Raw genomic sequence first — 56196 nt, 5'->3', positions numbered from 1 at the left:
AGGGGCCTCGTGCGCTCGACCGACGGTCTGTTCGACCGTCAGGCGCGCGGGGTCCCCGGCATGACGCGAGCCCGGGAAGCCCGCCGGGACGCCGACCCGCCTGGCCGGTTCGGCCTGCTGCCGGATTCCGAACATGTCGGTCAAACCGTCACCTCTTCGCCCTCCTCGACCCCTTTCGGGCCCGCCCGCGGACGCTACCGGGCTCACGGGCGGCTCCGCGTGCGATTTTCCGGCGGGCGTCACTACGCTGGCCGCATGGTGAACCTCACGCGCATCTACACCCGTACCGGCGACAAGGGCACGACCGCCCTGGGCGACATGAGCCGCACGGCCAAGACCGATCTGCGGATCTCCGCGTACGCCGACGCCAACGAGGCCAACGCGGCCATCGGGACGGCGATCGCCCTCGGCGGCCTGCCGCAGGACGTGGTGAAGGTCCTGGTCCGGGTGCAGAACGACCTGTTCGACGTGGGCGCGGACCTGTGCACCCCGGTGGTGGAGAACCCCCAGTACCCGCCGCTGCGGGTGGAGCAGTTCTACGTGGACAAGCTGGAGGCGGACTGCGACGCCTTCAACGAGCAGCTGGAGAAGCTGCGCAGCTTCATCCTTCCCGGCGGCACCCCGGGCGCGGCCCTGCTGCACCAGGCCTGCACCGTCGTACGGCGTGCCGAGCGCTCGACGTGGGCGGCGCTGGAGGTGCACGGCGAGGTCATGAACCCGCTGACCGCCACCTACCTGAACCGCCTCTCCGACCTCCTGTTCATCCTGGCCCGTACGGCCAACAAGGAGGTCGGCGACGTGCTGTGGGTGCCGGGCGGCGACCGCTAGCGCTCGGTCCGGGCGAGCGAGGGCTGCTCCGAGGCCGCGTCCGCCGGGGCCTTTTTCGGCCAGATCGTGTACGCCACGGCGATCAGGGCGTGGATCCCGACCGCCCGCAGGGCTCCGAACTGCCAGGCCTTGAGCGAGCCGACGTCGCCCGCGTCGCCGACGTACCAGATGGCCACCTGGAGCAGGGTCAGGGCGACGGCGGCGGCGATCACGGTACGGACCCACAGCTTCCACTCGTGCACGGCCCGCGCCTTCCCGTACCCGGCACCGGCCGGCTTCGGTCCCCCGGCCAGCCGGTGCGCGGCGTGCCCGTCGAGCCACTTGACCGTGTAGTGGCCGTAGGCGACGGTGTAGCCGATGTAGAGCGCGGCCAGACCGTGCCTCCAGTCCGGCTCGGCGCCGTTCTTGAGGTCGAGCGTGGTGACCACCAGCAGCACCAGCTCCATCAGCGGCTCGCACAGCAGGACCGCCGCGCCCAGCCTGGGCATCTTCGCGAGGTAGCGCAGGGCCAGCCCGCCGGCCAGCAGCACCCAGAAGGCGATTTCACAGGTGATGATCAGGGCGACGAGCACGGCGCTCTCCGTTCCACTCGGTTCCGGACGTCTTCGGTTCTCCTCCAGACTCCCGCCCGGTCCGGCCCCGTTCGTCGTCGCCGCTGACGAAAGACCACTGCATCCTTCGATGTAGTCGACGTCCGCCCCGGTACCGAGGCCCGCGCCCCGCCCACCGTGTTGGATGGGACCGTGACCAAGAAGAGCCTGCGCCCCCACCGGCACGACGTCCTGCTCGCCGTGGTCGGCGTGCTCGCGGGCCTGGTGATGTGGTCGCTGGGCATCTACAGCAGCGCCGGCCGGGACTTCCTGCCCGCCTGGGCCGCCCTGGTACCCCTCGTGATCCTCGGCGGGATGGAACTGCTGCGCCGCTCCAGACCGTCGGCGGCCGTGACCGTCGGCACCCTCGGCGTGATCGCCAACGAGTTCACGGTCGGCAGCCTCGCGACCGTCCTGATCTTCACCGACCTGATGTACGCCGCCGTCGTCTACGGGAAACCCTCCACGGCCCGGCGGCTCCCGGTCAGCACCGGCCTGGTCACCGTGGCCGTCACCATCGCCGCCCTGGCCTGGCTGCGCACCCCAGAAGCATTGCTGATCGGCGTGGTCACCGGCCTCGTCAGCTTCGGCCCGGCACTGACCGGCGCCACCCTGCGCAACCACCGGGAGGCCGCGGTGGCGGCCCGGCTGCGCGCCGAGCAGACCGCGCTGCTGGCCGAGATGGACCGTACGCAGGCCGTAGTCGCCGAGCGCGCCCGGATGGCCCGGGAGCTGCACGACATGGTGGCCAACCACCTGTCCGCCATCGCCATCCACTCCACCGCCGCGCTGTCCATCGACGAGGCCGAAACCAGCCGTGACGCCCTCGGGGTGATCCGGGAGAACAGCGTCCAGGGCCTGGCCGAGATGCGCCGGCTGATCGGGCTGCTGCGGGACGCCGGGGCGGAGCGCGAGCCGGTCGCCGTACCCACGCTGGACGGTCTGGACGCCCTGGTCGGGCAGGCACGGACCAACGGCTCGGCGAGCGGTCTGGAGTTCGTACTGCACGACGACCGGCCGCCCGGGGAGCCGACGGCGGCCCCGGTGGAGCTGGCCGCGTACCGGATTCTCCAGGAGTCGCTGACCAACGCCCTCAAGCACGCCGCCCCGGGCACGGTCACGGTCCGCGTGGCCCGCGCGGCCGGGATGCTGACCGTGACCGTGGACTCGCCGTACGGGGAACGGCCCGGTCCGCGCGCGCCCGGTTCCGGGGCCGGGCTGATCGGCATGCGGGAGCGCGCGGAGCTGCTGGGCGGGGAGTTCACGGCCGGCCGGGCCGACGGGGTGTGGCGGGTACGGGCGACGCTGCCCGCGGAAGAGAAGGCGGTGGAAGCATGACCATCACGGTGGTGGTGGCGGAGGACCAGAGCGCGGTCCGGGCCGGTCTGGTGCTCATCCTGCGCAGCGCGGACGGCATCGAGGTGGTGGGCGAGGCGGCCGACGGGGAGGAGGCCGTACGCCTCGCGCGCGAGCTGCGGCCGGACCTCGTCCTCATGGACGTGCAGATGCCGAAGCTCGACGGGGTGTCCGCAACCCGAGAGGTGGTCGCGGAAGGACTGGCCGATGTCCTGGTGCTGACCACCTTCGACCTCGACGAGTACGTCTTCGGGGCGCTGCGGGCGGGGGCCGCGGGCTTCCTCCTGAAGAACGCCGAGGCCGCGGAGCTGATCGAGGCGGTACGGACCGTCGCGCGCGGGGAGGGCCTGATCGCCCCGGCGGTGACCAGGCGGCTGATCGCCGAGTTCGCGGCGCCGCGTCCGGCGCGGGCGTCGGTGTCCCCGGAGACGACGGCGGCCGTGGCCTCCCTCACCCGGCGGGAGCGGGAGGTGCTGAGCGCTCTGGGCGAGGGCCTGTCGAACGCGGAGATCGCCGAACGTCTGGAGATGGCGGAGTCGACGGCGAAGACGCACGTCAGCAGGCTGCTCGGGAAGCTGGAGCTGCGCAGTCGGCTCCAAGCGGCCGTCCTGGCACAGGAGTTGGGCATCTAGCACTCCGAATGCGGCACCGGTCTGGACCTCTTGACGGTTGGTCCAGACCTTTCTACCCTCACGAACACTGTGGTGAGCGTGCCATGACAAAGCGTGCTCACGGGCGGCGCAGGTCCCACCCCCATGTCGAAGTCGGCCCCGCGACTGCGACGGACCTACGGAGGATCACCCTTGAGCACAGCATCCCCACCCCGAACCCGGCGCACCCGGTTCTTCACCCGCGTCGCGGCGATCGTCGCCGCGCTCGCCCTGCCCGTCACCGGGCTCGTCGTGCTGGCAGGACCCGCCCAGGCCGCCACCTCGGCGACCGCGACGTACACCAAGGTCTCCGACTGGGGCACCGGCTTCGAGGGCAAGTGGACGGTGAAGAACACCGGCACCACCACGATCACCTCCTGGACCGTCGAGTGGGACTACCCGGCCGGCACCGCCGTCACCTCCGCCTGGGACGCCACCGTCACCAGCTCCGGCACCCACTGGACCGGCAAGAACGTGGGCTGGAACGGCACCCTCGCACCTGGCGCGACCGCCAGTTTCGGATTCAACGGCACCGGCGGCGGCTCCCCCGGCGGCTGCAAGATCAACGGCGCTTCCTGTGACGGCACCCAGCCCGGCGACACTCCCCCCACCGCTCCCGGCACCCCCACCGCGAGCAATGTCACCGACACCTCCCTGACCCTGAGCTGGTCCGCCGCCACCGACGACAAGGGCGTCAAGAACTACGACGTCTACCGCGGCTCCAGCAAGATCGCCACAGTCACCGGGACCACCTACGCGGACTCGGGCCTGACCAAGGGCACGACCTACACGTACAGCGTCACCGCCCGCGACAGCATCGACCAGACGGGCCCCTCCTCCGGCTCCCTCTCGGTGACGACCGGCGGCGTCATTCCCCCCGACCCGGGCGGCAAGGTCAAACTCGGCTACTTCACCGAGTGGGGCGTCTACGGCCGCAACTACCACGTCAAGAACCTGGTGACCTCCGGCTCCGCCGCGAAGATCACCCACATCAACTACGCGTTCGGCAACGTCCAGAACGGCCAGTGCACCATCGGTGACGCCTACGCCGACTACGACAAGGCCTACACCGCCGACCAGAGCGTCGACGGTGTCGCCGACACCTGGGACCAGCCGCTGCGCGGCAACTTCAACCAGCTGCGCAAGCTGAAGAAGCAGTACCCGAACATCAAGGTGCTGTGGTCCTTCGGCGGCTGGACCTGGTCCGGCGGCTTCGGCCAGGCCGCGGCGAACCCGGCCGCCTTCGCCCAGTCCTGCTACAGCCTGGTCGAGGACCCGCGCTGGGCCGACGTCTTCGACGGCATCGACATCGACTGGGAGTACCCGAACGCCTGCGGCCTGTCCTGTGACACCAGCGGCGCCGCCGCCCTGAAGAACCTCATGTCCGCGCTGCGGACCAAGTTCGGCGGCTCCGCCCTGGTCACCGCCGCCATCTCCGCCGACGGCTCCAACGGCGGCAAGCTCGACCTCGCCGACTACGCGGGCGCCGCACAGTACGTCGACTTCTACAACGTGATGACGTACGACTTCTTCGGCGCGTGGGACGCCAAGGGCCCCACCGCCCCGCACTCCCCCCTCACCTCGTACACCGGCATCCCCATCACCGGCTTCAACACCGAGGCCGCGATCACCAAGCTCAAGGGCAAGGGCATCGCGGGCTCCAAGCTCAACCTCGGCATCGGCTTCTACGGCCGCGGCTGGACCGGCGTCACGCAGGCCGCCCCCGGCGGCGCCGCGACCGGGCCCGCGCAGGGCACGTACGAGCAGGGCATCGAGGACTACAAGGTGCTCAAGGGCAGCTGCCCGGCCACCGGCACGGTCGCCGGCACGGCCTACGCCAAGTGCGGCAGCAACTGGTGGAGCTACGACACCCCCGCCACCATCGCCGGGAAGATGACCTGGGCCAAGAACCAAGGTCTCAAGGGAGCCTTCTTCTGGGAGTTCAGCGGCGACACCGCCAACGGTGAGCTCGCGGACGCGATCCACACCGGACTCCGGTAAAGACCGAAGCCGGGGAGACGGGTCCGCCCCCGTCTCCCCGGCTTCTTCACGTCAGCGAGGCCTCAGGCCACGTTCACCCTCTGGCCTGGAGGCGCCGCCTCCAGCCACGCGAGGAAGCCGGTCAGCGCGTCCTCGCTCATCGCCAGCTCCAGGCGGGTCCCCCGGTGGAGGGCGCCGAGCACGACGGCGTCGGAGAGCAGGGCCAGCTCCTCCTCGCCCTCGGGGGCGCGGCGCGAGACGACCTCGATGGAGGAACGCTCCAGCAGCCGGCGCGGGCGGTGCGAGTAGCTGAATACGCGGAACCACTCGATCCGGTCGCCGCTGTAGCGCGCGACCCCGTACACCCAGCCCTTGCCCGAGGTGTCGGTCTCCTCGGGCACGCCCCAGCGCATGCTGCAGTCGAAGGTGCCGCCGGACCGCTGGATGAGTCTGCGGCGCAGCCCGAAGACAAACAGCCCGATCACCACCAGGGCTACGACCAGGCCGCTCACAAGCAGAGCGAGGAGCATCTTCACCGACCTCCTCGCTCATCGAAATACCGCACACGACCGTGCCCATCAACGGACAAGTCCGAAGACGGACGTACATCGCCTCAGCCGCGACCCGGTCTGGAAAATTCCAGAACGGACCGCGGCTGAGGTCTGCTGCGTCCCGGAGGATGACCCTCCGGGGCTCAGCGGTTCAAACTCCGACGGGTGTTCAGCCCGTTACGGCGCGCAGCCGGACATCCGCGCGACGCTCGGCGGCGGCGTCCGCCTCCGCCTTCGCGCGCTCCAGTGCCCGCTCCGCACGCTGGACGTCAATCTCGTCCGCGAGCTCGGCGATCTCGGCCAGCAGGGACAGCTTGTTGTCCGCGAACGAGATGAAACCGCCGTGCACCGCGGCGATGACAGTGTCGCCCGCGCTGGTGCGGATGGTCACAGGGCCCGATTCCAGCACACCGAGAAGCGGCTGGTGACCGGGCATGACGCCGATGTCGCCGGACGTGGTGCGGGCGACAACAAGGGTGGCCTCGCCGGACCAGACATTGCGGTCCGCCGCGACCAGCTCGACGTGCAGCTCAGCAGCCAAGGTGGCTCCTCGGGTCACCACCCGGCGGGTCAGCCGGGTGTTGGGTCAAATTCTAATGGGCGTGGGGAGAGGGACGGGACATACCCGTCCCTCTCCGTGAAACCTGCGAGCCGGATGCGCTCCGTGAGGAGCGCGCCGGATCAGGAGACGCCCAGCTCCTTGGCGTTGGCCTTCAGGTCCTCGATGCCACCGCACATGAAGAACGCCTGCTCGGGGAAGTGGTCGTAGTCACCGTCGCAGATCGCGTTGAACGCGGTGATCGACTCGTCGAGCGGAACGTCCGAACCGTCCACGCCGGTGAACTGCTTCGCCACGTGGGTGTTCTGCGACAGGAAGCGCTCGACGCGACGGGCACGGTGGACAACGAGCTTGTCCTCCTCGCCCAGCTCGTCGATACCGAGGATCGCGATGATGTCCTGGAGGTCCTTGTACTTCTGGAGGATCCCCTTGACACGCATGGCGGTCGCGTAGTGGTCCGCCGCGATGTACCGCGGGTCGAGGATGCGGGACGTCGAGTCCAGCGGGTCCACGGCCGGGTAGATGCCCTTCTCGGAGATCGGACGGGAAAGAACCGTCGTCGCGTCGAGGTGGGCGAAGGTGGTCGCCGGCGCCGGGTCGGTCAGGTCGTCCGCGGGGACGTAGATCGCCTGCATCGAGGTGATCGAGTGACCACGGGTCGAGGTGATGCGCTCCTGGAGGAGACCCATCTCGTCGGCCAGGTTCGGCTGGTAACCCACCGCGGAGGGCATACGGCCGAGCAGGGTCGACACCTCGGAACCCGCCTGGGTGTACCGGAAGATGTTGTCGATGAAGAACAGCACGTCCTGCTTCTGAACATCGCGGAAGTACTCCGCCATGGTCAGACCGGCCAGCGCGACGCGCAGACGGGTGCCCGGGGGCTCGTCCATCTGGCCGAAGACGAGCGCCGTCTTGTCGATGACGCCCGAGTCGCCCATTTCCTCGATGAGGTCGTTGCCCTCACGGGTACGCTCACCGACGCCCGCGAACACCGACACACCGTCGTGGTTGTTGGCGACGCGGTAGATCATTTCCTGGATCAGAACGGTCTTGCCGACACCGGCACCACCGAACAGACCGATCTTTCCACCCTTGACGTACGGGGTGAGAAGGTCGATGACCTTGACGCCGGTCTCGAACATCTCCGTCTTGGACTCGAGCTCGTCGAAGCTCGGGGCCTTGCGGTGGATGGGCCAGCGCTCGGTGACCTCGGCGTTCGCCTCGGGGTAGTTGAGCACCTCGCCCAGGGTGTTGAAGACCTTGCCCTTGGTGAAGTCACCGACGGGGACGGTGATGCCCTCGCCCGTGTCGGTCACCGTGGCCTGGCGGACCAGGCCGTCGGTCGGCTGCATCGAGATGGTACGGACGAGGCCGTCACCCAGGTGCTGCGCGACCTCGAGGGTCAGGGTCTTGAGCTTGCCGTCCTCGGCCGGGTCGGCGACCTGGACCTTGAGGGCGTTGTAGATCTCGGGCATGGCGTCGACGGGGAACTCCACGTCGACGACCGGGCCGATGACCCGGGCGACGCGGCCCGTGGCGGCGGCCGTCTCAACAGTGGTCGTCATTACTTGTCACTCCCCGCGGTCGCGTCAGCCATGGCGCTCGCGCCACCGACGATCTCGCTGATTTCCTGGGTGATTTCGGCCTGGCGGGCCGCGTTGGCAAGCCGGGAGAGGCTCTTGATGAGATCCCCGGCGTTGTCGGTCGCCGACTTCATCGCGCGGCGGCGGGCGGCGTGCTCGGAAGCGGCCGACTGCAGCAGTGCGTTGTAGATGCGGCTCTCGACGTAGCGCGGCAGCAGGGCGTCGAGGACGTCCTCCGCCGACGGCTCGAAGTCGAACAGCGGAAGGATTTCGCCCTTCGTACCGGTCTCCTCCGCGGCCTTCTCGAGGCTGAGCGGCAGCATCCGGCCGTCGACCGCGTTCTGCGTCATCATCGACACGAATTCCGTGTAGACGATGTGCAGCTCGTCGATGCCACCTTCGGCGGTGTCCGCCTGGATGGCCTCGATCAGCGGCCCCGCGACGCGCTTGGCGTCGGCGTACTCCGGCCTGTCGGTGAAGCCGGTCCACGAGTCCGCGATCTTGCGCTCGCGGAACCCGTAGTAGGCGACACCCTTGCGGCCGACGATGTAGGCATCGACGTCCTTGCCCTCAGCGCGCAGCCGCTCGGTGAGCCGGTCGGCCTGCTTGATGGCGTTCGAGGAGTAGCCGCCGGCCAGACCGCGGTCGCTCGTGATGAGCAGGACCGCGGCGCGGGTCGGCGCCTCGACCTCGGTGGTCAGGGCGTGCTTGGTGTTCGAACCGGTCGCCACCGCGGTCACCGCGCGGGTGAGCTCGGTCGCGTACGGCATCGACGCCGCCACCTTGCGCTGCGCCTTGACGATGCGCGAGGCGGAGATCATCTCCATCGCCTTGGTGATCTTCTTGGTCGCCGTGATGGCACGGATGCGACGCTTGTAGACCCGGAGCTGCGCTCCCATGAGTCAGGTCCCTTCCGTCGTCACTTGGAGACGTTGACGGCCGGCACGTCCTCGCCCAGGAGCTTGCCGTCCGAGGTCTCGAACTGGCGCTTGAAGCCGGCAATGGCGTCCGCGACCGAGGTCAGCGTGTCGTCCGACATCTTGCCGCCCTCGGCGATGGAGGTGAGGAGGTCCTTGCGCTCGCGGCGCAGGTGCTCCAGCAGCTCCGACTCGAAGCGGCGGATGTCGGCCACCGGGACGTCGTCCATCTTGCCGGTGGTACCGGCCCAGACGGAGACGACCTGCTCCTCGACCGGCATCGGCTGGTACTGGCCCTGCTTCAGCAGCTCGACCATCCGCTTGCCGCGCTCCAGCGAAGCCTTCGACGCGGCGTCCAGGTCGGAACCGAAGGCGGCGAACGCCTCCAGCTCGCGGTACTGGGCGAGGTCCACGCGCAGACGGCCGGAAACCTGCTTCATGGCCTTGTGCTGCGCGGAGCCACCGACGCGGGAGACCGAGATACCGACGTTCAGCGCCGGGCGCTGGCCCGCGTTGAACAGGTCGGACTCCAGGAAGCACTGGCCGTCGGTGATGGAGATGACGTTGGTCGGGATGAACGCCGACACGTCGTTCGCCTTGGTCTCGACGATCGGCAGACCGGTCATCGAACCGGCACCCATCTCGTCGGAGAGCTTGGCGCAGCGCTCCAGCAGACGCGAGTGCAGGTAGAAGACGTCACCCGGGTAGGCCTCACGGCCCGGCGGGCGGCGCAGCAGCAGCGACACGGCGCGGTAGGCGTCGGCCTGCTTCGACAGGTCGTCGAAGATGATCAGGACGTGCTTGCCGGCGTACATCCAGTGCTGGCCGATGGCGGAACCGGTGTACGGCGCCAGGTACTTGAAGCCGGCCGGGTCGGACGCCGGGGCGGCGACGATCGTCGTGTACTCGAGCGCGCCGGCCTCTTCCAGGGCGCCGCGAACGGACGCGATGGTCGAGCCCTTCTGGCCGATGGCGACGTAGATGCAGCGGACCTGCTTGTTCACGTCGCCCGAGCGCCAGTTGTCGCGCTGGTTGATGATCGTGTCGACGGCCAGAGCGGTCTTACCCGTCTGGCGGTCACCGATGATCAGCTGACGCTGGCCACGGCCGATCGGCACCATCGCGTCGACGGCCTTGTAGCCGGTCTGCATGGGCTCGTGCACCGACTTACGGACCATGACGCCCGGGGCCTGCAGCTCGAGGGCGCGGCGTCCTTCGGTCGCGATCTCGCCGAGGCCGTCGATCGGGTTGCCGAGCGGGTCGACAACACGGCCGAGGTAGCCCTCGCCGACGCCTACGGAGAGGACCTCACCGGTGCGCTGCACCGGCTGACCCTCTTCGATACCGCTGAATTCGCCGAGGACGATCGCACCGATCTCGCGCTCCTCGAGGTTGAGGGCGAGACCGAGGGTGCCGTCCTCGAACTTCAGCAGCTCGTTCGCCATGGCGGAGGGCAGGCCCTCCACCTTCGCGATGCCGTCGCCGGCAACGCTGACCGTTCCGACCTCCTCGCGCGAGGCCGCGTCCGGCTGGTACGACTGGACAAAGTTCTCCAGTGCGTCCCGGATCTCCTCCGGCCGGATCGTGAGCTCCGCCATCTGGGTTCCCTGCTCTCCTTGTTGGGCCTGAAGCTTCTTAGGGGGTCTGGGGGCGACCCCCAGGAATCTTCTGCAAGTTCTGCACGGCCCAACCGGGCCGCTAGGAATGCTTTTGTTCTGTTGGTGGCTGGTCAGCCGGCCATGCGGCGGGACGCCTCGGCGAGGCGGTCCGCGATGGTGCCGTCGATGACCTCGTCGCCGACTCGCACCGAGATCCCGCCGAGGACCTCGGGGTCCACGTCGAGGTTCAGGTGCATCTGGCGGCCGTACAGCTTGGCCAGCACCGCGCCGAGACGCGCCTTCTGCACGTCGCTGAGCGGAACCGCGCTGGTCACGGTGGCGACCATGCGGTCACGGCGCTCGGCGGCGAGCTTGGAAAGGGACTCGAGTCCCGCTTCCAGGCTACGTCCACGCGGATGCGTGACAAGACGGATCACCAGGCGCTCGGTGACGGCGTTCACCTTGCCGCCGAGCAGGCTGCGCAGCAGCTCGCTCTTGGCGGAGGCGGTCGCCGCCCGGTCGGTCAGCGCGGCGCGCAGCTCGGTGTTCGAGGAGACGATCCGGCCGAACCGGAACACCTCGTCCTCGACGTTGTCGAGCGCGTCGCCCTGCTGGGCCGCCGTGAGGTCGGCGGTGGCCGCCAGCTCCTCCAGCGAGTCCACCAGGTCACGCGACTGCGACCAGCGGGACCGGGCCATGCCGGACACCAGGTCGAGGGCTTCCCCGCCAACCTGACCGCCGAGCAGCCGAGCGACGAGCTCGGCCTTGGCCTCGCCCGACTGCGCCGGGTCCGTGATGACCCGACGCAGCGAGACCTCACGGTCGAGCAGCGCAGTGACGGCAGCCAGCTCACCGGCAAGCTTCGCCGCGTCGACGGACGTGTTGTCCGTCAGCGCGTCGAGACGCTCGCGCGCGGAGGCCAGCGCCTCGCGGCTCGCTCCGTTCATCGGGCGGCCTCGGCCTTCTCCTCAAGCTCGCTGAGGAAGCGGTCGATCGTGCGGCTCTGCCGGGCGTGGTCCTCAAGGGACTCACCGACGAGCTTTCCGGCCAGGTCGGTGGCGAGCTTGCCCACGTCCTGGCGCAGCGCCTGAGAGGCGGCCTTGCGGTCTGCCGCGATCTGGGCGTGACCGGCAGCGATGATCTCCTCACGCTGCCGCTGGCCCTCTGCGCGCAGTTCTTCCTTCAGCGCAGTGCCCTGCTCCAGCGCTTCCTGGCGCAGGCGCGCGGCCTCGTGCCGGGCTTCGGCGAGCTGGGCCTTGTACTGCTCCAGCACGCTCTGAGCCTCGGTCTGAGCGGCTTCCGCCTTCTCGATACCGCCCTCGATCGCCTCGCGGCGCTCTTCCAGAACCTTGTTGATGTTCGGGAGGAGCTTCTTCGCGAGGAAACCGAAGACGATGACGAAGGCGATCAGACCGATGACGAGCTCGGGGATCGGCGGGAAGAGCGGGTTTTCCGTCTCTGCCGCGAGAACCAGGAGGTTCACATCAGTGCCTTTCGTCTAGTGGGCTGTTCGTCGAGACCGAGGATCAGGAGCTCGGGTAGACGAACGGCATGACCAGACCGATCAGGGCGAGCGCCTCACAGAAGGCGAAGCCGAGGATCTGGTTGGCGCGGATCAGACCGGCAGCCTCGGGCTGACGGGCGAGGGCCTGGGTGCCGTTACCGAAGATGATGCCGACGCCGACGCCGGGGCCGATGGCCGCGAGACCGTAACCAACGGAGCTGAGGGAACCGGTGACGGCGGCAAGGGTCTGGGACATGCCAGTTCTTCCTTCTCTTTCACGGACCGGTGGGGGTTGGCCACCGGACGAATACGGGGGGCTGAGCGGGGGCGGGCCTGGCTCAGTGGTGCTCGGCGAGCGCGCCCTGGAGGTAGCTGCAGGCCAGGAGGACGAAGACGTACGCCTGGACAGCCTGGATGAAGAGCTCGAAGGCGGTCATCACGATGACCATCACGAACGAGACACCCGCGTAGGCGATGCCGATGCCGTTCAGCAGGTACCAGCTGGCGATCGTGAAGAGCAGCAGCAGGGTGTGACCGGCGAACATGTTCGCGAACAGTCGGACCGCGTGGGTGAAGGGCCGGACCAGGACGTTCGAGAAGAACTCGATGACCATGACGAGCGGCAGCACGCCGCCGAGGCTCTTGTCGTAGCCCGTCAGGTTCTTGAAGCCGCCGACGAAGCCGTGACGCTTGAACGTCACGCTCATCCAGATCACGTACACGATCGCAGCCAGGGCCGCGGGGTACGCGATGATCGCCGTCACCGGGAACTGGGCCACCGGAATGATCGACCAGAGGTTCAGGACCCAGACGAAGAAGAACAGCGAGACCATGAAGGGGACGTACTTCTCGCCCTCCTTCTTGCCCAGCGTCTCGTACACGATGCCGCGGCGTACGAAGTCGTAGCCGGCCTCGGCGACCATCTGGAACTTGCCGGGGACGAGCTTCGGCTTGGCGAAGGCGGCCCAGAAGAAGCCCACGATGATGACGGAGCCCAGGAGGGCCAGCAGCATCGGCTTGTTGAAGTACGTGCTGGTCAGGCCAGGCTCGCCCCACAGCGGCTCGAAAAGGAACGAGTGCAGGCCCGGGCCGGGGAAGCCACATCCGTCGAAGATGTGACAGTCGGTCTCGAAAGCGAGGACCTGCGTCGGGTCAGCACTCACCGCGGGCTCCTTCAGCGTGGCGCATAGGTACGGCAACCTCGTTGTGTCGGCGCGGCGCGCAGCCGCGGTTCGGCACTGGACTGGTGTTACGGATGGTGGGGCGGCAGTCAGGCATCGAGCCTCGCGATGGGACAGGCGTCAGCTCAGATGCCCGCGCCCGCAGTGCCGCATATGGCACCGGACGATAGCAGGACGTCGAACTCGCACTTATCCCGACCCTACCCTTCACGACTTGGACCCCGGATTTTCGGGCTTGTCGCCCTTCACCGAGTCCGGTTCGACGTAAAGGATCTTGGCCTTCATGTGAGCACGGGTCTGCGCGCCGATCCACACGAGGGTGGTGGCCACGAGCGTGATCGCGAACGCCCTGGGGTTGAACAGCGTCGTGTTCTTGAACACCGCGAGGAAGACGAAGAGCAGCAGGATCTGGAGCGCATAGAGCATGAGCCCCATGGCCTGGAAAAGATGCGGAAGCGACTTCGCGGTGCGCTGCAGAACGACGAACCCGATGCCCATGAACAGGATCACGACCAGCGTCGCGACGACGGCACCGACCGCACCCTTGCCGCCGACGACCAGCCCGCTGATCAAGGCGGCTACAGCGCCCGCGACAGCGGTGGGTACGGCGGCTTGCAGGAGGGATCGGACATCATCTGACCGCATGGCGGTTTGCTCCGCGTGGTGGTGGGGGCACGGGACTCGTACGGGACGAGCGTAAGCCCGGTCCGAGAGGGAACCTCGGGCCAATGGACCGTCGCACTACGGTCCTTCGGCTCTGTCGCCGGGTTTAGTGAACGGTATCACAAACTATTTGATGAGAGCTTTACCTGCGGAGTGTGCTGACTGTCACACATGAGAGTGACCCTGCCCGTGTGTGCGCGACAGGAGAACCTCTTGTCTGGTAAAGGGCGTTCATGTCCGACATGCGTCGGCGCCGTCAGCGGGCCGATTCAGCCTTACGCCTCTCGGGGAAGCGCGAACGGGGGCCGATGGCGGTCGCCCCGTTGACGCCTGACACACCGGCGGCGATCGGCCTGACGGGTTCGGGCTCGCTTCCCGAGGCGTCCGCGGCGGCGGCTTCCGCCGCGGCCTCGGCGGCCCGCGCGGCGTGCCGGTAACGCGGCGGCACCAGCCCGTAGGCCCAGCGCGGAGCGCGCGGGGTGAAGCGCGGCAGGAGCAGCAGGATCAGGCCCACGGCACTGAGCGCGGCGATCGCCAGGACGATCCACATCGAGGCGGAATTCACCGAGTACGCCACGGTGCCGAAGGCGATCAGCCCCGACCAGAAGTACATGATGAGCACCGCGCGGCTGTGTGAGTGCCCGAGTTCCAGCAGCCGGTGGTGAAGGTGCCCGCGGTCGGCCGCGAAGGGCGACTGGCCCTTCCAGGTACGCCGGACGATGGCCAGGATCAGGTCCGCCATCGGGATCGCGATGATGGTCAGCGGCAGCAGCAGCGGGATGTAGGCGGGGAGCATCGCGTGCGTCGCGTTGCGCTCGCCGCCCGCGAAGAGGGCCAGCGCGTCCGGGTCCACCTGCCCGCTGATGGAGATCGCGGAGGCGGCCAGCACCAGGCCGATGAGCATCGAGCCGGAGTCGCCCATGAAGATCCGGGCGGGGTGCATGTTGTGCGGCAGGAAGCCCAGGCACATCCCCATCAGGATCGCGGCGAAGAGGGTCGCGGGCGCGGCTTGCTCGATGCCGTAGCCGAACCACAGCCGGTAGGCGTACAGGAACAGCGCGGCGGCGGCGATGCAGACCATGCCGGCGGCGAGGCCGTCCAGCCCGTCCACGAAGTTCACCGCGTTGATGGTGATCACGACGAGGGCGACGGTGAGCAGGTTGCCCTGCCACTGGGTGAGCGGGACCGTCCCGATCCCCGGGACGGGGATCCACAGGATGGTCAGACCCTGCATGACCATCACACCGGCGGAGATCATCTGCGCGCCGAGCTTGATCAGGGCGTCGAGCTCGAACTTGTCGTCGAGTACGCCGACCAGCCAGATCAGGGCGGCGCCGGAGAGCAGTGCGCGCGGTTCGTTCGACAGCTCGAAGACGCCGTTGAGGTTGCGCAGGTGGTCGGCGACCAGCAGGCCGGCGCACAGTCCGCCGAACATCGCGATGCCGCCCAGCCGCGGCGTGGGCTCGCGGTGCACGTCGCGGGCGCGGATCTCCGGCATGGCCCCGGCCGCGATCGCGAACTTCCGCACGGGCCCGGTCAGCAGGTAGGTCACCGCGACCGTGACGCAAAGCGTCAGCAGATATTCACGCACGGGCTGCCCCAGATGTATCGCCGGCCATCTCAGCCCCACACATTAGCTGTGATGTCGCCACCATCGAGGACGCGAGGGGGCGGTATCCCGGTTGCAGTACGCCCCTTTTGTCCCGATTACTCACCGTACGGGGGAAATCCCATCGTCAGCTCGTTGACCTCCGCACGCGTTTTCGCGGCTTCCCCGTGCAGCGCGGCGGCAAACAGTGCCGCGACTCGGAGCATCTCGGGCTCCCCCATCCCCTGGGTGGTCACGGCGGCCGTGCCCAGCCGGATGCCGCGCTGGTCCCCGTACGGGAGGGCGCAGGTGTCGAGCACGATCCCGGCGGCGGCCAGCCGGCCGCGCGCGGTCGGGCCGTCGACTCCCAGCGGTGCCGGGTCCGCGGTGATCAGGTGCGTGTCGGTCCCGCCGGTGGTGATCGTGAAACCGTGGTCCTCAAGCGCCTGTGCCAGCGCCCTGGCGTTGCCGACGACCCGGTGGGCGTACGTGGTGAAGGCGGGGCCCGCGGCCTCCCCGAAGGCGACGGCCTTGGCGGCGATGGTGTGCATCTGGGCGCCGCCCTGGGTGAAGGGGAACACCGCCCGGTCGATCCGCTCGGCGAACTCGGCGCCGCACAGGAGCATCCCGCCGCGCGGCCCGCGCAGCACCTTGTGCGTGGTCGCGCAGACGACGTCGGCGTAGGGGACCGGGCTGGGCGCGGCTCCGCCGGCCACCAGCCCGATCGGATGGGCGGCGTCGGCGATCAGATAGGCCCCTACCTCGTCGGCGATCTCCCGGAAGGCGGAGTACTCGGGGTGGCGGGGGTAGGAGATGGACCCGCAGACGATCGCCTTGGGGCGGTGCGCGCGGGCGAGGTCCTGCACCTGCTGGTAGTCGATGAGCCCCGTCTCGGCGTCGACGCCGTACCCGACGAAGTCGAACCACCGGCCGGAGAAGTTGGCGGGCGAGCCGTGGGTGAGGTGGCCCCCGTACGGGAGCCCCATCGCCAGCACCGTGTCCCCGGGCCGCAGCAGTGCGGCGTAGGCGGCCAGGACGGCGGAGGAGCCGGAGTGCGGCTGTACGTTGGCGTGCTCGGCCGCGAACAGCGCCTTGGCCCGTTCCACGGCGACCTGCTCGGCCACGTCGACGTACTCGCACCCGCCGTGGTAGCGGGCACCGGGGTATCCCTCGGCGTACTTGTTGGAGAGCGTGGACCCGAGCGCGGCGAGCACGGCGGGCGAGGTGAAGTTCTCGGCTGCGATCAGCTGCAGCGTGCTCGCCTGCCGCTGCCGCTCCCCCGCGAGCACGTCGGCCATCTGCGGGTCCTGCCGTCGCAGGAGGTCCGTGGGCTGGGTGATGACGCTCATGGCGCGACTCCAGGGGATACCGGGTACCAGCCACTGTAGGCCCAGGCCGCGCATCGCGCCCTGCGACGGGCCGTCCGCCCCGTGCCGCCTTCGGCCCCGCGGGTCAGCGGGAGGCGGTGACGCCCGTCAGGGCCGTGACCACGGGGTCCAGCGCCTGGTTGATCTCGTCGCCGATCGAGCGGAAGAAGGTGATCGGCGCCCCGTACGGGTCGTACACCTCGTCCGCGTCCGGAGAGGGGGCCAGCAGCCAGCCCCGCAGGGCCGCCGCGGCCCGTACCAGCGCCCGCGCCCGCTCCGCCATGCCGTCGTCGAGCGGCGGCAGCGTGGCCGGATCTATCGCCCGGACCAGCCGGGTGAACTCCTTCAGCGTGAAGGTGCGCAGCCCCGCCGAATGCCCCATCGAGATGACCTGGGCCCGGTGGTCGCGCGTGGCGGTCAGCACCAGGTCCGCGCGTATGACGTGCTCGTCCAGCAGCTCCCGCCCGGTGAACCCGGAGGCGTCGGCCCCGAAGTCCGCCAGCACGGCGGCCGCGTTCGCCTCCATGGGGGCGCCCTCGTGGCCCCAGGTGCCGGCGCTCTCCACGATGAGGTCCCCGTGGGCGAGGCCACCGAGCCGGTGCGAGAGGGCATGCCGCGTCAGCCGCTCGGTGATGGGCGAGCGGCACACGTTGCCGGTGCTGACGTGGAGGATGCGGAAGGTGTCTCCCCCAGCCTCTGCTGGGAGGTACCCCGTTGCTATGCCACGCCCCTCAGGGCTCACGGGGCGACCTCGAGGTCGGGTACGACCTCCCGCAGCTGGTCCGCGGTGAGCGCCCCTTCCCGCAGCAGGACGGGAACCTTCCCCGTGACGTCGACGATCGACGACGGCTGGATGCCGGGGGTCGGGCCGCCGTCGAGGTACACGGACACGGAGTCCCCGAGCATCTCGCGCGCGGCGTCGCAGTCCTCCGGCGCCGGGTGCCCGGACAGGTTGGCCGAGGACACCGCCATCGGGCCGACCTCGGTCAGCAGCTCGATCGCGACGGGGTGCAGGGGCATGCGCACGGCGACGGTGCCGTGGGTGTCGCCGAGGTCCCAGGCGAGCGAGGGCTGGTGCTTGGCGACCAGCGTCAGCGCGCCCGGCCAGAACGCGTCGACGAGCTCCCACGCCTGCTCGGAGAAGTCGGTGACCAGGCCGTGCAGGGTGTTCGGGGAGCCGATGAGGACAGGGGTGGGCATGCCGCGGCCCCGGCCCTTGGCGGCGAGCAGGTCATGGACGGCCTCCGGGCTGAAGGCGTCCGCGCCGATCCCGTAGAGGGTGTCGGTGGGCAGCACGACGAGCTCGCCGCGGCGCACGGCGGATGCGGCTTCACGCAGACCCGTCTTGCGGTCCGTCGCGTCGTTGCAGTCGTATCGCCGGGCCATCAGCGGGACTCCTCGTGCAGCAGGGGGGTGGCGGGGTAGCTCGCAAGCGTCACGGCAGGGCCTTGCGGGCGGTGGCGAAGCGGGGGCGGTTGTTCAGGTCGGGGTGGTCGGCGGCATCGGCCCAGCCCCGTTCGTCGGCGAAGATCCACGGGACCTGGCCGCCCTGGGTGTCGGCGTGCTCGATGACGACGATGCCGCCGGGCCGCAGCAGCCGGTGCGCGGTGCGCTCGATGCCGCGGATGGTGTCGAGGCCGTCCTCGCCGGAGAACAGGGCCATCTCCGGGTCGTGGTCGCGGGCCTCGGGGGCCACGTACTCCCACTCGGTGAGCGGGATGTACGGCGGGTTGGAGATGACCAGGTCGACCTGGCCGTCGAGCTCGGGCAGGGCGCTCAGCGCGTCACCCTGGTGGACGGTGACCCGGGAGCCCTCGGCGTTCTTGCGGGTCCACCGCAGGGCGTCCTCGGACAGCTCGACCGCGTGCACGCGCGAGCGCGGCACCTCCTGCGCCATGGCCAGCGCGATCGCGCCGGAACCGCTGCACAGGTCGACGATCATCGGCTCGACGACGTCCATAGCCCGGACGGCGTGTATGGCCCAGTCCACGACCGACTCGGTCTCGGGCCGCGGGACGAAGACCCCGGGCCCGACCTGGAGCTCCAGGTACCGGAAGAAGGCGCGGCCGGTGATGTGCTGGAGCGGCTCGCGCGCCTCGCGGCGGGCGACGGCCTCCCAGTAGCGGGCGTCGAAGTCCGCGTCCTTGACGTGGTGCAGTTCCCCCCGCTTGACGCCGTGCACGAAGGCCGCGAGCTCCTCCGCGTCGAAGCGCGGTGAGGGCACGCCGGCGGCGGCCAGCCGCTGGGTGGCCTGGGCCACCTCGGCAAGCAGCAAGTTCACGCTGGTCCTCCGGGCTGCTGTCGTACGGGGTGAAGCGGGGGCAGGCAGGTCAGGCAGGGGTCAGTGCGCGGCCGCGAGCTTCGCGGCGGAGTCCGTGTCGACGCAGGCCTGGATGACCGGGTCGAGGTCCCCGTCGAGCACCTGGTCCAAGTTGTACGCCTTGAAGCCGGTCCGGTGGTCCGAGATCCGGTTTTCCGGGAAGTTGTACGTACGGATCTTCTCGGAGCGGTCCACGCTGCGCACCTGGCTGCGGCGCACGTCGGAGGCCTCCTGTTCGGCGGCTTCCTGGGCGGCGGCCAGCAGACGCGAGCGCAGGATGCGCATCGCCTGCTCCTTGTTCTGGAGCTGGCTCTTCTCGTTCTGGCAGGAGGCGACCACACCGGTCGGGATGTGCGTGATGCGCACGGCCGAGTCGGTGGTGTTGACGGACTGGCCGCCGGGGCCCGACGAGCGGTACACGTCGATGCGGAGGTCGTTCATGTTGATCTCGACCTCGACCTCCTCGGCCTCCGGGGTGACGAGCACGCCGGCGGCGGAGGTGTGGATGCGGCCCTGCGACTCGGTGGCCGGAACGCGCTGGACGCGGTGCACGCCGCCCTCGTACTTCAGGCGGGCCCACACGCCCTGGCCGGGCTCGGTGGCGCCGTTGCCGCCCTTGGTGCGGACGGAGACCTGGACGTCCTTGTAGCCGCCGAGCTCGGACTCGGTGGCGTCGATGATCTCGGTCTTCCAGCCCACGCGCTCGGCGTAGCGCAGGTACATGCGCAGCAGGTCGCCGGCGAACAGGGCCGACTCGTCGCCGCCCGCGCCCGCCTTGACCTCCAGGAGCACGTCCTTGTCGTCGCTGGGGTCGCGCGGGACCAGGAGCAGGCGGAGCTTCTCGGTGAGCTCCTCGCGCTGCTGGGTCAGCTCCTTGACCTCGGCGGCGAAGTCCGGGTCGTCCGCCGCGAACTCCTTGGCCGTTTCGATGTCCTCGGCCGACTGCTTCCAGGCACGGAAGGTCGCAACGATCGGGGTCAGCTCCGCGTAGCGCTTGTTCAGCTTGCGGGCGTTGGCCTGATCGGAGTGGACCGAAGGGTCGGCGAGCTTCTTCTCAAGATCGGCGTGCTCGCCGATCAGTTCCTCGACCGCCTCGAACATCGGGGTACTCCTGGTGTGAAAGTGCGATGGGACCGCACGGGCTTGGGTTACGGGCTAGACGACGACAAAGGCGCCGGTCCGGCCGCCCCCGAGTGGACAGGGAGCGGCCGGAAACCGGCGCCTGGGTCGCGCTACTTCTTGGCCGCACCCTTGCCGAAACGAGCCTCGAAGCGGGCCACGCGGCCACCGGTGTCGAGGATCTTCTGCTTGCCCGTGTAGAACGGGTGGCACTCGGAGCAGACCTCGGCACGGATGGTGCCCTCGGTGAGGGTGCTACGGGTGGTGAACGACGCGCCACAGGTGCAGCTGACCTGGGTCTCGACGTACTCGGGGTGGATCTCGCTCTTCAAGGTGTCTCCTAGATTCGGGAGGGCGCCGGGTCGCAGGAGCCGAATTGCGCGCTGCGTGAACCGGGGCCGACAGACCAGTCTGCCAGTACCGGGCTGCCTGTCAAAATTCTGAGGACGCCTCCCTCAACGGAGAGGGACCGGCATCTATTCCGGACCGGCTCGCAGCCGTCGCGCAGTCCGTGTGGACAGGGGCGCTACTGGACGATCCCGCCGACGGTGCCCTTGTCGCCCATCGAGTTCTCGGTGGCCTCCGCAGGGACGGGCTGGTCGGCGAGCAGGGCGTCCCAGACCATCTTGGACTGCTTGGTCAGCGGCGCCACGCGGTCGGAATCGAGCGGGTCCGCGGTCACCGGCAGCGTGATCATCTGCATGTTCTGGGCGTCGATGCCCTGGAGGCTCTGGGCGAAGCCCATGAGCGACTTCACATCGCCGAGCGCCTTGTCGGTGGTGAGCGCCTTGGTGCCGGTGTCGGCGAGGTCGAGCAGCCGCTTGGGGTTGTCGAACAGGCCGATGCCCTTCACCTGCTTGATCAGCGCCTTGATGAAGGCCTGCTGGAGCTGTATTCGGCCGAGGTCGCTGCCGTCGCCGACGCTCTTGCGGGTACGGACGAGGCCGAGGGCCTGCTCGCCGTTGAGCTTGTTCGGGCCTGCCGCGAGTTCGAGGTGACTGGACCCGTCCTTGATCGGCTTCGTGATGTTCACGTCCACGCCGCCGAGGGTGTCGATGATCTTCTTGAAGCCCGTGAAGTCGACCTCGATGTAGTGGTCCATGCGGATGCCGGACATCTTCTCGACGGTCTTGACCGCGCAGGCCGCCCCGCCGACGGTGTACGCCTCGTTGAACTGCCTGCGCGTTCCGCCGGGGTCGGTCTTCCCCTTGCCCGTGGGGCAAGCGGGGCGGGCGGTCATGGTGTCGCGCGGGATCGATATGACGCTGGCCTTCTGGTGGCCCTCGTAGAGGTGGACGATCATCGCGGTGTCGGAACGGGCGGAGCCGCCGTCGTCCCGGCCGTACTCGCCGTTGGCGCCGCCTCGGGAGTCGGAGCCCAGCACCAGGATGTCCATGGAGCCGTTGTCGACGTTCTGCGGGCGGTCGGCACCGAGCGCCTGGTCGATGTCGACGGTCTTCAGGTTGCCGTTGAGCTTGAAGTAGAAGTAGCCGAGCCCCGCCCCGCCCACCAGGACCACGCCCGCGGCGCTCCACGCGGCGATGACGAGGGCTCTGCGGCGCTTCGGCGGTTTCCGTCGGCGCCTGCTCGCGGCGCGCCGGCCGCTGCCCGTGCTGTCGTCGCTCATGCTCTCCTCGGTCCTGAGTCCGTTTCCCCGGGTCGTCTGAGGCCGCGGTAACCGTGCGGTCCCCTGACACAGACGGCCGGGCGCCCTCCGGGGTTCCACGGGGCCGGAGCACGGGACGGGGTGTGCGCAAGAGCACAGCCGCCCCCGCCGCGGGTGCGGCGGGGGCGGCTGTGGTGATGCCGTGAAGCGGGTCAGTCGTCGTTCTTGCCCGACGGAGTCGTCTTCGCGATCTGCATCAGGAACTCGGCGTTCGACTTCGTCTGCTTCATCTTGTCGAGGAGCAGCTCGATCGCCTGCTGCGAGTCGAGCGCGTGCAGCACCCGGCGCAGCTTCCAGACGATGGCGAGCTCCTCCGCGTTGAGGAGGATCTCCTCCTTGCGGGTGCCCGACGGGTCGACGTCGACAGCCGGGAAGATGCGCTTGTCTGCGAGCTTGCGGTCGAGCTTGAGCTCCATGTTGCCGGTGCCCTTGAACTCCTCGAAGATCACCTCGTCCATGCGCGAGCCGGTGTCGACCAGCGCGGTGGCCAGGATGGTCAGCGAGCCGCCGTCCTCGATGTTGCGCGCGGCACCGAAGAAGCGCTTCGGCGGGTACAGCGCGGTCGAGTCGACACCACCGGACAGGATGCGGCCGGAGGCGGGCGCCGCGAGGTTGTACGCGCGGCCCAGACGGGTAATGGAGTCCAGCAGGACGACCACGTCGTGACCCAGCTCGACGAGACGCTTGGCGCGCTCGATGGCCAGCTCGGCGACGGTGGTGTGGTCCTCGGCCGGGCGGTCGAAGGTCGAGGAGATGACCTCGCCCTTGACCGACCGCTGCATGTCGGTGACCTCTTCCGGACGCTCGTCGACCAGGACGACCATCAGGTGGCACTCGGGGTTGTTGGTGGTGATCGCGTTGGCGATCGCCTGCATGATCATGGTCTTACCGGTCTTCGGCGGGGCCACGATCAGGCCTCGCTGACCCTTGCCGATCGGCGACACGAGGTCGATGATGCGGGTCGTCAGCACGCCCGGGTCGGTCTCCAGGCGGAGCCGGTCCTGCGGGTAGAGCGGGGTCAGCTTCTGGAACTCCGGTCGGCCGCGGCCGGATTCGGGCGCCATGCCGTTCACCGAGTCGAGCCGGACCAGGGCGTTGAACTTCTCGCGGCGCTCGCCGTCCTTGGGCTGGCGCACGGCACCCGTGGTGTGGTCACCCTTGCGCAGACCCGCCTTGCGGACCTGGGCGAGGGAGACGTACACGTCGTTGGGGCCGGGCAGGTAGCCCGAGGTCCGGATGAACGCGTAGTTGTCGAGGATGTCGAGGATGCCCGCGACGGGGATCAGCACATCGTCGTCGGCGACCTGCGGCTCGTTCGGGGCGAACTCGTCGCGGCCACGACGGCCACGGCGGTCGCGGTAGCGGCCGCGACGGCCACGGCGGCCGCTCTCGTCGTCGAAGTCGTCCTGCGGACCGGTGTCCTGGCGGTCCTGACGGCCGCCGCCCTGCTGCTGGCGGTCGGCGCGGTCCTGACGGCCGCCGCCCTGCTGCTGGCGGTCGGCGCGGTCCTGACGGCCGCCGGCCTGCGCGCCCTGGCCCTGCTGGCCCTGGCCGCCCTGACCCTGCTCGTCGGCCTTCGCACCGCGGTCGCGGCGGTCACGCTGGCGGTCGCCGCGCTCGGCACGGTCACGGCGGTCGCGACGGCCGCGGCCCTCGCCGTCCTGCGCGGGGGCGGAGACGGCCGTGGCGGCCTCGGCCTTCACGTCCGTCTGCGGCGCGGTGGCGGTCGCGGTAGCGGCCTCGGCCTTGACGGTCTCGGTCTTCTGCTCGACCTGCACGGCGACGGGGGCCGAGGCCTCCGGGCTGCCGGAGGGGGCGGTGGCCCGACGGCGGCGGCGCTCGCCGACCGGGGCGTCGTCACTGGCCGGCTGCCCCGGGATGTCGATCTGCGCCTGCGCGGCAGGCTTCTCGGCGGGCGCCTCGGCGGCGGCCTCACCCGTACGGGCCTTGCTGGTGGCACGGCGCTTCGGCTTGGCCTCGGCGGTGTCGGTGGCACCCGCGGCGGAGGAGGCGGCCTTGGACGCACCCGCGCCGCCCGCCTGCGTCTCCTTGATGACCTCGATCAGCTGGCTCTTGCGCATCCGCGCGGTGCCCCTGATGCCGAGGCCCGACGCGACCTGCTGCAGCTCGGCCAGGACCATGCCGTCAAGGCCGGTGCCGGTGCGGCGACGCTTGGGTGCGGCGCCCGCGGCGGGGGCACTGGTGTCGACAGATGTGTCGGCAGCGCCCATCAGATCGGTGGTGTCGCTCACGAAGGGTCCTTCCCTGGAGCGGACGTCGGCCTGTCTGGCTCGGCGACCGGTTGTGCTGTCCGACAACAGTCCATTTCCTGATGGGTCATGGACCGCAGCCGGGGCGGTGGTCCGCCGGTAGAGATACGGCGGAAGAAATGTGCATGGGTGGTTCCGGCGAGAAGCCCCCGAGCTGGAAGCGTGGGAATGTCACGCCGATTCCGGAGCGTGCTCGAAACTGCTGGAAGTGATCAAAGCAGTCGGGGAGGCTCCCGGAAGAAAGGTGGTCCCGGATGGGGACACTGAGCACCGAGCCATGGCGGCTTCGGATACGCACTTGAGAGTAACACTACCGGATCCAACAGATATTCCCCCTCTCAATCACCGGCAATCGCGCCCTTCCGTACGGGCGGCCTGCCCTGGCCGCCCGCCCCTGACCGGCTCTGACTCAGCCGCCCTGGGTGCCCAGCGGAAGTACGCTCGCGCCCGCGGCGTCGAGTGCGAGCCGGTTCGCCGCCCACCCCTCGCCCGCGAGCTGCGCGACCTTGTCGGCCGCGCCGTTGTCGACCAGCGCGAGGACCGTGGGGCCCGCGCCGGAGATGACCGCGGGGATGCCGTCCGCCCGCAGCCGGTTCACCAGTGCGACGCTCTCGGGCATCGCCGGGGACCGGTACTCCTGGTGGAGCCGGTCTTCGGTGGCCGGCAGCAAGAGCTCGGGACGCCTGGTCAGGGCCTCCACGAGCAGTCCCGCGCGACCTGCGTTGACGGCCGCGTCCACGTGCGGGACGGTGCGCGGCAGCAGGCCGCGCGCGGTCTCCGTGAGGACGGGCTTGGAGGGGACGAAGACCACCGGAACGATGGAATCGGCGGGCTCCATCCGGATCGCCTTGGCGCTGCCCCCGTCCATCCAGGCCAGGGTGAAGCCGCCGAGCAGACAGGCGGCGACGTTGTCGGGGTGGCCCTCGATCTCGGTGGCGAGCTCCAGCAGGGCCGCGTCGTCGAGCCTCGCCTCTCCGCCTATGGTCACGGCGCGGGCGGCGACGATGCCGGCGCAGATGGCCGCGGAGGAGGAGCCGAGGCCCCGGCCGTGCGGGATGCGGTTGGCGCAGACGACCTCAAGGCCGCGCGGCTGCCCGCCCAGCAGGTCGAAGGCGGTGCGCATGGAGCGTACGAGCAGGTGGCTCTCGTCCCGCGGGAGGGTGTCGGCGCCCTCACCCGCGATGTCGATGTTCAGGCCGGAGTCGGCCACCCGGACGACTACGTCGTCGTAGAGCCCCAGGGCCAGGCCCAGGGCGTCGAAGCCCGGGCCGAGATTGGCACTGCTGGCGGGGACGCGCACCCGTACGGCGGCGGCGCGGAACGCTGGACCGGCCATCGTCCGATGACACTCCTTGTGACTGTGCGAGATCTTCGCTCTTCGCTGGCTCGCTGCGAATGTACTGGAGAACGTACGACACCCGAAGGCCCTGTGGGCAGCACCGCAGTCATATGCGCGGTGGCGGATGTAAGTACAGCCTATCGAAGGAAGGTTCTCTCGCGACATAGGGCGCACGGGAGGCGCACGATGCGTGTCGCGCGCGTCGGCTGACTTCGATGGAATTCGGCCACACTTTTGTTGTCGTACGGGGCGAGTTGCCGGGTTCCGGAGGGCTCATGAGCCCTCCGGAACCCGGCTCTCGGGTGGTGCGCAGGACCGGCGCGGCGGACCTCGGCCCGGGAATTTCCGGCCGGAACCGGGCTCAGACCAGGCCGAGGCGGACGGCCGCGGCTTCGGCGTCCACCGGGACGGTGACGGGCTGCGGAGCGCCCGCGACCGCCCAGTCGGGGTCCTTGAGGCCGTTGCCGGTGACGGTGCATACGATCTTCTGACCCGGGTCGACGAGGCCCAGCTCGGCGGCCTTGAGCAGACCGGCCACGGAGGCGGCCGAGGCGGGCTCGACGAAGACACCCTCCTGGGCGGCCAACAGCCGGTAGGCGGCCAGGATCTGACGATCGGTCACCTCGTCGATGAAGCCGCCCGACTCGTCGCGCGCCTGCAGGGCGTAGTCCCAGGACGCCGGGTTGCCGATGCGGATCGCGGTGGCGATGGTGTGCGGCTCCTTGACGACCTCTCCGCGCACGATCGGCGCGGAGCCGGAGGCCTGGAAACCCCACACGCGGGGCGTACGGGAGGCCAGGCCGTCGGCCTTGTACTCCTTGAACCCCCTCCAGTACGCGGTGATGTTGCCGGCGTTGCCGACGGGCAGCACGTGGATGTCGGGTGCGTCACCGAGCGCGTCGACGATCTCGAACGCGGCCGTCTTCTGACCCTCGATGCGCACCGGGTTGACCGAATTGACCAGCGCGACCGGGTAGTTGTCGGAGAGCGCGCGGGCCAGGTCCAGGCAGTCGTCGAAATTGCCGTCCACCTGCAGGATCTTGGCGCCGTGCACGAGGGCCTGGCCCATTTTGCCGAGCGCGATCTTGCCGCGGGGCACGAGCACCGCGGAGACCATCCCGGCGCGCACCGCGTAAGCGGCGGCGGAGGCCGAGGTGTTGCCGGTGGAGGCGCAGATGACGGCCTGCGCACCCTCCTCCTTGGCCTTGCTGATCGCCATGGTCATGCCGCGGTCCTTGAAGGACCCGGTGGGGTTCGCGCCCTCGACCTTGAGGTGGACCTCGCAGCCGGTGCGCTCGGAGAGCACCTGCGCGGGAACGAGAGGAGTGCCGCCCTCGCGGAGCGTGACCACGGGAGTGGCGTCCGTCACCGGCAGGCGGTCCCGGTACTCCTCGATGATGCCGCGCCACTGGTGGGTGCGATTGCTGCTCATGGGCCCTTACTCCCCTTCAACACGCATGATGCTGGCGACACCGCGCACGGTGTCGAGCTTCCGCAGCGCCTCGACGGTCCCGGAGAGGGCGGCGTCGGGTGCGCGGTGGGTGACGACGACGAGGGAGGCCTCGCCGTCCTTTCCCTGCTGACGGACGGTGTCGATGGAGACACCGTGCTCCGCGAAGGTGGTCGCCACCTGGGCGAGGACGCCCGGCTTGTCCGCCACATCGAGGCTGATGTGGTAGCGGGTGACGACGTCCCCCATGGGGCTGACCGGCAGCTGGGTGTACGCCGACTCGCCCGGCCCCGTTGCCTCGGCGAGCTTGTTGCGGCAGACGGCGACGAGGTCGCCGAGGACCGCGGACGCGGTCGGAGAACCGCCCGCGCCGGGCCCGTAGAACATGAGCCGACCCGCGGCCTCGGCCTCGACGAAGACCGCGTTGTACGCCTCTCGGACGGAGGCGAGCGGGTGGCTGAGCGGAATCATCGCGGGATGCACGCGCGCCGTCACCGACTCCCCGTCGGCGGCCCGCTCCAGGATCGCCAGGAGCTTGATGGTGCAGCCCATGCGCTTGGCGGAGGCGAAGTCGGCGGCGCTGACCTCGGTCATGCCCTCGCGGTACACGTCGTCGAGGCGGACCCGGGTGTGGAAGGCGATGCCGGCCAGGATCGCGGCCTTGGCGGCGGCGTCGTAGCCCTCGACGTCGGCCGTGGGGTCGGCCTCGGCGTACCCGAGGGCCGTGGCCTCGTCGAGCGCCTCCTGGTAGCCGGCGCCGGTGGAGTCCATCTTGTCGAGGATGAAGTTCGTCGTGCCGTTGACGATGCCCATTACGCGGTTGATCTTGTCGCCCGCGAGGGACTCGCGCATCGGACGGACCAGCGGAATGGCGCCGGCGACGGCGGCCTCGTAGTAGAGGTCCAGCCCGTGCTGCTCCGCGGCGGCGTGCAGCGCGGCGCCGTCCTGGGCGAGCAGCGCCTTGTTCGCGGAGACGACGGAGATGCCGTTCTCGAAGGCGGTGGTGATGAGCGTACGGGCGGGCTCGATGCCGCCGATGACCTCGATGGCGATGTCGATGTCGCCCCGTTTGAGGAGGGCGGTGGCGTCGGTGGTGACGAGCGCGGGGTCGATGCCCTCGCGCACCTTCGAGGGCCGCCGTACGGCCACACCGGCGAGCTCGACGGGCGCGCCGATCCTCTGCGTGAGGTCGTCGGCGTGCGTCGTCATGATGCGAGCCACTTCCGAGCCGACCACTCCACAGCCCAGCAGCGCCACCTTCAGCGGACGCGTACGCATCATCGACCTACGCCTTTCGATCTTCCATCAGTACCCCGTGCGCGGCTTGCGTGCGGGGTGAGAACCAGTCTCACTCAATGGACAGCAGTTTCCACCCTCGGTCCATTGAGTGAGATGTCTATTTCATCATCCGAGGTCGAGACGCAGGAGATCTTCCTCCGTCTCGCGGCGGACGATCACGCGGGCCTGCCCGTCGCGCACGGCGACGACGGGCGGGCGGAGCGCGTGGTTGTAGTTGCTGGCCATGGACCGGCAGTACGCGCCGGTGGCGGGGACAGCGAGGAGGTCACCGGGGGCGAGGTCGGCGGGGAGGAAGGCGTCCTTGACCACGATGTCGCCGCTCTCGCAGTGCTTGCCGACGACGCGGACGAGCATCGGCTCGGCCTCGGAGGTGCGGGAGACGAGCGCGACGGAGTACTCGGCGTCGTAGAGGGCCGTCCGGATGTTGTCGGACATCCCGCCGTCGACGCTCACGTACGTACGGAGCCCGTCGAGCGGCTTGATGGTGCCGACCTCGTAGAGGGTGAAGGCGGTGGGGCCGACGATGGCGCGGCCGGGCTCGACGGAGATGCGCGGGGCGGCCAGGCCCGCGGCCTCGCACTCACGGGCCACGATCTCGGTGAGCGCCTTGGCGATCTCGTGCGGCTCGCTCGGGTCGTCGCCGGAGGTGTAGGCGATGCCGAGGCCGCCGCCGAGGTCGATCTCGGGAAGCTCGACGCCGTGCTCGTCGCGTACGGAGGCCAGCAGCCGCACGACGCGCTTGGCGGAGACCTCGAAGCCGGCCATGTCGAAGATCTGCGAGCCGATGTGGGAGTGGACGCCGAGCAGCTCGAGGCTGTCGTGACCGAGGGCGCGCCGTACGGCCTCGGCGGCCGATCCGTCGGCCACGGCGATGCCGAACTTCTGGTCCTCGTGGGCGGTGGCGATGAACTCGTGGGTGTGCGCCTCGACACCGACGGTGACGCGGATCTGGACGGGCTGGCGTACGCCCAGCTCACGGGCGATGTGCGCGACGCGGGCGATCTCCTGGAAGGAGTCGAGCACGATGCGTCCCACACCGGCCTCGACGGCGCGGGTGATCTCGCTCTCGGACTTGTTGTTGCCGTGGAAGGCGATCCGCGAGGCGGGCATCCCGGCGGCGAGCGCGGTGGCCAGCTCCCCACCGGAGCACACGTCGAGATTCAGCCCTTCCTCCTTCAGCCACTTCACGACGGCCTTGGAGAGGAACGCCTTCCCGGCGTAGAAGACGTCGGCGTCCTTGCCGAAGGCGTGCGCCCAGGCCCGGCACCGCGCCCGGAAGTCCTCCTCGTCGAGGAAGTAGGCGGGCGTCCCGAACTCCTCGGCCAGCTTGGTGACTTCGATCCCGCCGACACTGGCGACGCCCTCGCTGTCACGCGTGACGGTACGGGCCCAGACCTTCTCGTCGAGGGCGTTGAGGTCTGCGGGCGGCGGGGAGTAGTGCCCCTCGGGCAGGACGTCGGCGTGGCGGGGCCCGGCGGGGTGCGCGGAACGGCTCATCGGTATCTCTCTTCGCGGGTCACAGGCGTGTCGGTGCGTCTATGCCGAGGAGGGCCAGGCCGCCGGCCAGCACCGTCCCGGCGGCTTCGGCAAGAGCCAGCCGGGCACGGTGGGCGGCCAAGGGTTTCTCGTCCCCCTGGGGAAGTACGCGGTACTGGAAGTCGAGCAGCGCGTCCGCCAGCTCGACGAGGTGCCGGGTGAGCCGCTCGGGGGCGCGGTGATGGGCAGCGGCTTCGAGGACGAGCGGGTGGTCGGCGAGGACGCGCAGCAGGGCGGGTGCGTCCACCTCGCCGACGACGGGACCGAAGCCCAGCTGCTCGGCGTTGCGGAGCAGGGCGCGGCTGCGCGTGACGGCGTACCGCACCCGGAAGAACTCGCTCTCCTCACCCTGTACGAGCAGCAGGCCGGAGAATTCGGGGGTCTCGCGGGCCGGCACGGTGAGCATGGCCCAGCGGGCGGCATCGGCCCCGAACCGCGCGATGACGTCCCCGTCCCGCTTGGCGACGGGTGCGGCGTTCGGGACGGGTGCGACGTGCGGGACGGCGCACTCGGCGTCGTGTACGAGCCGGGCGACGGCCTCGTGCACGACCCGCTCCCGCAACCCGGCCGGGGCGGGGTCGAGGCGCGGGAACCCGACTGCCGCCACACCCCGTACTCCCTGGACGATCAGGGGGGCGGACAGGGGCGGCAGCACGAAGTTGATGAAACCCGGGCCGGTGACCTCGACGCGCTCGATCCCCGCTTCCGCGCCGAGCCGTCGCGCGAGCACGTCCGCAACATCAACGGGGCGCATCCGGGCGCCCTTCGCGACCTGGAAGGCGACGGGGCTGGCGTACTCCCCCACCCCACCGGGCCGGGTCCGCTCCACGACGACCCGCTCGGGCACGGCCGCACCGATGGCCAGCTCCCCGTCCTCGACGGCGCAGCGCACGGCGCGTACGACGGTACGGGGGAGGTCGGCGGGCTTCACGGGACCCAGCCTAGGGGAGACGGCCTGCCATCACGCGAAGGGTTTCGCCATGTGAAATACGGGCAACGGGATCAGCCCCTCCCCCTCCCGGCGGGAGCCCCTTTCCACCCGTCGCGCCGGTCCTTCCCCTCGATCAGCCGTCGTACGACCAGCACCAGCTCGGCGGGCTCGAAGGGCTTCGCGACGAAGGCGTCCACGCCGGCCGTGATCCCGGCCTCCACCTCGTGCTGCGTGCAGGCGCTCACGATCGCGACCGGGACGTCCCTGGTCCGTGGGTCGGACCGCAACTGCGCAGCGGTCCCGAACCCGTCCAGCCGGGGCATGACCACATCAAGGGTGATCACATCAGGACGCACGTGGTGGACGACATCCAGACACTCGGCACCATCGTTCGCGGTCACGACCTCGAAGCCCTCCAGCTCGAGATTGACCTTGATCAACTGCCGGATGACCTTGTTGTCGTCGACAACAAGCACCCGGCCCGAGACGCCTGACACAACTCGAGAGTAGGTCGGCCCGGGCCCCCGCGTCCGCGTTTTTGCCACTTCCACCCCCTCCGGGCGACCCACCCCCCTCTCCCCCGCAAACCAGTTCCTGATCACCCCATGGAAGCTGGTAGTGTTCAACCCGTCGCCGCACAGCGAACGACACGCCCCCGTAGCTCAGGGGATAGAGCAACGGCCTCCGGAGCCGTGTGCGCAGGTTCGAATCCTGCCGGGGGCACTTCGCAGGAAGTGCCCAAAGACCCCGCCATCAGCGCCTTCGCTGAGACGGGGTCTTCGCGTATCCAGGCACGGCCTGGCCGGACGCGTCCCTGGACGCCGCGCGTGGCGGCTGGGCGGGGTCGTCGACCTGGCAACTGGGCCGCACCTTGAGCTTGTTCGATCGCGCCGTCGGGCCCACCACGCAGGCGCGGCGCGCCCTGGTCCCTGCGTGAACTCATCGAGAGCGTCGACGAGCACACGCAGCGGGAGCGCGCCGTCGGGGCCGTCAGGTGAGTGTGTTGGTGAGGTGCGGGCCTATGTAGCCGATGAAGATGCCGTGGGTGGTGCAGGAAGCGTCGTAGTAGTGCAGGCGCGGGGCTACCGTGTTGCCGCCGCCGATCCTGATGTGCGCGCCCATGAAGACCTTGCGGGTGGGGTCGACGTCCACCGGCACGGGGAAGGTCCGTTCCCTGCGCCAGTCGGTCTTGGTCTTCACCGACTTCGACTCGTCCCGCACGATCTTCCGCGGCGAGATGGCGTGCTTGCCGTCGGGCACGTCCTCGCACCACTGCTTGAAGTCCCGCGAGGTCTCCCCGCCGGCCGCGGCGTCGGCGTAGTCCCGGAGCGCCAGCAGGGCGTCCCAGGTCATGCGCCCCCAGGACGAGCCGTACGCCTGGTCGTCCAGTTCCAGGGTGACCTTGCGGGCGCCGGTGAAGTGGACGTGGGGCATCGCGTCGATCCGGCCGAGGATCTCGGCGAAGGACGCGGGTTCCGCGGGGCCGGGTTCGACCGGTGCGTACGCGGCCTCGCCGGCGTTGAGTACGAGGAGCCGGTTCTGGAGCACCCGCACCTGGGCCTTGGCACCCTGGAGCTCCCGGTACTGATCGTCGTACTCGACGGCCAGCATCGACTCGCCCCGCCGTGCCTGCTGCAGTTCCTGCTTCAGGTCGCGGATCTCGTCCGCCCGGACCCTCTGTTCGCGTCCCGCCTCCTCCAGGATTTCGAAGAGGGCGTGGTTCTCGTCCCTCAGCCGCTGCAGCTCGGACGTCCCGACGCCTTCCTTGGTCCGGGCACGCAGGACGGGGACGGAGTCGAGTTCCGTCGGCAGCGGGGCGTGCGTCGCCAGACTCTGCGGGAGCTGGGCGAGGAGGCGGCGGGCCCGCTGCGGGCTCTCGACGACGGCCCTGCGGGACATCACGCGGTGGCGCTGGCCGTCGGCCGCCCAGGCCGGGTCCACTCCCGGCAGGTAGGTGCGGATCCCGCCGGCGAAGACCTGGTGGTACTCCAGGGCCCGGTTGAAGTGCGGCTCGGCCTCGGGCGCGAGGACGTAGAGGATGGCCAGGCCGGCCAGCGGGCGGACGAGCGGGTCCACGGTGCGTTCCAGCCAGGCTTCGAAGTCCACGCCGTTAGGGGTGCTGGCCACGACGACGGGCAGGCGCCGCCCGTCGTCGCACAGCTCGTCTATGACGCAGTCGACGTCGTCGACCTCGATGACCTGCGGCATCCGCGTCACGTCGGCGAGCCCGTCGCGCGCCTGGAGTACGTCGAGCAGGCTCCCGGCGAGCCGCGGCGTCTTGGCCGGTACGGGGAGCGCGTCGGGGTCGTCGGGGAGGTGCTCCACGTCCAGCTGGACCCAGGTCGGTCCGGCTCCGGTCTGGCGGATCACCACGGTCGTCTGCCAGGTGCCGTCGGGGGTGGTCTCGCGGAGCCGCCAGCGTCCGTAGGCTCCTGACGTCCCGGTCGCGGAGTCGTGGTCGAGGGTCACACCGCGGGCTATCTCGTTGCGCCCTTCGGCGAACGCGTCGATGTCGTACGTCTTCGGCGGTTCCTTCAGCCAGCTCCGCAGCCGGTCGTCGACCTGGGCTCCGGTTCCTACGTAGTCGAGTCCGCTGGTGACGACCATGCGGTAGCGGCGGGTGTCCACGTGGCGCGGTTCCTTCCGTACGGGGGTCACGGCCTGCTGGGAGCCGGAGCTGAAGCGGAATCGGGAGCGGGCGGCATCGATCGCAGGAGTTCCGCGACGTCCGCGTGCCACGCCCGCACCTCGGCCGGGGTGGGGGGCAGTTCGTAGGTGTGGTGGTGGCAGGCGGCGCTGAGGGCCGACCAGACGACGTACCACTGGCGGGCCACCGAGGGGCTCACGTACCAGTCCAGGCAGAGCGCCTTGGTGCGGCCCCTGCTGTGGACCATGCGCGGGCTGACGCTCCGCCAGAAGTCGTCCATGGCCTCGTCCAGGGCGAGGCGCAGCAGTGCGGCCGCGGCGCGGGCGCGCAGTCCCGGCGTGAGCGTGGTCAGGGTGCCGGGCGGGGGCGTGAGGAGGCGGTCGGCGGCGGCCACGAGGTCGTGGGGGGAGCGGGTCACCGGCGCTGCACCGCCCTGGCGAGGCGCTCGGTCTCGCGGACCAGGTCCATGGGGGCGGCGGACGGGGCGGGAGCCTGGTGGGCGCCCGCGTTGCACCGCTCGATCAGGGTGCGCGCCCACGGCCCGTGGTCCTGGGCGACCGCGGCGAGCACCTCGGCCGGTGCCATCGCGCTGTCGTAGAAGGCGAGGGCGGCCAGCTCGGTGAGCTTGTGCGTCCTGGCGATCCTCGCCTCGACGTCGTCGTGGCTGTGGCCGTCGGCCCGCAGCCGGCGCCGCGCGGGCTCCAGGTACGCCGCTTCCAGCGCTCCCCGGCACATCTGGGGCAGCACCCGGTCGGCGACGTCCTGCGGCACGTTGCGGTCACTGGCCACGGCCCGGGCCTCGCCGAGCGCGAGGGTGACGGGGTCGTCGGTCCGGGTGACCCGTACGACGGAGTCGGTCTGCCGGGAGACCTGCATGATCGTCGCGGGGACGCGCAGCCGGTGGATGGCCTGCTGGAGGCGGGTGTCGTGGGTGAAGACGACCACTTGGCGGTGCTGGGAGTGGAGTTGGAGGACGCGGGCGAGCCCTTCGACCTTCTCCGGGTCCATGGACTGTACGGGGTCGTCGATCACGAGGAAGCCGAAGGGGCTGCCGCGGTGCGTGGCGCGCGGGAGGAACAGGGAGAGCGCGAGCGAGTGGAGTTCGCCCTGGCTCATCACGCCGAAGGCGGGCGCGTCGATCGTGTCCACGGAGGCGTCGAGGACGACCTTGCGCGCGTTGGCGGTGCCCGCGAGGCTGATCGGGCCGAGCGAGACGCTGCTGCGTTCGCACAGCAGTTTCCAGATGGTCTGCGACTGGTCGGCGAAGGGCCGGAGCCGTTCCTCTCGCAGTTCGTCGGTGACCTTCCTCAGCCACGCCCGGCCGTCCTTGATCTGCTTGACGAGCGGACGGGCGGCCTCCGCCCTCTCCGCCTCGCGGAGGCATTCGGCGAGGCGCAGGGCAAGGGGCTGCCACCGGCCGTCCTGCTCTGCGATCCGGTCCGCGGCCTCCTCGCTCAGCTGTCGGCAGGCGTCGGCCAGCGCGGCCGCCACGCGCTCGGTCCGGTCCGCGAGTTCATGTGGATCGGCGAGGCCCCGGCAGGCGGCCCATTCGTACCAGAGGGAGGTGAGGGGCGAAGCGTCGCCCTGGAGCCAGCCCGGAACCGGCTGCACCAGGTCGTGTACGGCTCGCACCGCGGCCGCCAGGTCCTCACGGGCGGTCTGCGCCTCGGCCGCCTCCCGCCGGAGCCGTTCGACCTGGTCCCGGGCGTGCACGGACCAGTCCTCGTCGAGGCGGCTTTCGCCGCCGCACACGGGGCAGTCGGCGGACCGCGGGTGGCGGCGGCGGTGGTCCAGGGCGCGCTCCAGCAGTCCGATCAGCTGTCGGGCGTCCTCGGCGGTGGTGAAACGCGCGTCCTCGGCAACGGCGGCGGCCTCCCGGAGCCGGGCTGCCGCGACCGCGGCCTCGCGCGGGTCGGGTCCTTCGAGGCCGGCGAGGCGGCGCAGGCGGGCCAGCTCGGTGCCGTCGGTCGCGACCTGGCCCTTCAGCAGCCCGCGTAACCGGTCGAGGTCCGGCCGGCGTCCGCTCAGCGCCGCCACGGCCTCGGCGGCCCGCGGGTCGTCCGACTGTGAGAGTTCGGCGCTCACGGCGCGGATCAGGTCACCGGCTCCCGTGACGGTGTCGGTGAGTTTCTTCGCGCGGGCGCGGGCTTCGTTGTCGGCGTCGCCGAGCAGGTCCAGGCCGAGGATCTGCGCGAGCGCGTCGTGCAGGGCGCTCATCCGCCCGTTGATCATCGCGCCGAGCTCGCTGTACGAGAGGAACGGCCGGTAGAGCGCCAGGTCCTCGGCGTCGATGACCTCGCGCGGGTCCTGTTCGGGGCCGCCGGGCCGCTGGAGGACCGTCCGGGAGTCTTCCAGGCCGTCCCCGTGCCAACTCCTGCGGACGGTCAGCGGATCGCTCTCGCCGTCGAGGCACAGCCGCACCGACACCTGCGGAGCCGTGTGGTCGTGCAGGTTGCGCCAGCCCTGCTTCCAGACCTGAGTACGGTCCTGCCAGCGGAAGTTGTCTCCGGTGAGCACCATCTCGGCGGCCTCGGCGAAGCTCGACTTCCCCGAACCGTTGCGGCCTGCGACCACGGTGAGGCCGGGGCCGGGTGTGAGGTCCAGCGTGGCGGCCGGTCCGATGCCGCGCCAGCCGGCCGCCGAGATCGACCGCAGGTAGACCGGCCCCGCCCGCCCGGCACTTCTGGCCCGCGGCTCGGGCAGCAGCTCGGCCACCAGGTCCCGCGCCGCGGGGTCCAGCCCGGAGACGGCGAGGCGGCCGAGTACCAAGTCGCGGAGGGAGGGGTGGGGACGGTCACTCACGGCGGCTCCTTGCGGTGGCACGGGGGCGGCGCTGATCGAGCTGTTCGCCCATGTTGCCCGAGTCCGCCGCCCCCGGGAGGCGGAACCGTCCAGCCAGGTCACCGGTCCTGCGGCTCGGTCCGCCCGTGCCCCGGTGCTGCGGTTCCGGTGGTCCGTACGAGGGGGTGGGGGTGGGTCTGTGGGTTTGGGGGGTGGGTGGGGGTGGGGAGCGTGCGTAGGGTGGGCGGTGAGGCCGCATAGTGCCGTTGACCTGGTGCTTTGCGGGGAGTGAGCTCGCATAGGGATGGGGCGGCGCGGATGCGTGAGCTGGTGGAGACGGCGCGGCAGTGGGTGGCCGAGGGGCGGGCGGGGTATCTGGCCCGGCCCGTGACCGAGCAGGGGTTCGGACCGCGGGATCCGGCCGGGGCGTTGCTCGTCGACGCGCGCGGGGAGTGCGTCGGGGCCCTGTACCGGGGCGTCTTCGACGCCGAGCTGGCCGCCGAGGCAGGGGCCATGGCGGCCGGGACCACCGCGCGGGTGTGCGAGGTGTCCGTGCGCGCGGCGGAGGCCGCGGAGGCGAAGCTGACCTGCGGCGGGCAGGCCGAGGTGCTGCTGCAGCCGCTGACGGCGATCCCGGCCGAGTGGTGGGAGCTGCTCGGCGAGGGGGCGGGGGTGGCGTTGGTGACCCGGTTGAACGAGGCCGCCGATCAGGCCGTCAGTGAGGTCGTACGGGCCACGGACACCCCGCGGGACGATGCCGGGCGGCGGGCCGGGGAACTGCTGGGCACCCGGCGGCCCGGGCGGGACGCGCTGTACGGGGAGACCGGCCTGGTGCTCGTCGAGGCGTACCCGTCGGCCCCGTACGTGGTCATCGGCGGCGGCGGCGAGCTCGCCGGGATCATCGAGCGGCAGGCCGCCCTGCTGGGCTGGGACACGCGGCTGGTGGACTCCGCGGCGGACGCCGCGAAGGTGCTCGCGGACCACCGGGACGCCGCCTGCCTGGTCATGCTCAGCCATGAGCCGGACTTCGACGTCCCGACGCTGCGCAAGGCGCTGGAGCTGCGGATCCCCTACGTCGGGGCGCTGGGGTCGCGGCGGACCACGACGCGGCGCCGGGAAGGGCTGATCGCCGCCGGGGTGAGCGAGGCCCGGCTGGCCCTGGTGCACGGGCCGATCGGGCTGGACCTGGGCGCGAAGACGCCGCCCGAGACGGCCCTGGCCATCTGCGCGGAGATCCTCGGGGTGCTGAGCGGCCGGGCGACCCCGGCGCTGCGTGACTCCGACAGCCCGCTGAGGGGATGAACCGGCCCGCCAGGCGGATTCGCCCTGGGGTTCGCGCCCGGGCGGACTCGCTCCGGCGGAAAAGGAGTTGATGGGGGGCGCGGCGGCTGGCACGCTCCCCCGCATGACCTTCGTAGATGGAAAGGCGGGCTCCGCCGGGCGCCTGTGAGCGCCCGGGAGTTCGCGTACGAGTACGCAGACGAGTACGAGCGCGTGCGCGAGGCGTGCGCGCTGCGGGACGAGTGGCTGGCGTACGGGCTGAGCGCCCGGCCGGCCGAGCGGGCGGACGCCGAGGACGCGGTCGGGGAGATCTACCGACTGCTCGGTGAGGCTCCGCCGCGCTTCGAATGGGTGGCCTCCCCCGCCGCCGCCCTTGATGCCGTACGGGACGAACCCGGCTTCCGGGCCGGGTCGTTGCGGCATGCCGATCGGCCGCAGAGCGCCCGGGCCTCGCCGTTGCCGGAGCGGCTCGCCCGCATGGAGTCCGCTCTGCGGCACCGGCTGGGCGAGGCCGTGACCGAGCCGTGGACGCCACCCTGGTCGCACCGCGGGCCGCTGCCGCCCGGGACTGCCGCCGAGGAGGCGGTGGCCGCCGGATTGCCGGTGCAGCGGGTGCTGCGCACCGCGGTGAGGGACGCGCTGAAGGCCTCGGTCGCTGACGCCGTGAGGGCCGCCGTGCGCCATCGCGTGGGGTCCGTGTCCGGGCTGATGACCTGGTACGGGCAGCACGACGCGCACTGGGTCGGCTATTACGACGTCTGCGCGCGGGTCGGGGCCGCCCGGTACCGGTCCCGGGACGCCGCCGAACTGCGCCTGTGGGCGCGGCTCGCCCGCGCCACCGGGTGGTGGTGGGCGGCGCCGGGGCGGTGCGTGATGGCCGAGCGGCCCACCGTCGTGCGCACGGAGCCGGCTCCCCCGGCGGTGAACGGGGAGATCCGGCTGCACCGGGACGACGGGCCCGCCGTGCGGTTCGCGGACGGCAGCACGGTGCACGCGCTGCACGGGACCGTGGTGCCGCAGTGGGTGGTGACCGGGCCGACCGTCGAACGGATCCACGCCGAGCCCAACATCGAGGTGCGCCGCAGCGCCATCGAGCGCATCGGCTGGGGAGCGTACGTGGAACAGGCCGGGCTGGAACTCGTCGGGACGGCCGACGATCCCGGCAATCCCGGGTTCCGGCTGAGCCTGTACGACGTACCGGCCGGGGTGTGGGGGCGGCCCGGGCGACTGCTGCTCACCGTCAACGGCTCCGTGGAGCCGGACGGCCTGCGGCGGCGCTACGGGCTCGGGGTCCCCGCCCATCTCGACGATCCGCTCGACGCGGCCGGCTGGACGTACGGCGTGAGCGGGCAGCAGTACGCACAACTCGTGCGCAGGACATGACGGTTCACGACGAGGAGGAAAGGGTGATGCATGTGGTGACGCTCGGGGAACTGACGGAACGGACCGGGCTCGACGTGCTGGAGCACCTCGCGCGCGAGATGGCGGTTCCGGTGGTCGACGGGATGCAGGCGCAGGGCGACCTGCTGCTGGTGCCGATGGGGATGCTGGGGCATGTGGGTCTGGGGCGCAGTTGGTCCCCCGATCCGAGGTGGCAGGACGTACCGCCCGAGGGGATCGAGCTGCTGCGCAGCACGGCGGGCGGGAACCCGCACACGTTGGTCGCCGATCCGCAGCAGTGCCGTTGGACGGACGACGTCACGGACCCGACCGGGCTGGCGATCGGCGCGCTGGAGGCGACCGCGATCGCCTACCTGATCCACCCGGAGCACGGCGCCACGGGCATCGCGCCCGGGCGCTACCTGGTGCGGCGGCAGCGGGAGCGGGCGCTGGGAGCGGCGCCGGGCCGGCTGCGGTCCCAGCTGTTCCGCGGGGGGAACCAGTTCGTCTGCGACTGACCGGGACCGGCCGGCCTCAGTACGGACTGGGACCGGCCGGCCTCAGCACTGACCCGGGACCGGCCGGCCTCAGTAAGACCGGCCGGCCTCAGTCGCCCAGGGCGCGCTTGAGCTGCGCCTTGTTCATGTCCGACCGCCCGTGGACGTTGCGGCGCCGGGCCTCCGCGTAGAGCTGGTCGTACGTGGGGCCCTGCGCGCCGGAGTGGGAGCGCAGGCCGCCGCGCCGGGACGAGGACATGTCCTCCAGGGATTCCTTGCTCGCGGTCTTGGATTCGCCGGCCCGGGCGCGTTCCTTGTTGACCGTCCTGGCGGCGATCTCCTCGGCCTTCTTCTCGGACTCGCCGCGCTGCTCGACGCTCTCCTTGATGTGCTCGTACTGGCGTTCGCGCTTGGGGGAAGATCCGCGGGGCATGACCGGCCTCCTTCTCCGCTCGGGCTTCCACAGGGGGGCGCGTACCCCGCATGGCGCAAGGTATCCCCTACCGAACAGCGCATTTAGTGCCGAAATGCGGGAAAATGGGCTTCATGGACATGATCCTGAGCGTGGACACGACCTTGACCGACATCGCATGGTTCGCGGTCGTCGGGATAGCCGTCGTCGGCTTCCTTCTCGCCGGCTTCAAGCTGGGCCAGCGGGTCCGGGCGAAGGAGCCCCCGCCGCCCACTCCCGAGAGCCAGCCCCACCTGCCGAACGGCGGAGCCGTACACGAGGTCCGCGAGGAGCGGGACCCGGTGGAGATCCCCGAGGGCGGCCTGAGACCGCACGAGATGCAGGGCTACGGGAACTTCGGCTCCACGACCTCCGGCCACCCGGACGACGTCCGGGCGGAACGCGAGTCCGGCTACAAGCGCGTGGAAGGCCCTGGTCCGCATCCACAGCCCGGGGCTCCCCCGAACGCGGGTCGCGGCGCCCACAGCTGACAGCCTCACCTCACCCATCCTCTGAACCGCGCCTCCCGCGCGGTTCAGAGGTCTGTCCGCAGCCGCAGCACCTCCGGCGGCGGGTGCCGGGCCGAGGCGTGGCGGACCTCCGCGGTCAGCGGCGGGTCCAGCGGGCGGTAGGGAATCTCGCCGAGGCCGATAGCGGTGACGGTCGCCCCGGGCCCGGCCGCCTGCGCGCGGTCGGCCACGGCCGCCGCCACCTCCGCCCGCAGGGCCGCCGTCAGCGGGCTCGACACCGTCGGGGTCTCGTCCCCGACCGGCAGCACGAGCACCAGGGCGAGCGGGCGGCGCGGGGTGCCGGTGTAGCCGACCACCGCCGCGTCGCGGACGTCCGTGTGCCGCAGCTTCTGCCAGCCGCGCCGCCCGGCCGGGTAGGTCTGGTCGAGCCGCTTGATGACCAGACCCTCGACACCGCTGGCGGGCAGGGTCTCGTACCAGGTGGCGGCCAGTTCCGGGTCGGTCGTCATGGGCACCGGCTGCAGCGGCGGCCCGAGCGGCAGCAGCAGGTCGACCAGGAGCGCGCGACGGCGCTCGTACGGACGCCCGCGCAGGTCGAGCCCGGCCAGTTCCAGTACGTCGAAGGCGGCGTACGAGGCCGGCAGGCTCTGGGCCAGTACGGCGGCCCGCGCGGGCGTGGCCGCCGCCCGCCGCTGCACCAGCGCGAAGTCCGTCCGGCCCGCGTGCCAGACCACCACCTCGCCGTCCAGGACCGTTCCGGCGGGCAACTGGGTCGCGGCCGCGGCCAGATCGGGGAAGGCGCTCGTCACGATCCGGCCGGAGCGCGCCTGCAGCACCACGTCCGCCTCGGAGCGCACGACGACCAGGCGGTGCCCGTCGAACTTCGGCTCGTACGCCAGGCCCGCCCCGCGCGGCAGGGTCCGTACGGCGGCGGCCAGCGCGACCAGGATCACGGCCCGCCTCCCCGCACTCCGGGCAGCCGGCCAGCCAGGGCGGGGTTGAGCATCGGGCCGAAGATGTCCCCGTCGCGCTCCAGCCGCGGCCCGATGTCGTCGGCGAGGAAGACCAGGTCGGCGGGGGTCCGGCAGGCCGCCACCTCCTCCCAGGACACCGGCGCGGACACGGTCGGGCGGGCCCTCGCGCGCAGCGTGTAGGGGGCGGCGGTGGTCTTGGCGGCGGCGTTCTGGCTGTGGTCGACGAAGACCTTGCCGGGGCGCAGGGCCTTGGCCATGCGGTGGACGATCAGGTCGGGGTGCTGGCGCTCGGCCTCCTGGGCGAGGAGCTTCGCGTACGCCGACACCTGCGCGGACGGGGTCGGCTCCAGGGGCACGGCCAGGTGCATGCCCTTGGAGCCGGAGGTCTTGGCGTAGGCGTGCAGGCCGTCGACGGCGAGCCGGTCGCGCAGCCAGAGCGCGGCGGCGCAGCACTCGACGACGGAGGCGGGCGCGCCGGGGTCGAGGTCGAGGACCATCCGGTCGGCGACCGCGGGGGCGCCGGCGGGCCACTGGGGGGTGTGGAACTCCACGACGAGGTTGGCGGACCACATGAGGGTGGCCATGTCCGCGACGACCACCTGTTCGGCGGAGAGGTCCTCGGAACGGGGGACGGGCGTGGTCTTCACCCAGGCGGGCGTGCCGGGCGGCGGGTTCTTGGTGAAGAAGAGCTGGCCGTCCGGACCGTCGGGATAGCGCAGGAAGGACACCGGCCGGTCGTGGATGTGGGCGAGGAGGGAGCCCGCGACGGTGGCGTAGTAGTGGAGCACCTCGCCTTTGGTGAAGCCGGTCTCCGGATACAGGACCTTGTCGAGGTTGCTGAGCGTGATGCGACGGCCCTCCACCAATGTGATCGGCGTCATACGATGAGACTGCCACGAATCAGGAGGAACCGTGCGATCCATTTGGAATGGGGCGATCTCCTTCGGCCTGGTCAGCATCCCGATCAAGCTCGTGAACGCCACCGAGAGCCACTCGATCTCCTTCCGGCAGATCCATCTCGCCGACGGCGGGCGGATCCGCTACCGCAAGGTGTGCGAGCTGGACGGCGAGGAGGTGCCGGGCGCCGAGATCGGCAAGGGGTACGAGGAGGCCGACGGGTCGGTCATCCCGATCACCGATGAGGACCTGGGGCAGCTGCCGATCGCGACGGCCAGGACGATCGAGATCATGTCGTTCGTACCGGCGGAGGAGATCGATCCCCTGCAGATGGACGCGGCGTACTACCTCGCGGCGAACGGGGCGACGGCGGCGAAGCCCTACACGCTGCTGCGGGAGGCCCTGAAGCGGAGCCGGAAGGTCGCGATCGCCAAGTACGCGCTGCGCGGGCGGGAGCGGCTGGGCATGCTGCGGGTCGTCGACGACGTGATCGCGATGCACGGGCTGCTGTGGCCGGACGAGATCCGGGCGCCGGAGGGAGTGGCGCCGGAGGCGGACGTGTCCGTACGGGAGGCCGAACTCGACCTGGCGGACGCGCTGATGGCGACGCTCGGCGAGGTGGAGATGTCCTCGCTGCACGACGACTACCGGGACGCCGTGGAGGCGATGATCGCGGCGAAGGCGGGTGGGGCGTTCGAGCCGGCCGAGGCCGTCGTGGAACCGGCCGGGGGCAAGGTGATCGATCTGATGGCGGCGCTGGAGAAGAGCGTGAAGGAGGCCAAGGCCTCGCGGGGCGAGAGTGCCGCGGCCGGCGCCGGGGGGGAGGCCGAGGTGACGCCGATCCGGCGCAAGGCGGCGGCCGCCGCGCCGAAGTCGGTGGGCGGGAAGAAGTCGACGGCGGCTTCGGCGAAGAAGACGGCCTCCGGCGCGACGAAGAAGACCACGGGCGCCGCCAAGGCCACGAAGACGACGAAGTCGGCAGCCAAGACCGCCAAGGCCGCCAAGACGGCCAAGACGGCCAAGTCGACGGCGACCAAGTCCACTTCGGCGGCCGCGAAGAAGACGGCTGCGGCCACGAAGAAGGCGGCTCCCCGGAAGCGGGCCTCCGCCTGACCGGGCAGGGGCCGGGCGGGGCCCTGCGTCGCTACCCTCACCCGGCCACCCGGCGCCCCCGGCTTCCCGGCCTCAGCCGCCGACGCCGACGCCGCCAATGCCTATCCCGCCGATGCCGCCGGTGCCGCGGCCGGACCTGCCCAGCCACGTTCTCGCGTCGCGGGCGAGCGTGAACAGGGCCTCGATGTCCGGGGGTTTGAGGGCGACCTCGGATCCGCTGAGGTCCGCGGCGGCCGTCGGGGGCTGCAGGATCCGGATGTCGCGGACGGTGGGGGCCACCTCGACGCGGGAGGCGTCGGCCACCGCCAGGGCGGGGGTGACCTGGGCCGTCAGGGCGAGGGTGGCGCGGGCCGCCGCGCGACGGGCCCAGCGCGGGTCCGGGCGGGGTTCCGCGCGGCCGACCGTGACCAGCAGGTCTCCGACCACCGCACGCTGGCGGCGGCCCGGGACCGAACGGACGCAGAAGATCCCCGGCGGCCCGATGAGCAGGTGGTCGATGCGTCCCGTTCCCGGGAGCGGGACGCAGTGCAGGATCCGCCAGCCCTGCGCCTCCAGGACGTCGCAGACGTCGCCCATCCGCTGCTGGGCCGCCAGGTCCTGGCGCAGCCGGTGCCGGGTCCGGCTGCCCGCCGGGCCGTGTTCCAGCTCCCCCAGCAGGGCCTCGCCGGGGCGGTTGGGAGCCAGGTCCGCGTCCGGCGGGAGGGCGAGGCCGGCCAGGTCGGCGGCCGTGGGTACGGGGGGCGGCCCGATGGAGACCGTGCCGCTGAGGTAGGGCCGTAACACCGCCAGGACCGCCTCCCGATGGTCGTCCGCGAGTACGCTGATCCGGTTCGCCTGCCGGTCGTACCAGGCCACCGCCCGCCCGTCGGGCAGGTTGACGTACAGCCGGCCGCGGCCGGGCCGGCCGCTCGGCAGTACCTTGAGTCCCCTCATCGCCCTCACCCCCGCGCTCCATGGGAGCAGCCGGGACGCCGCACGGCAATCCCCCGGTTGTGTAACGACTCCGACGTGACCCTGCGACACCGCTGTTACACGAACGGGGCGATGCCGCAACGGCCGCCCCCTAAGTTGGTCGCACCTGGACCCGCCAGGCTCTGAACAGCACCGAAGGGCTTCCCGTGAGCACCGTCAGCCGCCGCACTACCGTTCGCGCCGCCGCCGTGACCGCATGCGCCGGAAGTCTGCTGGCGCTGCCCACCGCCTCCGCTCTGGCCGAGGGTGTGCCCGCGGCCTCGGCAGCGCACTCCGCGGGCCCGCGGGGGGTTCTGGTCAAGAGCCTCGCCCTCGCGGACGGCACCTCCACGGCGAAGGTCTACCGCATCGCCGACGGCGCGTACCAGGCGGACATCCTGACCGCCGAGGGCTACAAGGCCACCACCCTGACCAGCCGTGACGGCGCCACGGGCTTCGGCGGCGCCGGGGAACTGCACGCCTCGCTGGATTCCGACGGGCGGCTGACGTCCTGGGTCGGCGGCGCTCCCGCCGGGGCCGTAGCGCACGCCGTCGGCGGCGAGGGCCACAAGACGGGCACTCGCAGCGGGCAGGTCGTCCCCGCGTCGGCGCCGAAGGGGGCTGGCGGCGGCAGCGAGGCCGTGGCGGCCGGCCCGGCCGGGGTGCGGCGCCTGAACACCCTGGCCGACGGACCCGGCGAGGGCGTGCTGCTGCTCGCCGCGGGCGGCGGTATCGCGGCCGTCGGCGCCGCCGGGCTCGGCTTCGCGATGCTGCGGCGCGGGCGGACCGAGAGCTGAGGCGGGGCGCCGTCCGCAGGCCGGGGAAAGCCGCAAGCGAAAAGGGCATACCTCTGCATAGGGTTGACGAGATCGATCTCGCACCGCGCGGACAGGAGGACGTCGGGGTCCGTGAAAACGCTTTCCTTCCGCTCGTCCACCGCCACCGCCTCCGCCGCACCGGCACTCACGGTGCTCGCCCTGGTGACCCTGCTGGCGGGGTGCGGCGACGGCGGCGACCTGGCCGGCGCGGGCAGGGCGCCGACCGCGAGCGGGCCCGTACATCTCTGGCCCGACCGTCAGGGCGCCGTCGTACCGCCGGCCGATCCGGGCGGCGCCCCGCCCGAGTACGTCAAGGGGATCCCGCCCGTCCGGGGCCAGGACGTGCACGGCATCGACCCGGTGGCCATCGTCCAGGCGGAGCTGCGGGCCCATCCGAAGGCGGACGTCGGCGCGGACGGGATGCCTCCCGGGACCGCGGCCGCGATCAAGGACTGCGGCACGCAGGACGCGGAACCCGAGGCGTGCCCGGTGCTGGCACCGTACTACCGGGACCTCACGGGCAACGGCAAGGACGAGCTGATCGTCGGCATCGAGTTCCCGGACAAGATGATGTCGGTACGGGTGTACACGGCGGACGAGCACGGCCGGCTCAACCGGATCATGGCGACCACGCAGACCGTCATCGCGGTGGACCTGGCCGGGCGTGACGTGATCCTTCGCGCGCCCAGCGGGAACAACGGCTACGAGCTGATCACCGCCTGGTCCTGGGACGAGAAGCAGCTCACCATGCTGCCGACGCGCGAGCAGATCGTACGGGTGCCGGGCAGTCCGCAGGGCCCGGCGAGTCCGTCCGGGCCGGGCACGGGCGGGCAGGGCACGCCGTGAGGCCCCGGCTGCCCGCCTGGACGGCGACGCTGACCTGGAAGGCGGCGTGCTTCATCGTGGTGATGTGCTGCTCGCTGGCGGCCGCGCTGGGGGCACTCGTACACGTCGAGGTGACCCGCCAGACCGTGGCCGCGGCGCGCGAGAAGACGCTCGCCAAGCTGCACGACGCCTCGCAGGCGTACGAGGCCGGCGAGGCGCTGCCGCCGGAGTCGGGGCTGGATCCCGTAGGGCTGCCGCCGCAGTTGCGGGCGCTGGCGGTCAGCGGGTACCGCGGGACGGTCCTGGCCGACCACCGGGGCCGACCGACGATGTGGGCGGCGGCGCCGGCGGACGGGCGGGCGCTGGCCACCGTCGTCGACTACGAGCAGAGCGCGCGCACGATCAACGGGCTGGACAACGCGATCATCGGGTCGTCGGTCCTGGCGATCGGCGGGACGCTGCTGGTCGGCGCGTTCGCGGTGACGCGGGTGACGCGGCGGCTGCACCAGACGGCGACGGTGGCCCGGCAGATCACGCAGGGCGACCTGGACGCACGGGTGGGCGATCCCCGCACGAAGGACCCCTCACGGCACCAGGACGAGGTGGCGACGGTGGCCGGGGCGCTGGACACGATGGCGGCGACCCTGCAGGCGAAGCTGGAGGGCGAGCGGCGGTTCACGGCGGACGTGGCACATGAGCTGCGTACGCCGCTGACCGGGTTGCAGGCGGCGTCGGAGCTGTTGCCGGAGGGGCGGCCGACGGAGCTGGTGCGGGAGCGGGTGCGGACGATGCGGCAGCTGACGGAGGACCTGCTGGAGATCTCGCGGCTGGACTCGGGCAGCGAGGCGGTGGAGACCGATCTGCACCAGCTGGGGCGGCTGGCTGGGCGGGTGGTGCGGGCGTCGGGGACGCGGACGGAGGTCGTGGTCGTCCGGGACGCGCACGTGGAGACGGACCGGCGGAGGCTGGAGCGGGTGCTCGGGAACCTGGTGGCCAACGCGCACAAGCACGGGCGGGAGCCGGTGGTCCTGACGGTGGACGGGCCGGTGGTGACGGTACGGGACCACGGGGACGGGTTCCCCGACTACCTGCTGGCGCACGGTCCGCAGCGGTTCCGCACCGGGGGGAAGTCGAAGGGGCACGGACTGGGCCTGACGATCGCCGCAGGGCAGGCGGAGGCGATCGGGGCACGGCTGGAGTTCCGGCGGGCGGAGGGGGGCGGGGCGCTGGCGGTGCTGTCGCTTCCGGACGCGTAGGAGTCGTGGACGAGTGGGGCGGACACCCGCACGGTGCCCGCCCCCGCGCGGCGGGAAGCGGTGGCGGCGCCCCGGAGGCGCAGCGGCTACGGGCGGGGGGACTTGGTCCAGGGCCAGCGGACCTTGGGTTTCTGGCCCGAGGGGGCGAAGGTGTACTTCCAGCCCTTCTGGAGGCCCAGGCGCTTGGAGTAGCCCGCCGGGACGCGCTCGTACAGGAGGACCGTCGGGGCTCCGCCGTCGGCTGCCGGGACCGGGATCTCGTACCACTTCGGGGGGTGTCCGGTCGGGCCGAGGAGGATCGGGAGGACCCGGCCGTCCATCGGGCCGCCCTCGAAGGGGGTCGGTTCGCTTTTCACCCCACCAGTGTCACAGCAGGTGGGCGGCCTCGGAGACCACCGGGATGACGCGGCGGGCCAGGACGCCGACCGGGCCGTCCGCCGATTCCAGGGCCAGGGCGGCGCGGGCCGCGGCGGCCGTCTCCGGGTCCGTGGCCGCGGTGGCGGTCAGCAGCGCGATGAACTGGTCCACCAGCCAGTCCCGCAGGGAGTCGACCTCCGGCTGCTTGCCCTCGTCGATCCAGATGAGGGAGGCGGCCTCGACGGCCGTGATCCACGTGCGGACCATCATGCGCAGCCGCGGCCCGGGGGCGGGCACGGACAGGTGGAAGAGGATCTGTTCGGCCGCCGCGCGGCGGATGCCGTCGACCGTCGCGGTGGTGCGCGAGGTCTCCACGACGCTGCCGCCCTGGAGGAGGGCCGCGAAGCCGGCGTCGTGTTCGTCGACGAAGGCCAGGTACCGGTCCAGGGCCCGGGTGAGCCGCTGGGTCAGGGGGCCTTCCTGGGGTTCCGCGAAGCACAGTTCGAGGACGTCCGCCGCCGAGCGCAGGGCGGCCTCGTAGAGCTGCTGCTTGCCGCCCGGGAAGTACCGGTAGACGAGGGGGCGCGAGACCCCGGCCGCCTCGGCGACGTCGTCGAGCGAGACCTCCTCCGGCGCCCGGTGCGCGAACAACGACAGGGCGGCGTCGAGGAGTTGGGCTCGCCGCTCCTCGACGCTCAGTCTGCGGTAGGCGCGTACGGTCATGCCCGCAGCGTAGACGACCTTCCTACGCCAGGAGGCCCGAGCTCTTCCACAGCCGGCGGCCGGCGCCGCGCAGGACGCCGATGTCGTCCAGGAAATCGGTGAGCCGCTTGGCGCCGGTCTGCATGACCTCGCGGCGGTGGCCGCTCGCCTTGACCTGGGCGACGGCTTCGCGGCGGTCCAGGCCGATGTTCTCGTAGACGGCCGGGTTGACGAAGGCGAGGGAGAAGACGCGGGCCGCCTCGCCGCAGCTGATCCGGGTGAGTTCCTGTTCCCAGCGCGGGGCCGTCAGCATCTGGCGGCGCAGTTCCTCGCGGGCGTACCGGACGTGCCGGGCCTCCTCGATGACGTGGATGCGGGTCACGCCGCGGACGAGGGGCTGGACGCGCTCGTCCGGGAAGGTCAGGCGCTGCATCCAGTCGAGGATCTCCTCGCCGAGGAGGGTGCAGGCGAAGGAGCCGGGGGTGGTGGAGACCGTCTTGAGGATGCGGGCGAGGTTGTGGTTGACGCGGGAGACCGGGTACGCCGGGGCGCCGGCCTTCTGGATCATGCGGGCGAACATCATCGAGTGGCGGCACTCGTCGGCGATCTCGGTGAGCGCGTAGCGCACGTGGTTGCTGGTCAGGGACTTGTCGTAGATGTGGCGGACGAGGAGCTGCATGAGGATGATCTCGAACCAGATGCCGAGCGAGCCGAGCGCCGCCGCCTCGTGGCGGGAGAGGTCGATGCGCTGCTCCTCGCCCATCTTCTTCCAGAGCGGGGTGTCGTAGAGGGACAGCAGCTCCGGGGGCCAGTAGTACTTGCCCTCGACCATCGGGGCGTCCCAGTCGAGTTCCTTGTCGGGGTCGAAGGAGTGCTTGGCGGAGGATTCGAGCAGCCGTTCGGCGATCTGCTCGCGGTCCTTGAGCAGGCCGAGTGCGTCCCTCAGCGCGGTTCGATCGGTCACGGTCGTCATGGCTTCGGATACCTCGCTCGTTGGGTTACCGGCGGTCATTGCTTATGAGACTGCCTGTCAGCAAGGTCGTCAATCCCTCGCGCACGACTTGTTGACCGCGCGTCTACCAACGTGTGACGCTGCCAACTGTCCAGTCCTGTACGCAAGTACGTGAGGCGAGGAGGCGTCAATGTCGACGCACGAGCTCTACACCAAGGACCCTGGCGAGGGCGTCTGGCAGGTCCCCGCCACCGGCTCGGCCCGCTTCAGCTGGGAGGCCATGTATGTCGGCCAAGAGAACGGCTCGGGCCGCGAGCGGCTCCTCGCGCTCTACCAGAAGGGCAAGGACAAGCAGTGGGACGGCGCCAAGCGCATCTCCTGGGACATCGAGGTGGACCCGTACGACCCGCTGGGCGCCCCGGACGAGGCACTGACGCTGTACGGGACGCGGCACTGGGCCAAGCTCACCGAGCAGGACAAGGGCGAGCTGCGCCGGCACTACGCCTCCTGGCAGTTCAGCCAGTTCCTGCACGGTGAACAGGGCGCGATGGTGTGCGCGGCGCGCATCGTGGAGTCGGTGCCGGACCTCGACGCGAAGTTCTACTCCGCCACGCAGACCATGGACGAGGCCCGGCACGCCGAGATCTTCGGGCGCTTCCTGCACGAGAAGGTCGGGATGCTGTACCCGATCAACAACAGCCTCCAGGGGCTGCTGGGCGACACCCTGCGCGACTCCCGCTGGGACATGCCCTACCTGGGCATGCAGGTGCTCATCGAGGGGCTGGCGCTGGCCGCCTTCGGGATGATCCGCGACACGACCGACAAGCCGCTGCCGAAGCAGATCCTGGCGTACGTGATGCAGGACGAGGCGCGGCACGTGGCCTTCGGGCGGATGGCGCTGCGGGATTACTACAAGCAGCTCACCGACGCCGAACTGCGCGAGCGCGAGGAGTTCGTGATCGAGGGCTGCTACCTGATGCGGGACCGGCTGCGCGGGGTGGAGGTGCTGGAGAACTTCGGCATCCCGAAGAAGGAGGCGGAGCAGTTCAGCGAGCAGTCGGAGTTCCTGGCACTCTTCCGCAAGCTGCTGTTCAGCCGGATCGTGCCCTGCGTGAAGGACATCGGGCTGTGGGGCGAGCGGCTGCAGAAGGCGTACCTAGAGATGGGCGTCTTCGAGATGGGCGACTCGAATCTGGACCTGCTGATGCGCGAGGACGAGGAGATCGCCGAGGCCCTCGACCGCGAGCGGTTCGCGGCCGAGGAATCGGAGCGGGTGGCGGAGGTCGCGGCCGCGATTGCCGACGGGGCCGCCTAAGGGCTGTCCCGAAATCCCCAGGGGGGTCGGCGCACGGCGTCGGATGCGGTGCATCGCAAGGCGGAGGGGCGCCCCCATACTGGGCGTGTTCGGGCGTTCCGACAACGCGGCGAGATCAAGTTAGGGCCTGACCGCCGCTTCCTCCGGAGGTCCACCCCCGCTTCAGCGCTCGGACAGCGCCGCCTCCATCACCGCCCGCGCGATCGGCGCGGCGGCCAGGTTCCCGCTGATGTCGCCTCGGTCCGCCGCCGCGTCCTCGACCACCACCGCCACCGCGACCCCCGGCAGCGGCGCCCCGTCGGCCTTGGCCCAGGAGATGAACCACGCGTACGGGGTCCCCGCGTTGCCCACGCCGTGCTGCGCGGTGCCGGTCTTGCCGCCCACCACCGCGCCCGGGATCGCCGCGTTCTTCCCCGTCCCGTTCTCCACCACCTTCACCATCAGCTCCTGCAGCCGCAGCGCGGTGGCCGGATTCATGGCCCGGCCCAGGCTGCGCCGGTCGCCGCGCCGCACCGGCGATCCGTCGTCCTGCGTCGTCCGCTCCACCAGGTACGGGAGCTTCAGCTCCCCGCCCCCCGCGACCGCCGCCGCCACCATCGCCATCTGCAGCGGCGTCGCCCTCGTGTTGAACTGCCCGATCGAGGACAGGGCCAGCTGGTCCTGGCTCATGTCGGTGTCGAAGTTCGACCGGGACACCCACGAAGGCACCCGCAGCCCGCCGCCGTTGAAGCCGAACCGCTCCGCCGCCGCCACCATCCGGCGCAGCCCGACCCGCACTCCGATCTTCGCCATCACCGTGTTGCAGGACCACTGCACCGCCTCCGCCATCGAGGCGTCCTGGCAGCCCGTGGCCGCGTTCGGCAGCAGGGTCTTGGTACCCGGCAGCGGGTACGGGTCGGGGGTCTGGGTCGGGGCGTCCACATCGGAGACCACGCCCGCGTCGAGGGCGGCCGCCGCCGTCACGATCTTGAAGGTGGAGCCGGGCGGGTAGGTCTCGCGCAGCGCCCGGTTGAGCATCGGCCGGGCCGGGTCCGCGTTCAGCTGGGCCCAGGCCTCCTTGACCCGCGCGCCCGTACCGGAGAGCACGGAGGGATCGTACGAAGGGCTGCTGACCAGCGCGAGGATCTTCCCGGTGGCCGGCTCCACGGCGGCCACCGCGCCGCGCTTGCCCGCGAGCCCGGCGTACGCGGCCTGCTGCACGCCCGCCCGGATGGTGATAACCGCGTTACCGCCGGCCGGACGGCCGCGGGCGAGGTCGTACCAGAGGGGGAACGCCGAGAGCCCGGGGTCGGTGCCCGAGAGGATCGCGTCCTCGGCGCGCTCGACGAAGCTGGTCCCGTACGTCTGCGAGGAGAAACCGGTGACGGGCGCGTACAGCGGGCCGTTCGCGTACGTCCGCTCGTAGCGCAGCAGTTGGCCGCTGTCGCGGGAGCCGGTGACGGGACGCCCGTCGACCAGGATGTTCCCGCGCGGCTGCGCGTAGCGCTCGATGGCGGAGCGCTTGTTGGCCGGGTTCGCCCCGTAGGCGGCGGCCTCCCAGACCTGCACGCGCCCGATGTTGACCAGCAGGGCGACGAGCAAGAGGGCGCAGAAGTACGCGCACCAGCGGATGTAGCGGATCACGCGGCGGCCTCCGGGCGGGCGCTCTGCGGGCCCGCGGCCTGCTGCGCGGGGCGCGGTCTGCGCGCGCTGTCGCTGAGCCGGACCAGCAGGGCGACGATGATCCAGTTCGTGACGACGGAGGAGCCGCCCTGGGCGAGGAAGGGCATGGCCATGCCGGTCAGCGGGATGAGCCCGGTGACTCCGCCCGCGATGACGAACACCTGGAGCGCGACGATCGAGGCGAGACCGGTGGCGAGCAGCCGGCCGAAGGGGTCGCGCAGCACGAGCCCGGCGCGGAAGCCGCGGGCGACGAGGAGCCCGTAGAGGAGCAGGATCGCGGCGAGGCCGACGAGGCCGAGCTCCTCGCCGGCGGTGGCGAGGATGAAGTCGGACTTGGCGGCGAAGCCGATGAGGAAGGACTGGCCGTGGCCGAGCCCGGCGCCGAGCAGGCCGCCGGCGGCGAAGGCGAAGAGGGACTGGGCGAGCTGACCGGGGCCCTCGCCGCGCTCGATGGACGCGAAGGGGTTCAGCCAGTCGTCCACGCGACTGTTCACGTGCGGTTCGAAGGTCCCGACGGCGTACGCGCCGAGGGCGGCGAGCAGCAGCCCGATCGCGATCCAGCCGATCCGGCCGGTGGCGGTGAACAGCATGATCACGAACAGTCCGAAGAAGAGCAGCGAGGTCCCGAGGTCGCGCTCCAGGACCAGCACGCCGACGCTGAGCAGCCAGATCGTGAGGATCGGGCCGAGGACTCGGCCGGGAAGCAGGCGCAGCTTCCAGAAGAGGCGGCGGCCGGTGAGGGCGAGGGCGGTGCGGTTCGCGGCGAGGTAGGAGGCGAAGAAGACGGCGAGCAGGATCTTGGCGAACTCCCCCGGCTGGAAGGAGAGTCCGCCGAAACGGATCCAGATGTGGGCGCCGTTGACCGCCGGGAAGAAGACGGGGACGAGCATCAGCCCGAGGGCGGCGGTGACGGAGAGGTACGCGTAGCGCTGGAGCGTGCGGTGGTCGCGCAGCGCCGCGACGACGAGGACGAAGAGCCCCATCCCGAGGGCGGACCAGAGGAGTTGGTCGTCGGCGGTGAGGTGGGTGGGGGTGGTCGCGTCGAGGCGCTGGATCAGGACGAGGCCGAGTCCGTTGAGCAGTACGGCGATCGGCAGCACGAGGGGGTCGGCGTACGGGGCGCGCAGGCGTACGGCGACATGCGCGAGCAGGGCGGCCGCGGCGAGGCCGCCGGCGTAGTGCGCGGCGGGGCGCGGGATGTGGCCGGTGGTGGCGAGGCCGACGTAGAGGTGGCCGAGGACGGAGATCAGGACGGCGCCGGCGAGGAGCGTCAGCTCGACGCCACGGCGCCCCGGGGCGCGGGCGTCGGGGGGCGGGGGCGGGGCGGGCTCCGCCACCTCTGCCGTCAGAGCGGTCATACGCGAAACGTAGCAAGCAGCCGGATGATATGTCCGCTTATGCCCTAGTGTGCCGAGGAGTCATCGCAAACGGTCGGAAGCGGAGCCGAGCCTTATGGGACCTGTGGAATTCATCGTCCTCGCCTTCCCGGAGGAGCAGCTTCGGGTGCCGGCGGTCGAGGCCGTGATGGGGCTGCGCAAGACCGGGGTGGTCCGGCTGATCGACGGGCTCGTGGTCACGAGGACGGCGGCGGGGGAGGTCCTGGCCGCCGAGTTCGACGAGTTCGTGGAGCTACGGGGCCTGCTGACGGGCCGGGACGTGGCACGGCTGATCGGGCCGGAGGACGTACAGGAGTCGGCGGGGCTGCTGGAGCGCGGGAGCTGCGCACTGCTGCTGGTGGTCGAACACCTGTGGGCCGAGGACGCGGCGATCGCCGTACGGGCGGCGGGCGGCCGGATCGTGGGTTCGGTCCGCATCCCGGCGGACCGGATCCCGTCCGATCCCCGGATGGGCGTGGCCTGATGTTCATCCGGCCGGTGGGAGCGACGGTACGCTCCGCGGACCGCCCGGCGGGCCGCCCGCTGCTGCGGGGCCTGCTGGCGCGCGCGATGGGCGCGACGGAGGGCACGGTGAGGGCGGACGAGCCACGGCACGGGGTCCGCTGGACACCGGCGGGGGCGGTGGAGCCGGTGGAGGCGGTGGAGGCGGTGGAGGCGGAGCCGGAACCGGAGGCGTGGGAGCCGGAGCGGGTGGAGGAGCAGGTGGAGCCGGAGCGGGAGCCGGAGGCCGGTCCCCCGGTGGGTACGCCCCCGGGGGGACCCACTCCCCCGGCGGGCCTGGTGGCGGAGCTACGGCAACTGGCCGACCTGACCAGGGAAGGCCTGCTGACCCCGGAGGAGTTCACGGCGGCCAAGAGCCGGCTCCTGCGCGGCTGACGGCACAGGGGCCCGCATCACGCGGCCGGGTCCTCCCGGGCGCGGCGTTCCGATCCGACGGCCGCGGCGCCGGCGCACACGGCGGCGGCCAACGCGAAGCCGAGCACGGCCGGGTTGACGTAGCCGGGTACGGACTCGGCGGCGTACCGCCCGCCGCCCGTCGTCTCGCAGACGAAGCGGAGGGGCACGTAGTCCACGGTGTAGTCGACGACCGTCAGCGCCCGCTCCCACTGACCCGGCGTCCGACAGGGCCGGAGCGGCGAGGAATCGGTGCCGCCGTCTTCCGCGTCCACCACCGCACCGGCTACGTGCAGCAGGCCCCAGGTGTAGAAGGCGGCGGCGACACCGGCCAGGAGAGCGGCGAGGCCCCGCTGCCACACCGGCGGTCCGGTACGCCGCCGCCCGATCCGGCCGAGGGTGACGAGGCCGTAGCCGAAGAACCCGAAGGCCGCGACCAGCCCGGCCGGAATGAGCAGCAGAAGCAGGAGCGCCATCCGCCGAGTCCACCAAGCCGGAATCACACCGGCTATGACGGAGCCCACAGTTCCGGCAACAGGGCGGTCACAGTGGGGGTGGGGGCGGTCGGTGGCTTCGGGGGGCGGGACCTCAGCCGGGCGGCATCAGGGAGGCGGGCAGTGACTTCGGGGGGCGGGGGGCCTTAACCGGGCGGCATCGCGGACGTGGCCCGGTGGCTTCGGCGGGCTGCTGCCCTTGGGCGGGATCAGAGAAGGGCTGGAGGTTTCCCGTCCGTCCCATCGTCTTCCGGGCCGGGCCGGTCCCTCAAGGGCGCTCCTTCGTCGCGTCGCTGCGCGATGGCCTTCGGCCACCCTTGACCGACCGGCCCGACCCGGAAACTTCGAGGACAGACGGGAACCCCCCAAAAGAACGGTCACGGGGGACAGGAGCGAATCGGGGTCATCAGGGACGCGGGTGCCCGTTTCCCCGGCCCAGCCCACACCAAGCAGCGCCCAGAAGCCCATCAGAGTCGGCCAGGCGGCCAGGCGCCTCAGATCGCTACGCGCTCCTCACCTCTCAGCGTCCGACGGCCGTCCGGGGCCGGACATAAGCCGCCCACGATCCCCGCCTACGTCTCCGAGCATGCGACTGCGGGTCGTTTGTCCCTATTTGGCGGCGAGTTGAGGGTTAGTGGATCACTTCCCGGAGTGAGAGCCCGAAAAATCCGGCACCGCACTCCAACAGACCGGATTCCCACCCACCAGACCGGATTCCGCGCCCACGACCGCCCGCAGACGACCGCCGGCGCCCCCGATCTCGCGCCGATGGGGCGCTTCCGGCGGCCCGCAGACGCCAGCCAAGCGCGCCCACACGCACACTCCGAGGCGGCCCATGCCCAGCCACATGCCGAGCCGGTCGCCGCCCGCCCACCCCCAGCTGCGTAGCAATCGGTGGCGGCCTATTCCCAGCCCCGGACGGGCGCCGGACGCCGAGACATGAGGAGCGCGTAGCGATTGGGGGCGCCCCCCGACCCAGATGCGCTTCTGGGCGCTGCCCGGTGCGGATAGGGCCGTGGCCGCGCCCCCGACCCTGGCCGGGCTCGGTGATGCGGCCTGGCTGACCCCTCGGGGAACGGGCACCCGCATCCCTGATGGGCCCGCATGGCCTCTCGGACACCGGTGACCGTTCTTTTGGGGGCTTCCCGTCTGTCCTCGAAGTTTCCGGGTCGGGCCGGTCGGTCAAGGGTGGCCGAAGGCCATCGCGCAGCGACGCGACCGGAGGGAGCGCCCTTGA

General features: G+C 71.2%; 54 protein-coding genes and 1 tRNA gene. 16 read left to right on the top strand and 39 right to left on the bottom strand.

Annotated features, from left to right (window positions below; all coding sequences use genetic code 11):
* Positions 1-255: 255 nt before the first annotated feature.
* Positions 256-828, top strand: coding sequence for a cob(I)yrinic acid a,c-diamide adenosyltransferase (locus ACFYOB_RS35480; RefSeq protein ID WP_328927689.1), 573 nt, complete (start codon positions 256-258; stop codon positions 826-828).
* On the opposite strand, the gene ACFYOB_RS35475 is transcribed toward ACFYOB_RS35480, so the two are convergent.
* A complete protein-coding gene (locus tag ACFYOB_RS35475) occupies positions 825-1400 on the bottom strand; it encodes a hypothetical protein (RefSeq protein WP_388567471.1) in 576 nt (191 codons plus the stop codon). The two genes, ACFYOB_RS35480 and ACFYOB_RS35475, sit on opposite strands and share 4 nt — an antisense overlap.
* Before the next feature lie 246 nt (positions 1401-1646).
* On the opposite strand from ACFYOB_RS35475, the gene ACFYOB_RS35470 reads away from it, so the two are divergent.
* From ACFYOB_RS35470 to ACFYOB_RS35460, 3 genes are all read left to right on the top strand, one after another.
* A complete protein-coding gene (locus ACFYOB_RS35470) occupies positions 1647-2756 on the top strand; it encodes a sensor histidine kinase (protein ID WP_388567545.1) in 1110 nt (369 codons plus the stop codon).
* Complete coding sequence (locus ACFYOB_RS35465) at positions 2753-3406, top strand: response regulator (RefSeq protein ID WP_388567469.1); 654 nt, start codon at positions 2753-2755, stop codon at positions 3404-3406. Before ACFYOB_RS35470 ends, ACFYOB_RS35465 begins: the two co-directional genes overlap by 4 nt.
* A 123-nt stretch (positions 3407-3529) precedes the next feature.
* On the top strand, positions 3530-5425 hold the full coding sequence (locus tag ACFYOB_RS35460) for a glycosyl hydrolase family 18 protein (protein WP_388567467.1): 1896 nt from the start codon (positions 3530-3532) through the stop codon (positions 5423-5425).
* A gap of 62 nt (positions 5426-5487) precedes the next feature.
* Here ACFYOB_RS35460 and ACFYOB_RS35455 read toward each other — a convergent pair whose 3' ends face one another.
* The 25 genes from ACFYOB_RS35455 to ACFYOB_RS35335 form a co-directional block, all read right to left on the bottom strand.
* Complete coding sequence (locus ACFYOB_RS35455; protein ID WP_328927685.1) at positions 5488-5934, bottom strand: DUF2550 domain-containing protein; 447 nt, start codon at positions 5932-5934, stop codon at positions 5488-5490.
* A 190-nt stretch (positions 5935-6124) separates the two neighbouring features.
* On the bottom strand, positions 6125-6496 hold the full coding sequence (locus tag ACFYOB_RS35450; protein ID WP_388567463.1) for a F0F1 ATP synthase subunit epsilon: 372 nt from the start codon (positions 6494-6496) through the stop codon (positions 6125-6127).
* 140 nt (positions 6497-6636) lie between these two features.
* On the bottom strand, positions 6637-8079 hold the full coding sequence (atpD, locus tag ACFYOB_RS35445; RefSeq protein ID WP_388567460.1) for a F0F1 ATP synthase subunit beta: 1443 nt from the start codon (positions 8077-8079) through the stop codon (positions 6637-6639).
* Entirely contained in the window at positions 8079-8996 is a 918-nt protein-coding gene (locus tag ACFYOB_RS35440; RefSeq protein ID WP_388567458.1) for a F0F1 ATP synthase subunit gamma, read from the bottom strand. Before ACFYOB_RS35440 ends, atpD begins: the two co-directional genes overlap by 1 nt.
* Before the next feature lie 20 nt (positions 8997-9016).
* Positions 9017-10612 (bottom strand): F0F1 ATP synthase subunit alpha, encoded by a 1596-nt coding sequence (gene atpA / locus ACFYOB_RS35435; RefSeq protein ID WP_388567456.1) that lies wholly within the window; start codon positions 10610-10612, stop codon positions 9017-9019.
* A 131-nt stretch (positions 10613-10743) separates the two neighbouring features.
* Positions 10744-11559, bottom strand: a complete 816-nt coding sequence (locus ACFYOB_RS35430) for a F0F1 ATP synthase subunit delta (RefSeq protein WP_388567454.1) — start codon at positions 11557-11559, stop codon at positions 10744-10746.
* Positions 11556-12095, bottom strand: coding sequence for a F0F1 ATP synthase subunit B (locus ACFYOB_RS35425; protein WP_328927680.1), 540 nt, complete (start codon positions 12093-12095; stop codon positions 11556-11558). Before ACFYOB_RS35425 ends, ACFYOB_RS35430 begins: the two co-directional genes overlap by 4 nt.
* A 43-nt stretch (positions 12096-12138) precedes the next feature.
* Positions 12139-12372: an ATP synthase F0 subunit C gene (atpE, locus tag ACFYOB_RS35420; protein WP_007266589.1), complete on the bottom strand. Its 234-nt coding sequence runs from the start codon at positions 12370-12372 to the stop codon at positions 12139-12141.
* Between the two features lie 82 nt (positions 12373-12454).
* On the bottom strand, positions 12455-13294 hold the full coding sequence (atpB, locus tag ACFYOB_RS35415) for a F0F1 ATP synthase subunit A (protein WP_388567542.1): 840 nt from the start codon (positions 13292-13294) through the stop codon (positions 12455-12457).
* A 210-nt stretch (positions 13295-13504) separates the two neighbouring features.
* A complete protein-coding gene (locus tag ACFYOB_RS35410; protein WP_388567450.1) occupies positions 13505-13942 on the bottom strand; it encodes a hypothetical protein in 438 nt (145 codons plus the stop codon).
* Positions 13943-14216: 274 nt separating this feature from the next.
* Positions 14217-15551: an MraY family glycosyltransferase gene (locus ACFYOB_RS35405; RefSeq protein ID WP_388567448.1), complete on the bottom strand. Its 1335-nt coding sequence runs from the start codon at positions 15549-15551 to the stop codon at positions 14217-14219.
* A 116-nt stretch (positions 15552-15667) separates the two neighbouring features.
* The gene (glyA, locus tag ACFYOB_RS35400) at positions 15668-16897 is read right to left on the bottom strand and encodes a serine hydroxymethyltransferase (RefSeq protein WP_388567446.1); all 1230 of its coding nucleotides are present in this window, start codon (positions 16895-16897) and stop codon (positions 15668-15670) included.
* Positions 16898-17000: 103 nt separating this feature from the next.
* Complete coding sequence (locus tag ACFYOB_RS35395; RefSeq protein WP_328927676.1) at positions 17001-17657, bottom strand: protein-tyrosine-phosphatase; 657 nt, start codon at positions 17655-17657, stop codon at positions 17001-17003.
* The gene (locus ACFYOB_RS35390; RefSeq protein ID WP_301366446.1) at positions 17654-18301 is read right to left on the bottom strand and encodes an L-threonylcarbamoyladenylate synthase; all 648 of its coding nucleotides are present in this window, start codon (positions 18299-18301) and stop codon (positions 17654-17656) included. Before ACFYOB_RS35390 ends, ACFYOB_RS35395 begins: the two co-directional genes overlap by 4 nt.
* A 49-nt stretch (positions 18302-18350) precedes the next feature.
* Positions 18351-19196 (bottom strand): peptide chain release factor N(5)-glutamine methyltransferase, encoded by an 846-nt coding sequence (prmC, locus tag ACFYOB_RS35385; RefSeq protein ID WP_388567441.1) that lies wholly within the window; start codon positions 19194-19196, stop codon positions 18351-18353.
* A gap of 60 nt (positions 19197-19256) precedes the next feature.
* Entirely contained in the window at positions 19257-20336 is a 1080-nt protein-coding gene (prfA, locus tag ACFYOB_RS35380) for a peptide chain release factor 1 (protein ID WP_328927674.1), read from the bottom strand.
* Between the two features lie 131 nt (positions 20337-20467).
* Positions 20468-20686 carry a 50S ribosomal protein L31 gene (rpmE, locus tag ACFYOB_RS35375; protein WP_328927673.1) on the bottom strand — a complete coding sequence of 73 codons (219 nt, stop codon included), beginning with the start codon at positions 20684-20686 and terminating at the stop codon, positions 20468-20470.
* Positions 20687-20880: 194 nt separating this feature from the next.
* Entirely contained in the window at positions 20881-21981 is a 1101-nt protein-coding gene (locus tag ACFYOB_RS35370; RefSeq protein ID WP_388567437.1) for an LCP family protein, read from the bottom strand.
* A gap of 191 nt (positions 21982-22172) precedes the next feature.
* Positions 22173-24272, bottom strand: a complete 2100-nt coding sequence (gene rho, locus ACFYOB_RS35365) for a transcription termination factor Rho (protein ID WP_388567434.1) — start codon at positions 24270-24272, stop codon at positions 22173-22175.
* A 427-nt stretch (positions 24273-24699) separates the two neighbouring features.
* Positions 24700-25626, bottom strand: coding sequence for a homoserine kinase (gene thrB, locus ACFYOB_RS35360; RefSeq protein ID WP_319724678.1), 927 nt, complete (start codon positions 25624-25626; stop codon positions 24700-24702).
* 364 nt (positions 25627-25990) lie between these two features.
* A complete protein-coding gene (gene thrC / locus ACFYOB_RS35355; RefSeq protein WP_388567431.1) occupies positions 25991-27061 on the bottom strand; it encodes a threonine synthase in 1071 nt (356 codons plus the stop codon).
* A gap of 6 nt (positions 27062-27067) precedes the next feature.
* Positions 27068-28357 carry a homoserine dehydrogenase gene (locus tag ACFYOB_RS35350; protein WP_388567539.1) on the bottom strand — a complete coding sequence of 430 codons (1290 nt, stop codon included), beginning with the start codon at positions 28355-28357 and terminating at the stop codon, positions 27068-27070.
* A gap of 126 nt (positions 28358-28483) precedes the next feature.
* Complete coding sequence (gene lysA, locus ACFYOB_RS35345) at positions 28484-29875, bottom strand: diaminopimelate decarboxylase (RefSeq protein ID WP_388567428.1); 1392 nt, start codon at positions 29873-29875, stop codon at positions 28484-28486.
* Positions 29876-29894: 19 nt separating this feature from the next.
* On the bottom strand, positions 29895-30845 hold the full coding sequence (nrtL, locus tag ACFYOB_RS35340) for an ArgS-related anticodon-binding protein NrtL (protein ID WP_388567426.1): 951 nt from the start codon (positions 30843-30845) through the stop codon (positions 29895-29897).
* A 71-nt stretch (positions 30846-30916) separates the two neighbouring features.
* Positions 30917-31414 (bottom strand): response regulator, encoded by a 498-nt coding sequence (locus tag ACFYOB_RS35335; protein ID WP_388567536.1) that lies wholly within the window; start codon positions 31412-31414, stop codon positions 30917-30919.
* 82 nt (positions 31415-31496) lie between these two features.
* On the opposite strand from ACFYOB_RS35335, the gene ACFYOB_RS35330 reads away from it, so the two are divergent.
* Positions 31497-31568 (top strand) — tRNA-Arg (locus ACFYOB_RS35330).
* Between the two features lie 267 nt (positions 31569-31835).
* Here ACFYOB_RS35330 and ACFYOB_RS35325 read toward each other — a convergent pair.
* From ACFYOB_RS35325 to ACFYOB_RS35315, 3 genes are read right to left on the bottom strand one after another with little or no spacing between them, the layout of a single operon-like run.
* A complete protein-coding gene (locus ACFYOB_RS35325) occupies positions 31836-33473 on the bottom strand; it encodes a hypothetical protein (protein ID WP_388567424.1) in 1638 nt (545 codons plus the stop codon).
* A 26-nt stretch (positions 33474-33499) separates the two neighbouring features.
* Positions 33500-33910, bottom strand: a complete 411-nt coding sequence (locus ACFYOB_RS35320; protein ID WP_388567421.1) for a hypothetical protein — start codon at positions 33908-33910, stop codon at positions 33500-33502.
* Positions 33907-36294, bottom strand: coding sequence for an AAA family ATPase (locus ACFYOB_RS35315; RefSeq protein WP_388567418.1), 2388 nt, complete (start codon positions 36292-36294; stop codon positions 33907-33909). Before ACFYOB_RS35315 ends, ACFYOB_RS35320 begins: the two co-directional genes overlap by 4 nt.
* 297 nt (positions 36295-36591) lie before the next feature.
* Between ACFYOB_RS35315 and ACFYOB_RS35310 the strand changes: the two genes are divergently transcribed.
* The 3 genes from ACFYOB_RS35310 (at position 36592) to ACFYOB_RS35300 (ending at position 39452) form a co-directional block, all read left to right on the top strand.
* On the top strand, positions 36592-37575 hold the full coding sequence (locus ACFYOB_RS35310; RefSeq protein ID WP_388567415.1) for an XdhC family protein: 984 nt from the start codon (positions 36592-36594) through the stop codon (positions 37573-37575).
* 144 nt (positions 37576-37719) lie between these two features.
* Positions 37720-38937, top strand: coding sequence for a DUF6745 domain-containing protein (locus ACFYOB_RS35305; protein WP_388567413.1), 1218 nt, complete (start codon positions 37720-37722; stop codon positions 38935-38937).
* 26 nt (positions 38938-38963) lie between these two features.
* Positions 38964-39452 carry a hypothetical protein gene (locus tag ACFYOB_RS35300; RefSeq protein ID WP_388567410.1) on the top strand — a complete coding sequence of 163 codons (489 nt, stop codon included), beginning with the start codon at positions 38964-38966 and terminating at the stop codon, positions 39450-39452.
* An 88-nt stretch (positions 39453-39540) separates the two neighbouring features.
* Here the strand turns inward: ACFYOB_RS35300 and ACFYOB_RS35295 are convergent, their stop codons facing one another.
* Positions 39541-39864 (bottom strand): plasmid stabilization protein, encoded by a 324-nt coding sequence (locus ACFYOB_RS35295; RefSeq protein ID WP_388567407.1) that lies wholly within the window; start codon positions 39862-39864, stop codon positions 39541-39543.
* 113 nt (positions 39865-39977) lie between these two features.
* Between ACFYOB_RS35295 and ACFYOB_RS35290 the strand changes: the two genes are divergently transcribed.
* A complete protein-coding gene (locus ACFYOB_RS35290) occupies positions 39978-40373 on the top strand; it encodes a DUF6479 family protein (RefSeq protein WP_388567404.1) in 396 nt (131 codons plus the stop codon).
* Positions 40374-40417: 44 nt separating this feature from the next.
* On the opposite strand, the gene ACFYOB_RS35285 is transcribed toward ACFYOB_RS35290, so the two are convergent.
* Positions 40418-41302 (bottom strand): ATP-dependent DNA ligase, encoded by an 885-nt coding sequence (locus ACFYOB_RS35285; RefSeq protein ID WP_388567533.1) that lies wholly within the window; start codon positions 41300-41302, stop codon positions 40418-40420.
* Positions 41302-42207 carry a non-homologous end-joining DNA ligase gene (gene ligD, locus ACFYOB_RS35280; protein ID WP_388567402.1) on the bottom strand — a complete coding sequence of 302 codons (906 nt, stop codon included), beginning with the start codon at positions 42205-42207 and terminating at the stop codon, positions 41302-41304. Before ligD ends, ACFYOB_RS35285 begins: the two co-directional genes overlap by 1 nt.
* A gap of 31 nt (positions 42208-42238) precedes the next feature.
* On the opposite strand from ligD, the gene ACFYOB_RS35275 reads away from it, so the two are divergent.
* Positions 42239-43336, top strand: coding sequence for a Ku protein (locus ACFYOB_RS35275; RefSeq protein ID WP_388567399.1), 1098 nt, complete (start codon positions 42239-42241; stop codon positions 43334-43336).
* A gap of 72 nt (positions 43337-43408) precedes the next feature.
* Here the strand turns inward: ACFYOB_RS35275 and ACFYOB_RS35270 are convergent, their stop codons facing one another.
* Positions 43409-44269 carry a nuclease-related domain-containing protein gene (locus tag ACFYOB_RS35270; protein WP_388567396.1) on the bottom strand — a complete coding sequence of 287 codons (861 nt, stop codon included), beginning with the start codon at positions 44267-44269 and terminating at the stop codon, positions 43409-43411.
* 185 nt (positions 44270-44454) lie between these two features.
* On the opposite strand from ACFYOB_RS35270, the gene ACFYOB_RS35265 reads away from it, so the two are divergent.
* From ACFYOB_RS35265 to ACFYOB_RS35255, 3 genes are all read left to right on the top strand, one after another.
* Positions 44455-45084, top strand: coding sequence for a hypothetical protein (locus tag ACFYOB_RS35265; protein WP_388567393.1), 630 nt, complete (start codon positions 44455-44457; stop codon positions 45082-45084).
* A 111-nt stretch (positions 45085-45195) separates the two neighbouring features.
* Positions 45196-45951, top strand: coding sequence for a hypothetical protein (locus ACFYOB_RS35260; protein WP_388567390.1), 756 nt, complete (start codon positions 45196-45198; stop codon positions 45949-45951).
* Positions 45948-47186: an ATP-binding protein gene (locus ACFYOB_RS35255; RefSeq protein WP_388567388.1), complete on the top strand. Its 1239-nt coding sequence runs from the start codon at positions 45948-45950 to the stop codon at positions 47184-47186. The genes ACFYOB_RS35260 and ACFYOB_RS35255 overlap by 4 nt, the downstream gene beginning before the upstream one ends.
* Before the next feature lie 86 nt (positions 47187-47272).
* Here ACFYOB_RS35255 and ACFYOB_RS35250 read toward each other — a convergent pair whose 3' ends face one another.
* From ACFYOB_RS35250 to ACFYOB_RS35240, 3 genes are read right to left on the bottom strand one after another with little or no spacing between them, the layout of a single operon-like run.
* On the bottom strand, positions 47273-47542 hold the full coding sequence (locus ACFYOB_RS35250; RefSeq protein WP_388567385.1) for a hypothetical protein: 270 nt from the start codon (positions 47540-47542) through the stop codon (positions 47273-47275).
* A gap of 10 nt (positions 47543-47552) precedes the next feature.
* Positions 47553-48266 carry a TetR/AcrR family transcriptional regulator gene (locus ACFYOB_RS35245; protein WP_388567383.1) on the bottom strand — a complete coding sequence of 238 codons (714 nt, stop codon included), beginning with the start codon at positions 48264-48266 and terminating at the stop codon, positions 47553-47555.
* Positions 48267-48288: 22 nt separating this feature from the next.
* Complete coding sequence (locus ACFYOB_RS35240; RefSeq protein ID WP_388567381.1) at positions 48289-49218, bottom strand: diiron oxygenase; 930 nt, start codon at positions 49216-49218, stop codon at positions 48289-48291.
* A 169-nt stretch (positions 49219-49387) separates the two neighbouring features.
* Between ACFYOB_RS35240 and ACFYOB_RS35235 the strand changes: the two genes are divergently transcribed.
* Entirely contained in the window at positions 49388-50512 is a 1125-nt protein-coding gene (locus tag ACFYOB_RS35235; RefSeq protein WP_388567378.1) for a ferritin-like domain-containing protein, read from the top strand.
* 162 nt (positions 50513-50674) lie between these two features.
* Here the strand turns inward: ACFYOB_RS35235 and ACFYOB_RS35230 are convergent, their stop codons facing one another.
* Together ACFYOB_RS35230 and ACFYOB_RS35225 are read right to left on the bottom strand one after the other, a co-directional pair.
* Positions 50675-52135, bottom strand: a complete 1461-nt coding sequence (locus ACFYOB_RS35230; protein WP_388567375.1) for a penicillin-binding transpeptidase domain-containing protein — start codon at positions 52133-52135, stop codon at positions 50675-50677.
* Positions 52132-53532, bottom strand: coding sequence for an FtsW/RodA/SpoVE family cell cycle protein (locus tag ACFYOB_RS35225; protein WP_388567372.1), 1401 nt, complete (start codon positions 53530-53532; stop codon positions 52132-52134). The genes ACFYOB_RS35230 and ACFYOB_RS35225 overlap by 4 nt, the downstream gene beginning before the upstream one ends.
* Before the next feature lie 94 nt (positions 53533-53626).
* Here ACFYOB_RS35225 and ACFYOB_RS35220 point away from each other — a divergent pair, with 94 nt between their 5' ends.
* Together ACFYOB_RS35220 and ACFYOB_RS35215 are read left to right on the top strand one after the other, a co-directional pair.
* Positions 53627-54034, top strand: a complete 408-nt coding sequence (locus ACFYOB_RS35220) for a DUF6325 family protein (RefSeq protein WP_388567370.1) — start codon at positions 53627-53629, stop codon at positions 54032-54034.
* Between the two features lie 14 nt (positions 54035-54048).
* Positions 54049-54447, top strand: coding sequence for a hypothetical protein (locus ACFYOB_RS35215; RefSeq protein WP_388567368.1), 399 nt, complete (start codon positions 54049-54051; stop codon positions 54445-54447).
* A 17-nt stretch (positions 54448-54464) separates the two neighbouring features.
* On the opposite strand, the gene ACFYOB_RS35210 is transcribed toward ACFYOB_RS35215, so the two are convergent.
* Positions 54465-54941 carry a hypothetical protein gene (locus ACFYOB_RS35210; protein ID WP_388567366.1) on the bottom strand — a complete coding sequence of 159 codons (477 nt, stop codon included), beginning with the start codon at positions 54939-54941 and terminating at the stop codon, positions 54465-54467.
* Positions 54942-56196 lie beyond the last annotated feature (1255 nt).

This window comes from Streptomyces sp. NPDC006463 (genome assembly GCF_042870715.1).
Lineage (GTDB): Bacteria > Actinomycetota > Actinomycetes > Streptomycetales > Streptomycetaceae > Streptomyces.
The sequence above is the reverse complement of the archived record's forward strand: the minus strand, read 5'-3'. Positions and strand labels throughout refer to the sequence as shown.

What these genes read in the sequence shown, in the direction of transcription:
- ACFYOB_RS35480 (WP_328927689.1), top strand. Translation starts at nt 256, where the DNA reads ATGGTGAACCTCACGCGCATCTACACCCGTACCGGCGACAAGGGCACG.
- ACFYOB_RS35470 (WP_388567545.1), top strand. Translation starts at nt 1,647, where the DNA reads ATGTGGTCGCTGGGCATCTACAGCAGCGCCGGCCGGGACTTCCTGCCC.
- ACFYOB_RS35465 (WP_388567469.1), top strand. Translation starts at nt 2,753, where the DNA reads ATGACCATCACGGTGGTGGTGGCGGAGGACCAGAGCGCGGTCCGGGCC.
- ACFYOB_RS35460 (WP_388567467.1), top strand. Translation starts at nt 3,530, where the DNA reads ATGTCGAAGTCGGCCCCGCGACTGCGACGGACCTACGGAGGATCACCC.
- ACFYOB_RS35455 (WP_328927685.1), bottom strand. Translation starts at nt 5,934, where the DNA reads ATGCTCCTCGCTCTGCTTGTGAGCGGCCTGGTCGTAGCCCTGGTGGTG.
- atpD (WP_388567460.1), bottom strand. Translation starts at nt 8,079, where the DNA reads ATGACGACCACTGTTGAGACGGCCGCCGCCACGGGCCGCGTCGCCCGG.
- ACFYOB_RS35440 (WP_388567458.1), bottom strand. Translation starts at nt 8,996, where the DNA reads ATGGGAGCGCAGCTCCGGGTCTACAAGCGTCGCATCCGTGCCATCACG.
- atpA (WP_388567456.1), bottom strand. Translation starts at nt 10,612, where the DNA reads ATGGCGGAGCTCACGATCCGGCCGGAGGAGATCCGGGACGCACTGGAG.
- ACFYOB_RS35430 (WP_388567454.1), bottom strand. Translation starts at nt 11,559, where the DNA reads ATGAACGGAGCGAGCCGCGAGGCGCTGGCCTCCGCGCGCGAGCGTCTC.
- atpE (WP_007266589.1), bottom strand. Translation starts at nt 12,372, where the DNA reads ATGTCCCAGACCCTTGCCGCCGTCACCGGTTCCCTCAGCTCCGTTGGT.
- ACFYOB_RS35410 (WP_388567450.1), bottom strand. Translation starts at nt 13,942, where the DNA reads ATGCGGTCAGATGATGTCCGATCCCTCCTGCAAGCCGCCGTACCCACC.
- glyA (WP_388567446.1), bottom strand. Translation starts at nt 16,897, where the DNA reads ATGAGCGTCATCACCCAGCCCACGGACCTCCTGCGACGGCAGGACCCG.
- ACFYOB_RS35390 (WP_301366446.1), bottom strand. Translation starts at nt 18,301, where the DNA reads ATGGCCCGGCGATACGACTGCAACGACGCGACGGACCGCAAGACGGGT.
- prfA (WP_328927674.1), bottom strand. Translation starts at nt 20,336, where the DNA reads ATGTTCGAGGCGGTCGAGGAACTGATCGGCGAGCACGCCGATCTTGAG.
- ACFYOB_RS35370 (WP_388567437.1), bottom strand. Translation starts at nt 21,981, where the DNA reads ATGAGCGACGACAGCACGGGCAGCGGCCGGCGCGCCGCGAGCAGGCGC.
- thrB (WP_319724678.1), bottom strand. Translation starts at nt 25,626, where the DNA reads ATGGCCGGTCCAGCGTTCCGCGCCGCCGCCGTACGGGTGCGCGTCCCC.
- thrC (WP_388567431.1), bottom strand. Translation starts at nt 27,061, where the DNA reads ATGAGCAGCAATCGCACCCACCAGTGGCGCGGCATCATCGAGGAGTAC.
- ACFYOB_RS35350 (WP_388567539.1), bottom strand. Translation starts at nt 28,357, where the DNA reads ATGCGTACGCGTCCGCTGAAGGTGGCGCTGCTGGGCTGTGGAGTGGTC.
- lysA (WP_388567428.1), bottom strand. Translation starts at nt 29,875, where the DNA reads ATGAGCCGTTCCGCGCACCCCGCCGGGCCCCGCCACGCCGACGTCCTG.
- ACFYOB_RS35310 (WP_388567415.1), top strand. Translation starts at nt 36,592, where the DNA reads ATGCGTGAGCTGGTGGAGACGGCGCGGCAGTGGGTGGCCGAGGGGCGG.
- ACFYOB_RS35300 (WP_388567410.1), top strand. Translation starts at nt 38,964, where the DNA reads ATGCATGTGGTGACGCTCGGGGAACTGACGGAACGGACCGGGCTCGAC.
- ACFYOB_RS35295 (WP_388567407.1), bottom strand. Translation starts at nt 39,864, where the DNA reads ATGCCCCGCGGATCTTCCCCCAAGCGCGAACGCCAGTACGAGCACATC.
- ACFYOB_RS35290 (WP_388567404.1), top strand. Translation starts at nt 39,978, where the DNA reads ATGGACATGATCCTGAGCGTGGACACGACCTTGACCGACATCGCATGG.
- ligD (WP_388567402.1), bottom strand. Translation starts at nt 42,207, where the DNA reads ATGACGCCGATCACATTGGTGGAGGGCCGTCGCATCACGCTCAGCAAC.
- ACFYOB_RS35270 (WP_388567396.1), bottom strand. Translation starts at nt 44,269, where the DNA reads ATGAGGGGACTCAAGGTACTGCCGAGCGGCCGGCCCGGCCGCGGCCGG.
- ACFYOB_RS35245 (WP_388567383.1), bottom strand. Translation starts at nt 48,266, where the DNA reads ATGACCGTACGCGCCTACCGCAGACTGAGCGTCGAGGAGCGGCGAGCC.
- ACFYOB_RS35240 (WP_388567381.1), bottom strand. Translation starts at nt 49,218, where the DNA reads ATGACGACCGTGACCGATCGAACCGCGCTGAGGGACGCACTCGGCCTG.
- ACFYOB_RS35235 (WP_388567378.1), top strand. Translation starts at nt 49,388, where the DNA reads ATGTCGACGCACGAGCTCTACACCAAGGACCCTGGCGAGGGCGTCTGG.
- ACFYOB_RS35225 (WP_388567372.1), bottom strand. Translation starts at nt 53,532, where the DNA reads ATGACCGCTCTGACGGCAGAGGTGGCGGAGCCCGCCCCGCCCCCGCCC.
- ACFYOB_RS35220 (WP_388567370.1), top strand. Translation starts at nt 53,627, where the DNA reads ATGGGACCTGTGGAATTCATCGTCCTCGCCTTCCCGGAGGAGCAGCTT.
- ACFYOB_RS35210 (WP_388567366.1), bottom strand. Translation starts at nt 54,941, where the DNA reads ATGGCGCTCCTGCTTCTGCTGCTCATTCCGGCCGGGCTGGTCGCGGCC.